The sequence below is a fragment of the Paracoccus sp. S-4012 genome (assembly GCF_009674885.1).
Lineage (GTDB): Bacteria > Pseudomonadota > Alphaproteobacteria > Rhodobacterales > Rhodobacteraceae > Paracoccus.
Map to the genome: position 1 here is coordinate 1 of NZ_WKKA01000017.1, position 56221 is coordinate 56221.

General features: G+C 70.4%; 52 protein-coding genes, 1 tRNA gene, 1 other RNA gene and 2 pseudogenes (1 of these 56 cut by a window edge). 29 read left to right on the top strand and 27 right to left on the bottom strand.

Translation table 11 applies throughout. The features are described 5' to 3' along the window. A pseudogene (locus tag GI374_RS15915) lies at window positions 1-139 on the top strand (IS5/IS1182 family transposase); the annotation flags it as partial. 2149 nt (window positions 140-2288) lie between these two features. Here the strand turns inward: GI374_RS15915 and GI374_RS15920 are convergent. Together GI374_RS15920 and ssrA are read right to left on the bottom strand one after the other, a co-directional pair. Then, window positions 2289-2759 (bottom strand): SspB family protein, encoded by a 471-nt coding sequence (locus GI374_RS15920; RefSeq protein ID WP_154338038.1) that lies wholly within the window; start codon window positions 2757-2759, stop codon window positions 2289-2291. A gap of 133 nt (window positions 2760-2892) precedes the next feature. After that, window positions 2893-3249: a transfer-messenger RNA gene (gene ssrA, locus GI374_RS15925) on the bottom strand. A 99-nt stretch (window positions 3250-3348) separates the two neighbouring features. On the opposite strand from ssrA, the gene GI374_RS15930 reads away from it, so the two are divergent. Then, window positions 3349-3663 carry a PepSY domain-containing protein gene (locus tag GI374_RS15930; RefSeq protein WP_229583407.1) on the top strand — a complete coding sequence of 105 codons (315 nt, stop codon included), beginning with the start codon at window positions 3349-3351 and terminating at the stop codon, window positions 3661-3663. A gap of 60 nt (window positions 3664-3723) precedes the next feature. Here GI374_RS15930 and GI374_RS15935 read toward each other — a convergent pair whose 3' ends face one another. From GI374_RS15935 to GI374_RS15970, 8 genes are all read right to left on the bottom strand, one after another. Next, window positions 3724-4989 carry a glutamate-5-semialdehyde dehydrogenase gene (locus tag GI374_RS15935; protein ID WP_154338039.1) on the bottom strand — a complete coding sequence of 422 codons (1266 nt, stop codon included), beginning with the start codon at window positions 4987-4989 and terminating at the stop codon, window positions 3724-3726. Then, window positions 4986-5951, bottom strand: a complete 966-nt coding sequence (gene glpX / locus GI374_RS15940) for a class II fructose-bisphosphatase (RefSeq protein ID WP_154338040.1) — start codon at window positions 5949-5951, stop codon at window positions 4986-4988. Before glpX ends, GI374_RS15935 begins: the two co-directional genes overlap by 4 nt. A gap of 36 nt (window positions 5952-5987) precedes the next feature. Continuing rightward, entirely contained in the window at window positions 5988-6704 is a 717-nt protein-coding gene (locus GI374_RS15945; protein ID WP_154338041.1) for a ceramidase domain-containing protein, read from the bottom strand. A gap of 191 nt (window positions 6705-6895) precedes the next feature. After that, the gene (locus GI374_RS15950) at window positions 6896-8182 is read right to left on the bottom strand and encodes a homoserine dehydrogenase (RefSeq protein WP_154338079.1); all 1287 of its coding nucleotides are present in this window, start codon (window positions 8180-8182) and stop codon (window positions 6896-6898) included. Between the two features lie 65 nt (window positions 8183-8247). Then, on the bottom strand, window positions 8248-8730 hold the full coding sequence (locus tag GI374_RS15955; RefSeq protein WP_370515409.1) for a methyltransferase: 483 nt from the start codon (window positions 8728-8730) through the stop codon (window positions 8248-8250). After that, complete coding sequence (locus GI374_RS15960) at window positions 8727-9362, bottom strand: hypothetical protein (protein WP_154338042.1); 636 nt, start codon at window positions 9360-9362, stop codon at window positions 8727-8729. Before GI374_RS15960 ends, GI374_RS15955 begins: the two co-directional genes overlap by 4 nt. A gap of 86 nt (window positions 9363-9448) precedes the next feature. Beyond that, a complete protein-coding gene (locus GI374_RS15965) occupies window positions 9449-9877 on the bottom strand; it encodes a DoxX family protein (protein WP_154338043.1) in 429 nt (142 codons plus the stop codon). A gap of 148 nt (window positions 9878-10025) precedes the next feature. Beyond that, a tRNA-Thr gene (locus GI374_RS15970) sits at window positions 10026-10102 on the bottom strand. Window positions 10103-10235: 133 nt separating this feature from the next. Between GI374_RS15970 and GI374_RS15975 the strand changes: the two genes are divergently transcribed. Next, the gene (locus GI374_RS15975) at window positions 10236-11096 is read left to right on the top strand and encodes a hypothetical protein (RefSeq protein ID WP_154338044.1); all 861 of its coding nucleotides are present in this window, start codon (window positions 10236-10238) and stop codon (window positions 11094-11096) included. A 24-nt stretch (window positions 11097-11120) separates the two neighbouring features. Here the strand turns inward: GI374_RS15975 and GI374_RS15980 are convergent, their stop codons facing one another. Continuing rightward, entirely contained in the window at window positions 11121-11372 is a 252-nt protein-coding gene (locus GI374_RS15980) for a DUF2312 domain-containing protein (protein ID WP_154338045.1), read from the bottom strand. Between the two features lie 86 nt (window positions 11373-11458). Here GI374_RS15980 and GI374_RS15985 point away from each other — a divergent pair, with 86 nt between their 5' ends. From GI374_RS15985 to GI374_RS16000, 4 genes are all read left to right on the top strand, one after another. Continuing rightward, window positions 11459-11686 carry a hypothetical protein gene (locus GI374_RS15985; protein WP_370515410.1) on the top strand — a complete coding sequence of 76 codons (228 nt, stop codon included), beginning with the start codon at window positions 11459-11461 and terminating at the stop codon, window positions 11684-11686. 159 nt (window positions 11687-11845) lie between these two features. Further along, window positions 11846-12622: an FUSC family protein gene (locus GI374_RS15990; protein WP_370515411.1), complete on the top strand. Its 777-nt coding sequence runs from the start codon at window positions 11846-11848 to the stop codon at window positions 12620-12622. After that, window positions 12619-13092, top strand: coding sequence for a hypothetical protein (locus GI374_RS15995; RefSeq protein ID WP_154338047.1), 474 nt, complete (start codon window positions 12619-12621; stop codon window positions 13090-13092). Before GI374_RS15990 ends, GI374_RS15995 begins: the two co-directional genes overlap by 4 nt. A gap of 409 nt (window positions 13093-13501) precedes the next feature. Then, window positions 13502-14455, top strand: a complete 954-nt coding sequence (locus GI374_RS16000; protein WP_154338048.1) for a DUF5996 family protein — start codon at window positions 13502-13504, stop codon at window positions 14453-14455. A gap of 132 nt (window positions 14456-14587) precedes the next feature. Here the strand turns inward: GI374_RS16000 and GI374_RS16005 are convergent, their stop codons facing one another. From GI374_RS16005 to GI374_RS16045, 9 genes are read right to left on the bottom strand one after another with little or no spacing between them, the layout of a single operon-like run. Beyond that, window positions 14588-14974 carry a hypothetical protein gene (locus tag GI374_RS16005; RefSeq protein ID WP_154338049.1) on the bottom strand — a complete coding sequence of 129 codons (387 nt, stop codon included), beginning with the start codon at window positions 14972-14974 and terminating at the stop codon, window positions 14588-14590. Further along, window positions 14971-15825 carry a glycosyltransferase family 9 protein gene (locus GI374_RS19895; protein WP_370515412.1) on the bottom strand — a complete coding sequence of 285 codons (855 nt, stop codon included), beginning with the start codon at window positions 15823-15825 and terminating at the stop codon, window positions 14971-14973. The genes GI374_RS16005 and GI374_RS19895 overlap by 4 nt, the downstream gene beginning before the upstream one ends. Before the next feature lie 3 nt (window positions 15826-15828). Continuing rightward, window positions 15829-16863 (bottom strand): UDP-glucuronic acid decarboxylase family protein, encoded by a 1035-nt coding sequence (locus GI374_RS16015; RefSeq protein ID WP_154338050.1) that lies wholly within the window; start codon window positions 16861-16863, stop codon window positions 15829-15831. Further along, window positions 16860-17936, bottom strand: a complete 1077-nt coding sequence (locus tag GI374_RS16020) for a glycosyltransferase (RefSeq protein ID WP_154338051.1) — start codon at window positions 17934-17936, stop codon at window positions 16860-16862. Before GI374_RS16020 ends, GI374_RS16015 begins: the two co-directional genes overlap by 4 nt. Next, the gene (locus GI374_RS16025; RefSeq protein ID WP_154338052.1) at window positions 17933-19006 is read right to left on the bottom strand and encodes a glycosyltransferase; all 1074 of its coding nucleotides are present in this window, start codon (window positions 19004-19006) and stop codon (window positions 17933-17935) included. The genes GI374_RS16020 and GI374_RS16025 overlap by 4 nt, the downstream gene beginning before the upstream one ends. Further along, the gene (locus GI374_RS16030) at window positions 19003-20112 is read right to left on the bottom strand and encodes a glycosyltransferase (protein WP_154338053.1); all 1110 of its coding nucleotides are present in this window, start codon (window positions 20110-20112) and stop codon (window positions 19003-19005) included. Before GI374_RS16030 ends, GI374_RS16025 begins: the two co-directional genes overlap by 4 nt. After that, complete coding sequence (locus GI374_RS16035) at window positions 20109-21185, bottom strand: glycosyltransferase family 4 protein (protein WP_229583409.1); 1077 nt, start codon at window positions 21183-21185, stop codon at window positions 20109-20111. The genes GI374_RS16030 and GI374_RS16035 overlap by 4 nt, the downstream gene beginning before the upstream one ends. Before the next feature lie 2 nt (window positions 21186-21187). Next, window positions 21188-22252 carry an SDR family NAD(P)-dependent oxidoreductase gene (locus tag GI374_RS16040; protein ID WP_154338055.1) on the bottom strand — a complete coding sequence of 355 codons (1065 nt, stop codon included), beginning with the start codon at window positions 22250-22252 and terminating at the stop codon, window positions 21188-21190. Beyond that, on the bottom strand, window positions 22249-23364 hold the full coding sequence (locus GI374_RS16045; protein ID WP_154338056.1) for an NAD-dependent epimerase/dehydratase family protein: 1116 nt from the start codon (window positions 23362-23364) through the stop codon (window positions 22249-22251). The genes GI374_RS16040 and GI374_RS16045 overlap by 4 nt, the downstream gene beginning before the upstream one ends. A 139-nt stretch (window positions 23365-23503) precedes the next feature. On the opposite strand from GI374_RS16045, the gene GI374_RS16050 reads away from it, so the two are divergent. The 4 genes from GI374_RS16050 to GI374_RS16065 are packed head-to-tail and all read left to right on the top strand — an operon-like array spanning window position 23504 to window position 26924. After that, complete coding sequence (locus GI374_RS16050; RefSeq protein ID WP_154338057.1) at window positions 23504-24094, top strand: histidine phosphatase family protein; 591 nt, start codon at window positions 23504-23506, stop codon at window positions 24092-24094. 9 nt (window positions 24095-24103) lie between these two features. Then, a complete protein-coding gene (locus GI374_RS16055; RefSeq protein ID WP_154338058.1) occupies window positions 24104-24868 on the top strand; it encodes a TIGR04290 family methyltransferase in 765 nt (254 codons plus the stop codon). After that, entirely contained in the window at window positions 24865-25788 is a 924-nt protein-coding gene (locus GI374_RS16060; protein WP_154338059.1) for a glycosyl hydrolase, read from the top strand. Before GI374_RS16055 ends, GI374_RS16060 begins: the two co-directional genes overlap by 4 nt. Before the next feature lie 11 nt (window positions 25789-25799). After that, complete coding sequence (locus tag GI374_RS16065) at window positions 25800-26924, top strand: inositol-3-phosphate synthase (protein WP_154338060.1); 1125 nt, start codon at window positions 25800-25802, stop codon at window positions 26922-26924. Here GI374_RS16065 and GI374_RS16070 read toward each other — a convergent pair. Further along, on the bottom strand, window positions 26882-27442 hold the full coding sequence (locus tag GI374_RS16070; RefSeq protein ID WP_154338061.1) for a DUF1003 domain-containing protein: 561 nt from the start codon (window positions 27440-27442) through the stop codon (window positions 26882-26884). The genes GI374_RS16065 and GI374_RS16070 overlap by 43 nt on opposite strands. A gap of 68 nt (window positions 27443-27510) precedes the next feature. Between GI374_RS16070 and GI374_RS16075 the strand changes: the two genes are divergently transcribed. The 16 genes and pseudogenes from GI374_RS16075 (at window position 27511) to GI374_RS16150 (ending at window position 47507) form a co-directional block, all read left to right on the top strand. Further along, window positions 27511-28479 (top strand): zinc-binding dehydrogenase, encoded by a 969-nt coding sequence (locus GI374_RS16075; protein WP_229583411.1) that lies wholly within the window; start codon window positions 27511-27513, stop codon window positions 28477-28479. Then, window positions 28476-29447, top strand: a complete 972-nt coding sequence (locus GI374_RS16080; protein ID WP_370515413.1) for a Gfo/Idh/MocA family protein — start codon at window positions 28476-28478, stop codon at window positions 29445-29447. The genes GI374_RS16075 and GI374_RS16080 overlap by 4 nt, the downstream gene beginning before the upstream one ends. Then, window positions 29448-30497 (top strand): polysaccharide pyruvyl transferase family protein, encoded by a 1050-nt coding sequence (locus GI374_RS16085; protein ID WP_154338062.1) that lies wholly within the window; start codon window positions 29448-29450, stop codon window positions 30495-30497. It begins immediately after the preceding gene. Next, a complete protein-coding gene (locus GI374_RS16090; RefSeq protein WP_370515414.1) occupies window positions 30494-31873 on the top strand; it encodes a Coenzyme F420 hydrogenase/dehydrogenase, beta subunit C-terminal domain in 1380 nt (459 codons plus the stop codon). Before GI374_RS16085 ends, GI374_RS16090 begins: the two co-directional genes overlap by 4 nt. A 105-nt stretch (window positions 31874-31978) precedes the next feature. Continuing rightward, the gene (locus tag GI374_RS16095; RefSeq protein WP_154338064.1) at window positions 31979-32686 is read left to right on the top strand and encodes a DeoR/GlpR family DNA-binding transcription regulator; all 708 of its coding nucleotides are present in this window, start codon (window positions 31979-31981) and stop codon (window positions 32684-32686) included. A 154-nt stretch (window positions 32687-32840) separates the two neighbouring features. Continuing rightward, on the top strand, window positions 32841-33884 hold the full coding sequence (locus tag GI374_RS16100; protein WP_154338085.1) for an autoinducer 2 ABC transporter substrate-binding protein: 1044 nt from the start codon (window positions 32841-32843) through the stop codon (window positions 33882-33884). A 65-nt stretch (window positions 33885-33949) separates the two neighbouring features. After that, window positions 33950-35476 carry a sugar ABC transporter ATP-binding protein gene (locus GI374_RS16105; protein ID WP_154338065.1) on the top strand — a complete coding sequence of 509 codons (1527 nt, stop codon included), beginning with the start codon at window positions 33950-33952 and terminating at the stop codon, window positions 35474-35476. After that, complete coding sequence (locus GI374_RS16110; protein ID WP_154338066.1) at window positions 35473-36489, top strand: ABC transporter permease; 1017 nt, start codon at window positions 35473-35475, stop codon at window positions 36487-36489. The genes GI374_RS16105 and GI374_RS16110 overlap by 4 nt, the downstream gene beginning before the upstream one ends. A gap of 9 nt (window positions 36490-36498) precedes the next feature. Continuing rightward, window positions 36499-37551: an ABC transporter permease gene (locus GI374_RS16115; protein WP_154338067.1), complete on the top strand. Its 1053-nt coding sequence runs from the start codon at window positions 36499-36501 to the stop codon at window positions 37549-37551. A 3-nt stretch (window positions 37552-37554) separates the two neighbouring features. Beyond that, window positions 37555-38643 (top strand): DUF4432 family protein, encoded by a 1089-nt coding sequence (locus GI374_RS16120; RefSeq protein WP_154338068.1) that lies wholly within the window; start codon window positions 37555-37557, stop codon window positions 38641-38643. Then, window positions 38640-39575, top strand: a complete 936-nt coding sequence (gene rbsK / locus GI374_RS16125) for a ribokinase (RefSeq protein WP_154338069.1) — start codon at window positions 38640-38642, stop codon at window positions 39573-39575. Before GI374_RS16120 ends, rbsK begins: the two co-directional genes overlap by 4 nt. After that, complete coding sequence (gene deoC / locus GI374_RS16130) at window positions 39572-40522, top strand: deoxyribose-phosphate aldolase (protein WP_154338070.1); 951 nt, start codon at window positions 39572-39574, stop codon at window positions 40520-40522. The genes rbsK and deoC overlap by 4 nt, the downstream gene beginning before the upstream one ends. 9 nt (window positions 40523-40531) lie before the next feature. After that, complete coding sequence (locus GI374_RS16135) at window positions 40532-42916, top strand: aldehyde dehydrogenase family protein (RefSeq protein WP_154338071.1); 2385 nt, start codon at window positions 40532-40534, stop codon at window positions 42914-42916. After that, window positions 42906-44512, top strand: a pseudogene (locus tag GI374_RS16140) (FGGY-family carbohydrate kinase). The gene GI374_RS16135 and the pseudogene GI374_RS16140 overlap by 11 nt, the downstream one beginning before the upstream one ends. Window positions 44513-44758: 246 nt before the next feature. Then, window positions 44759-45676 (top strand): MBL fold metallo-hydrolase, encoded by a 918-nt coding sequence (locus GI374_RS16145; RefSeq protein WP_154338072.1) that lies wholly within the window; start codon window positions 44759-44761, stop codon window positions 45674-45676. Between the two features lie 16 nt (window positions 45677-45692). Beyond that, window positions 45693-47507 (top strand): sulfate permease, encoded by a 1815-nt coding sequence (locus GI374_RS16150; RefSeq protein ID WP_154338086.1) that lies wholly within the window; start codon window positions 45693-45695, stop codon window positions 47505-47507. Window positions 47508-47742: 235 nt separating this feature from the next. Here GI374_RS16150 and GI374_RS16155 read toward each other — a convergent pair whose 3' ends face one another. The 5 genes from GI374_RS16155 to GI374_RS16175 form a co-directional block, all read right to left on the bottom strand. After that, window positions 47743-48240, bottom strand: coding sequence for a TlpA disulfide reductase family protein (locus GI374_RS16155; protein WP_154338073.1), 498 nt, complete (start codon window positions 48238-48240; stop codon window positions 47743-47745). Window positions 48241-48293: 53 nt separating this feature from the next. Further along, window positions 48294-49175 (bottom strand): WecB/TagA/CpsF family glycosyltransferase, encoded by an 882-nt coding sequence (locus GI374_RS16160; protein WP_229583415.1) that lies wholly within the window; start codon window positions 49173-49175, stop codon window positions 48294-48296. 71 nt (window positions 49176-49246) lie between these two features. Continuing rightward, window positions 49247-50242, bottom strand: coding sequence for a glycosyltransferase family 8 protein (locus GI374_RS16165; RefSeq protein ID WP_154338074.1), 996 nt, complete (start codon window positions 50240-50242; stop codon window positions 49247-49249). Between the two features lie 42 nt (window positions 50243-50284). Continuing rightward, the gene (locus tag GI374_RS16170) at window positions 50285-51991 is read right to left on the bottom strand and encodes a glycosyltransferase (protein ID WP_195759960.1); all 1707 of its coding nucleotides are present in this window, start codon (window positions 51989-51991) and stop codon (window positions 50285-50287) included. Continuing rightward, window positions 51988-53412 (bottom strand): haloacid dehalogenase-like hydrolase, encoded by a 1425-nt coding sequence (locus tag GI374_RS16175; RefSeq protein WP_195759961.1) that lies wholly within the window; start codon window positions 53410-53412, stop codon window positions 51988-51990. The genes GI374_RS16170 and GI374_RS16175 overlap by 4 nt, the downstream gene beginning before the upstream one ends. A gap of 537 nt (window positions 53413-53949) precedes the next feature. On the opposite strand from GI374_RS16175, the gene gmd reads away from it, so the two are divergent. Then, the gene (gmd, locus tag GI374_RS16180; protein WP_154338077.1) at window positions 53950-55023 is read left to right on the top strand and encodes a GDP-mannose 4,6-dehydratase; all 1074 of its coding nucleotides are present in this window, start codon (window positions 53950-53952) and stop codon (window positions 55021-55023) included. Continuing rightward, complete coding sequence (locus GI374_RS16185) at window positions 55020-55985, top strand: GDP-L-fucose synthase family protein (protein ID WP_370515416.1); 966 nt, start codon at window positions 55020-55022, stop codon at window positions 55983-55985. The genes gmd and GI374_RS16185 overlap by 4 nt, the downstream gene beginning before the upstream one ends. Before the next feature lie 43 nt (window positions 55986-56028). Here the strand turns inward: GI374_RS16185 and GI374_RS18910 are convergent, their stop codons facing one another. Continuing rightward, on the bottom strand, window positions 56029-56221 hold the 3' portion of the coding sequence (locus GI374_RS18910; protein WP_195759963.1) for a hypothetical protein. It continues 8 nt past the right edge of the window; only the last 193 of its 201 coding nucleotides appear in the window; the start codon falls outside the window, past its right edge; it ends in the stop codon at window positions 56029-56031.

Sequence of the window (56221 nt, forward strand, 5' to 3'; positions counted from 1 at the left end):
GATCGAGCGCTTCTTCTGCAAACTCAAGCAGTTCCGCCGCATCGCCACGCGCTTCGAAAAGCACGCAACCAACTTCCTTGCCGCCGTCGCCCTCGCCTCCGCAAGGATTTGGCTGCGCGCAATTGAGGCCGCGCCCTAGACAGGCCAAGCGCCACCGGCCCCAACTAGGCAGGACAGCCTTAGAGGCGCTGGCGGGCACCGTGCAGCCCCAATGTCCAGGGAAAGATCGGCGTTGTCGCGATGCCGTTCCGCAACCTGATCTTCGTTGCAACTTACATTGCCCTGCTGCTAATGTTCGTTCCGATGCTCACCTGACTGCAACAGTGTTGCCCTCGTCTTACGGAGGCAACCCACAGGCGCAAATCAATCCCGGGCCGGGTGAGCATCATCAAGTGGTCGTAGGATGGGCGGCTCCGGTCCCGCCAACATGCGGCATTTCAAACGTGGACGTTAGAATTATCGCATGATAGCGGGAGCGCGCCCCGTCAATTGATTTCAAATCCAAATCTGGCATAAGCAGCGCCAAACGGCGCCATTATTCTATCCCAACATGCTGCATATTCAATGGCGCGGATGCGCCTTTTCAGTGGCAGTCATCAAAGCGCAAATATGACCCACACGTGCATAAGGCATATGGCAAAGTCGTGTGATACCCATCAGGCGCCGGGGTTTCGGGGCTGCCGACTTCCCGGAAGCTTGGAACTCTTACTAGTGCATACGCGCCCATTGGCCGGTGAGCTCTTCGTAGGCTTGGCCTCAGAGACTTACATAACCCGTGCGCAATCTGCCTTACTGCATGCCGATCTACATGCTCTGTAGTGGATCTGCCGTCAGTATACGTGAAGGCTTCATTTCTCATTGCCTGAAAAGCTGCGTCGATGGCAGGGTCCACGTGAACACCGCCATCCTGGTCCTCAACACAACGGATTAAGTCGCTGCGGGAGAAACTACTTCCGTTCGGCTGCACATAACTGCTGTTGTCCACCAGTCGTCAAATGCAACGCCAAGCGGCAGGCTTTCCCGAGACCTTGGGGCGCATCAATAATTCCACTAGGTGACATTCGCTCAAGCGATTGCCGGGCTGGATAGCTGGGCTGCTGGTGAGAAAGTTGCGGTTCTTAAGGCCAACCTGCCCCAGAAGCGATTTTGACATGCCGGTGTCGTGGCAAAGAGTGCGTATAGCAGCTGCTATATGACGATACTCACGCGTGTCGCCGCGGTCAAAGCGATTACAAGAGGCGGCTAGTGCGTCTACCGCGTCATGGTATAGCTCTTGAAGCTCACCTGGGGTCCTGTCGACCTTCGGTCCTCGCGGCTTCTTCAACGCAGACTACTCCAAGTATCCCAACATCGCACTGGTCATGGGCTTATACACAAGTCTGCGCCCACCTGAAGGACTAGGAAAGCCTCGCCCGGCGACCTGTTCGCTTCCGCCCTTGCACTCGCGACCGCTTTCATCTTTCTGGCTTCGATAGTCGGTTCTGACTTCAGAACGCCACAGCGAAACCGAGGGAGCCCAGATGGAAGATCGGCGTCGTACGGGTGGCAGATGCCAAAATCTGCCCAAAATTCTTCGTCCGGAGCCGGTTTGGCAAGACAAGCATAGCAGCCTCGGCGACTGCGAAAACCGGTACTGGCTTGCACGCCTTGGGCCGCGGTGTGACACACAGGTGTGACACGAAACAACCAACGCTCTCAGTAGTCGAGCAATGTCAACAGCTTGAGTGGATGGTGGCCAATCCGTTATCACCCACCATTCTTTCAAGGGCGCCAAGGCAGGCTTAACAGCCGCTTTAAGGCGGAGGACGAAAGACGAGCATCCCGAGGGTTAAGCGTGGTGCCCGGGACGCGGCACTGTGCCACCGCCCGTCAACTGCGTGCGGAGCCGCCCCTCGTCGCGCTCGTCCGTCTGTCCGGCCGTGTTCGTCGCGAAAGCAGCCCTGACGCATCCTCGGCCGCGGCCTCAAGCTCATCCTGAGTTTCGGGCGCATCGCCGCGAGCCCAGAAGGGGACGGCGGCGTCACCGATCGTCAGGCTGTTGCCGGAGCCTTTCGTCGCCAGTGCGTTGAGGGCGGCCTTGACCGAGGCGTCCCGCGGAAGCGCCATCTCAGCGGCGACCGTTCCGCTCGAGAACCCGGCGCGCGGTGACCCTGCACGGACGACGCATCAACTGGCCGAGGAACACGGACCGGGCGGACGGCATGGAGGCTCCCGCAGCGATGCTGCGGGCGCAGCTACGGTGCGGGCTTGACATCCGTTTGGCGGCCGGGCGCAGGGGCGCGTGGCGGCTACTTGCGCCACTTGTCGAGGCTGACGACCTCGGCCGAGCCGCGCTCCTCGGGGGCGTCGACCTCGGTCGGGGCCTCGGGGACGCCGTCGCCGCCGTCATCGCCGTCACCGTCGCTGTCCTGGGTCTCGAAGCGCAGCCCGAACTCGACCGAGGGGTCGACGAAGGTGCGGACCGCGTCGAAGGGCACGCGCACGCGCTCGGGGATGTTGCCGAAGTTCAGCGTGACGGCAAACCCGAGGCGATCGACCTCGAGCGCGTCGAACCAGTGCTGCAGGACAACCGTCATCTCCTCCGGATAACGCTCGCGCAGCGCGTCCGACATCTCGACGCCCTCCTCGCGGGTGTCAAACGTGATGAAGAAGTGGTGCGCGCCGGGCAGCCCGCCGCTGGCGACGGTGCGCAGCACGTCGGCGATCAGCCCCTGCATGGCGCGGTGCATCATGCCGCCGTAGTCAATGGAGCGTGGCATCTGGTCCCTTTCGCCGCGCCGCCGGGGCTGCACCCCCGCGAGTCGGGGCCACAATATGCGGGGGGGGAGGGGGGGGAAACCCCTGCGCGCCAACCGCGGGCGGGGAGGTGCCGTCAACACTATCGGGATGGAAAGTCCCAGGCTTCTGTTGCCAGGCGCCTGGGGGCCCCGCCTGCCGCGGCTAAGCGTCAGGACTTCAGTTTTCGGTTACCCGAGCTGCTTACGCAGCCAGAGCGACCGGAGCACGGTTGTCGTTGGCAACTGTACTTTTCGGACCGATAACGGTGGTACCTCACCGGGACAAAGCCAACACCTTTGAACGTCCGTCGATCCTGTTTCGGCCCCATGGTCCCCCAACGAGGGTGCTTTGGTGGAGCCGCCGGGTACCGCCCCCGGGTCCGATCCGTCTATTACGTGCGCGTTTATGCCCATAGCCCGGATTGCTCCGGGCAGGATCAATCTAGGGCCGGCGTAGGCCTCTGGCAAGGGCTTCGCTGGGGGGTGTTGGTCCGTCGCTGGCCAAGGCGCGCGGAACCCGAGCGCGCCCGCGGCCGTTCTCCGGGCTCATGACAAGCGATGGAGAGTCCTCATGCGCCTGCTTGCCGCAGCCATGCTCACTGCCATGATCCCGGCGGCCAGTCTGGCCCAGACCACCCCGGCGCCCGCCGGCGACGCCGCCGCTGCCCCGGCCGCAACGACCGCTGCGACCACGACCACAAGCGGGATGCTGCCGCTTTCGGAGGTGATCGCCGCGCTCGAGGCACGCGTTGGCGCCGATCTTCAGCAGATCGAGGATGTGGACTGGGACGACGACGGCTACTGGGAAATCGAGTACCGCAACGCCAACGGCTCCGAAACCGAGGTGAAGATCGATCCGACGACGGGCGAGGAACGGCCCCGGTAATCACCGGAAGCTGTGCCAAGCTGCGGCCCGAGGCTCCCCGCCTCGGGGCCGCTTGTCATTTCACCGCGTGGTGCCGTCCCCGGTCACAAGATACTTGATGCTCGTCAGCTGCTCGGCCCCCACGGGGCCCCGCGCATGCAGCTTGCCGGTGGCGATGCCGATTTCCGCCCCCATGCCGAACTCGCCCCCGTCCGCGAACTGGGTCGAGGCGTTACGCATCAGGATGGCGCTGTCGAGCTCGCGGAAGAAGCGCTCGGCCGTGGCGTCGTTCTCGGTCAGGATCGCTTCCGTATGACCCGAGCCGTAGCGGCGGATATGCGCGATCGCCTCGTCCACGCCGTCCACCAGCCGGGCGGCGATCACCCGGTCGAGGAACTCGCGGCCGAAATCCTCCGGGGCAGCCGGGACCGTGCCCGCGATCTTCGCCAGATCCCCCTCGGCCCGGACCTCGACGCCGGCATCCAGCAGGTCGCGGACCAGCACCTCGCCATGCTTGGTCCAGAACTGCCAGTCGATCAGCAGGCATTCCGCCGCGCCGCAGATGCCGGTGCGGCGGGTCTTGGCGTTCAGCACCACGCGCCGGGCCTTCTCCAGATCCGCGTCGCCGTCGGCATAGACGTGGCAGACGCCCTCGAGATGGGCGAAGACCGGCACCCGCGCCTCGGCCTGCACGCGGGCCACGAGGCCCTTGCCGCCGCGCGGGATGATGACGTCGATCTGCCCCTGCGCCGCCAGCATGGCGCCGACCACGGCGCGGTCCGGCGTCGGCACCATCTGGATCGCCGCCTCCGGCAGTCCCGCCTGTCGCAGCCCCTCGACCATGCAGGCATGGATCGCGGCGGAGCTGTGCAGGCTCTCGGACCCGCCGCGCAGGATCACCGCATTGCCCGACTTCAACGCGAGCGCGCCCGCGTCGGCGGTCACGTTCGGGCGGCTCTCGTAGATCACGCCGAGGACGCCGATCGGGGTCGAGACCCGCTGGATGTGCAGGCCGTTCGGCCGGTCCCATTCCGCCAGCACCCGGCCGACCGGGTCGGGTTGCTCGGCGACGGCGCGCAGGCTGTCCGCGATGGCGTCGATGCCGCGGTCGTCGAGCGTCAGGCGGTCGAGCATAGCCGGCGTCAGCCCGCGCGCCTCGGCGGCCACGAGATCCTCGGCATTCGCCATCAGGATCGCATCGCGCCGCGCCTTCATCGCCTCGGCCGCGCCGATCAGCGCCGCGTGCTTGCGCTCGGCCGTGGCGGTGGCCAGCACCGCCGCCGCCTCGCGCGCCGCCGATGCCATCCGCGTCACGAGGGCGGTGGCGTCCTGGGTCATGTCTGTCATCGGATCGGGTTCCGGTAGATCATCCGCCGGATCGAGCCGGTCTTGGAGCGCATCAGGATCGTCTCGGTCTCGATGAAATGCGGCTCGCGGCGCACGCCCTTGACGATCGAGCCGTTGGTGACGCCCGTCGCCGCGAAGATCACGTCCGCCGTCACCATCTCGTCGCGCGAATAGATGCGGTCGAGATCGGTGATGCCGGCCTTGTAGGCGCGGCCGCGCTCCTCGTCGTTGCGGAAGGTCAGCCGGCCCCAGATCTGCCCGCCCATGCATTTCAGCGCCGACGCCGCCAGCACCCCCTCGGGAGCGCCGCCCGAGCCCATATACATGTCGATGCCGGTGATCTCGCTCTCGGCCACGTGGATTACGCCCGCCACGTCGCCGTCGGTGATGAGCCGGATCGAGGCGCCGGTCGAGCGGACCTCGCGGATCAGGTCCTCATGCCGCGGGCGCTCGAGGATGCAGCAGGTGATGTCGGTGGGCTTCACGCCCTGCGCGCGGGCGAGCGCGAAGACCCGCTCGGAGGGCGACATGTCAAAGCTGACGACGTTCTCGGGCAGCCCCGGACCGACCGCCAGCTTGTCCATGTAGACATCCGGCGCGTGCAGCAGCGTGCCGCGCGGGGCCATGCTGATGACCGTCAGCGCGTTCGGCATGTCCTTGGCAGTCAGCGTCGTGCCTTCCAGCGGGTCGAGCGCGATGTCCACCACCGGCCCCTCGCCGGTTCCGACCTCCTCGCCGATGAACAGCATCGGCGCCTCGTCGCGCTCGCCCTCGCCGATGACTACGGTGCCGCGGATGTCGAGCTTGTTGAGCTGGTCGCGCATGGCGTTGACCGCCGCCTGGTCAGCCGCCTTCTCGTCGCCGCGGCCGATCAGCCGGGCCGAGGCATGGGCCGCGGCCTCGCTGACGCGGGCGAGGCCGAGCGAGAGCATCCGGTCGTTGAAATCGGTGGGCGTGTCCATGTGCGGCGTCCTTGGGCGTGGGGGATGCCCCAGCTTCTAGGCGCGCGCCCTGCCTGCGGCAAGTCCGGGGCGGACAGGGTCGCCGGCGCGGATGACGATCTGCAGCACGAGGCCGATCAGCAGCCCGTTCATCAGGTGCCAGATCCAGTGCAGGCCGGTGGGCAGGCTCTCGCAGACGGCCATGTCGAAGGTCCGCGCGGTGAGCGACAGCAGGAAGGTGACGAGCGCCGCCGCGACCCAGTGGCGCAGGGGGTGGCGGCACGCGTAGCCGAGGACTGCAAAGACCGCGAGGGCGAGGACCGCGGGGGCGTATTGCAGCGAGCCGTTCAGCGGCGGCGGCTCATGGGTCTCGGCGCTGCTGCCACCCGAGGCCGAGAGCATGGCGCCAACCCCGATCAGCACGAGGAAGGCGACCAGCACGGTGCCCGGCCGGAAGCCCCCGATCCTGACCGCTGCGATGCCGCTGCCGAGCGCGACGAAGGCCCAGATTGGGATCGTGTCGGCGAACACCGCCCAGACCTGCGCGAATGTGTGAAACAGGAAGCTGCCGACGCCGATGGCGAAGGCGAGCCAGATCAGCGTCCAGACCGCCGCGCTCCGCTCGCCCCGCGCCGTCGCCGTCCGCCATCCCCAGAGGCCGCCGGCGATGAAGGACAGGTTCGAGAGCGCGTTCCACGGTTCGGCCCAGAAGCCGGGGCCGGTGCGCTCGCAGTAGATGTCCACCGGGCGGGTCAGGGTTTCAAGGTCGAGCATGAGGTATCCTGCACGTGCAGGGCGAGCCTGCCCGCGGAGCAGCGCCCCGGCAAGCCGGAACCGCGCCGCCTGAGCATAGCGACGGGGGAGCGCCTCGAGGAAAGGGCGGGCACGTCGCGGCCCAGCACCGTCGCCCGATGATTGCCTGCACCCTGCCTTGCGCCGAGGAAGATGGCGACTCGAGGGGCGCTTCAGACTTCCTCGATCCGCAGTTCCACCGGCTCACCCTCGATCACGCCGGTTCCCGGCAGCGCCGCGATGGCGTGGTCGATCGCGTCCGGCGTGGTCTTGTGGGTGACGATCAGAACCGGGGCGGTGCCCGCGGCATGGCCATATTGCCGCATCCGGTCGACCGAGATGCCGGAGTCGCCCAGGACCGTTGCCACCTTGGCGAGCGCACCCGGCTTGTCGATGAGCGTGAGCCGCAGGTAGTAGGCGGCCGGAACGGCGGTGCGGGCAGGCGTCGGCCGCGCGAGCGCCGCCGCGGGCTGGCCGAAGGTCGGCAGGCGCACGCCGCGGGCGATCTCGATGATGTCGGACATGACCGCGCTCGCGGTCGGGCCTTCGCCGGCGCCCGCGCCGCGCAGCACGATCTGGCCCACGGCGTCCCCTTCGAGCACGACCATGTTGGTGCCGCCCTCGAGCTGACCGAGCGGGCTGTCGGCGGGGACGAGGCAGGGCGACATGCGCTGCTCGAGCCCGCGGCCGGTCATCTGCGCCACGCCGAGCAGCTTGATGCGGTAGCCCATGTCGGCGGCGCGGTTGATGTCGTCGATGGAGACCCGCTCGATCCCCTCGATCTCGACGGCGTCGAAGGCCGGGCGGCTGCCGAAGGCGATGGCTGCGAGGATGGCGAGCTTGTGGCTGGCGTCGATGCCGCCCACGTCGAGGGTCGGATCGGCCTCGAGATAGCCGAGCGCGCGCGCCTCCTCGAACACCGCCTCGTAGGGCAGGCCCGCCGACTGCATCCGCGTCAGGATGTAGTTGCAGGTGCCGTTCATCACGCCCATGACGCGCCTGATGCGGTTGCCGGCGAGGCTCTCGGTCAGGGTCTTGATGACCGGGATGCCGCCCGCGACCGCGGCCTCGAAGCGGATCACGCGGCCCGCGGCCTCGGCGGCTTCGGCCAGAGCCTGGCCGTGGATGGCCAGCAGCGCCTTGTTGGCGGTGACGACATCCTTGCCCGAGGCGAGGGCCGCCTCGATCGCCTCGCGCGCCACGCCCTCGTCGCCGCCGATCAGTTCCACGAACACATCCACGTCCTCGCGCCGGGCGAGGTCCACCGCGCTCGGCTCCCACTGGTAGCGCGAGATGTCGGCATCGCGGTTGCGGCCGCGGTCGCGGGCCGAGACGGCGGTGATCTCGACCGGGCGGCCGCTGCGCAAGGCGAGCAGGTCGGCATGGGCCTGGATGATCTTCACCACGCCGATGCCGACGGTGCCGAGACCGGCGATGCCGAGGCGCAGGGGCGTGGTCATGGAAAGGCCCTCCGGTTTGACCGGCGGGTGGTAGCGCGGGGTCTCGGGCATGTCCATGCGGGGCGTCAGAGCCAGCGGCGCGTCCGGGCGCGGAAGGCCGGGAAGGCATCGGGGAAAGCCGCGGCGAGGCGGGCCTCCTCGGCGCGGATGAAGCGCGCGGTGATGACCGCGACGAAGGCCGGGACCAGCAGCAACGCGGCATGGGGCGCGGCGAAGGCGAGGCAGAGCCCGGCCAGCAGCAGCGCGTCGGCGAGGTAGATGGGATTGCGGGTGAGTCTGAAGACGCCGCCGGTCACGAGGCCCGAGGGCGCCCCGTGCGGGTCCAGCGTCGTGCGCCGCGCCAGCATCTGCACTGCCGCCGCCGCCATCAGCGCCAGCCCGCCGGCGACGAGCACCCAGCCGAGCGTCTTCTGTCCGGGCACCATCACCGGCCAGACGCGGCCTGCAACCCAGCCGAGGGCCGCGAAACCGGCGAGCCAGACCGGCGGATAGTCGAGGGTCAGACGGATAACGGCGCCACGGTCATTCGGGGGGGGCAGGGGGCTCACGCCCGGTCCTCGGGATCGCGCCGCGGGCGGCGGGGATCGGGGTGGCGCCGGCCGCGGCGACGGGCCGCCTCGTCGTCCGCATCCAGCGGGTGCCAGTGAGAGGCCGGCTCCAGCGCCGGCCGGGGGTCTGGGGCCGCCGGCTCCTGGTCCGGCAACCGCCGCTCGGCCGCGCGTCGTGCCGCCCGGGCGCGGGCCCGGGCGCGTTCCGCCTCGATCTGCGCGGCATCCACCCCGTCATGCCCCGTCGCCCGCGCGACCGCGCCGATCCGCCGGGTCGCGGCCAGCGTGCGCGCCCGGATCGCGCGCAAGTCCGCCGTCACCATCCGCTCCGGCACCTCCATGTTCCGGCTCGACACGAAGGCCGGCCGCCAGCCGCCGCCTTCCGCCTCGGCCACCGGCTTCCACGAGGCATGGCAGAGCATGTTGCGCCGGTCGCGGATCGCCTCAAGCTCGGCCCGCATGTCGTGCTCGACGCCGCAGCTGTCGCAGGCGGCCAGCAGGCTCCCGATCAGCGTGCCGAGGGAATCGCCCTTGATCTGCTCCATCCGCGTGACCCATTCATCGAGTTCGGCCTCCGTCGGCGCATCCCCCAACCGGTCGTGCGAGAGCGCGTGGATCGCGTGCTTCAGCACCTCCTCGAGAAAGCCGAATCCCGCGACCGCCTGGCCGAGGGCTTCCGCAAAATCCCGCGGCAGCCGGTCGGGCGCGCGCGGCGGGCTCAGGGGCGCCGGCTCCGCCGCAGGTGCGAGGCGACGGCCACCGCCATGAGGCCGCCGATGACGGTGATGTGCTCCTTCACGGTCAGCCAATGGATCGCGCCCTCCTCGGGCGGCATGGTCCAGAACGGATGCACGAGGAAGATCGCGAGCAGCGTGAACACCCCGCAGGCGCCGGCGCCGAGCCACAGCCAGCGGTCGAGGATCATGAGGAGCGAGGCGGCGAAGTAGAACACGATCAGCACCGCGCCCCATACCCCGGCCGGCGAAAGTCCGACCATGCCGGCGGCCCCGCTCGCCTGCGGGAAGTCCATGATCCAGTTCACCCCGGTAATCCAGAACATGAAGCTGACGACGAGCCGGGTCAGCAGCCAGAACCAGTCGCTGTCGAGAATGCCGGCCACCCAGCCGGGCGTGTCTCCGTCGCGCATGGGGGTCCTCCAACGCGGGTCCGGGATGGAGGATGCCACGGATGCGACCGGGACGCGAGGCCCGGCATTGCTGCCCCGGCCGGTCCGTCCCCGGCAGGTCCGCCACCCTGGGGGGCGGTGGACGATTGAGGTCCGGGGTCCGATTCCATGGTGCCGGTTGAGGGATTCGAACCCCCGACCTTCTGATTACAAATCAGCTGCTCTACCGGACTGAGCTAAACCGGCGCCGGTCGCCTCTGCGATAGACCGGGGCCTGCCGCGGGGCAAGCAGGTCGGGGTGCGCCGATCAGGAAATTGCGGTTTTCCCCGCGGCGGCGGGCGGGTAGAGGTCGCGGGCCCGTGCAGTCGAGGAGTTGCCATGCAGGTCGCGTTTCACGTGGGCGTCCGCGGTGCCGAGGACGAGGGGATCCGCGCCTGCCTCGAGGCCAACCGCGCCGCGCTTGCCGCGCACCGGGTCGAGATCTCGGACAACGCGGTCAACGAGCCGATCCTGAACGAGGCCATCCGCGCCCTGAAGGGGGGTGTCGCCTCCCCCGAGATGGAGGAGGTCGTGCTCGACGCGCTGGTCGAGGGCGAGGACACGCGGCGGCTGGTCATGAGCCGGACGACCTTCCTCGGCATCCCCCGGCGGGCCTTTGCCGCGGAGGGACTGTTCGGCGGCGCCGGGAAGAAGTTGCGCGGAATCGCCGATGTCCTTCCCGGCTGCCGGTCCGAGTTCTTCTTCGCCATCCGCAATCCCGCCACGCTGCTCCCGGAACTCGCCGCGCGCGAGAAGCAGCCCCCGGCGAGCGGGGATCTGGTGGAACGGCGGTGGGGGCCGACGCTGCAGGGCGTGGTCGAGGCGCTTGGCGGGCGGCGGCTGGTCCTCTGGTGCAACGAGGACGCGCCCTTCGTGCTGCCCGAGGCGATCCGCATGATTGCGGGCGTGCCTGCGGAGGAGCCGCTGAAGGGCGACAACGCGGTCCTCGGGCGGCTGCTGACGCAGGAGGGCCGCAAGGCGTGGCGGCAGCGGGCGCGCGCGATCGCGCCGGGCGACATCGCCGCCCGCCGCGCGCTCGTGGCGGAGCTGCTGGCCGGGCACCACGATCCCGAAACGGTCCGCGCCTCGATCGCGATGCCGGGCTGGGACCAGGGCGTGGTTGATGACATCACCGCCGCCTATGAGGCCGACGTCGCCATGATCGCCGCGCTGCCGGGGGTGGAGTTCCTGTCGCCCTGAACCCGAGGGCCTTCGAGCCGCGGCTCAGGCCATGCCGAGCGCGGCCTTGTACATCTCGAGGATCGCCTCCTCCTCGGCCACATCGTCCTTGTCGCGCTTGCGCAGCGCGATCACCTTGCGCATCACCTTGGTGTCATAGCCGCGCGCCTTGGCCTCGGCCATCAGCTCCTTCTGGCGCTCGGCCACGTCCGTCTTCTCCGCGTCGAGCTGTTCGTACTGCTCGATGAACTGGCGCAATTCGCCGGCTGCGATGTCGTAACTGCCCTGATCGTTCATGGTCGTCTCCCGTGCGCGAGGCGCGTGTCTAGGCCGGGTTGCCGGGTCATGCAATCGCCGCTAAGCGGCCGGGGCGGAGGGGTGCGATGCTCAATCTGGAATGGATGGTCTGGCTCGGGGTCGCGGTGACGCTTGCGGGGCTGGCGGGAATCGTCTGGTGCATCGTCGCGGTGCGGCGGGCGCGGGCCGCGGGCCTGGACGACGCCGCGCTCAGGGCGCGTATGCAGCGGGTCGTGGCGGTGAACATGGGGGCGCTGATGGCGTCGGTGATCGGGCTGGCGCTCGTGGTGATCGGGAGCGTGTTCGGGCGGTGAGGCGTTTTTCTGCGCGAGGGATCGGGCAAGTGTCCCGAACACGCTTGTAACCTCGACGCAGCGAAACAGAGAGGCGGCGCCCCGCCAGTCGCGCGGGCCTCGAAAAGCCGTGCGCGCGCACGGCTTCCTCGGACGTCGGCGCGCGCGTATGAAAGCTGGGTGACGACGCAGGCCACACTGCGCATACGATCATGGCACATCCGGCTCGACGTGCTCGCGAAGCGGGGCGATCTCGGATATGGGGGGTCGATCCTGCTCAGGGAGGTGAGGTCATCGCAGGAGCAGAGCCTTGGCCACGACGCAAGCAGCACCTTGACTGAAATGCCGACCTGGCTCTCTCGATACCGGTGGATGCTGCCGCATTCCCTGCGCATGACCACGGCCAGCACGGCCGCCTACGCCTCGTCCTACGCGCTCGGCCTGCCGGAAGCCGTCTCGGCGACCGTGACCGCGATCGTTGTGACGCAGAGCAATCTCGGCGGCTCGCTCAGGACGGCGTTCGAGCAGATCATCGGCTCGATGCTCGGCGCCGTCTATGCGATCATGGTCGTGCTGGCGATCCGGCCGGGGGATGCGGCCTCTGTCGCGGCCGCCCTGGCGATCGCGCTTGCCCCCCTCTCGCTCATGGCCGCGCGCTCGCCGGGCTTCCGCATCGCGCCCATCACCGCCGCGATCGTTCTCCTCGGCGGGGCCGGGCTGCAGCTCAGCCCGCTGAACCTTGCCGCCCACCGGATACTCGGGATCGGCCTCGGGTGCGGGATCGGGCTGCTGGTCTCCGTCCTCGTCGTGCCGGCACGGGCCTCGCAATCCGTGATCGACACCTCGGCCCGGATCGTCGGCCTCATGGCCGAGCAGCTGCAGGTACTCGCGGCCGGGGGCGCCGCTTGCCAGGAGGTTCTTTCTTCCAAGGCTGCAAAACCCGGGAAAGCCTGGTGAGCCTCGCCGTCTCGGTGGAGGAGGCCACGCACGAAGGACGTGTCCGGCTTGCCGAAGCGCCGGATGGCCAGCGGCTGCTGCGGACGTTGCGGCGCGTGCGGCAGGATATCGACATGCTCCGCCGCGCGGCCCGCGAAGGCGGCAGCGACGCGCTGCACGAGAGCGCGGCCGCCTCCTGGCAGAGCGCCGCCGAAAGCGCCGCCGCCAGCCTTCGTGCGATCCGCGAGGTCTTCGCCGGACAACCGGTGCCGGAGGACTTCGACCCGCTGGCCCCGGCGGTGCGGAACTTCAGGACAGCGGTCGAGGACATGCGCGAGGCCGGCGTGGCGCGGACGCTCTCGACGGCGGAACTCGGCCGCCTGTTCGGGATCGGATTCGCGCTCGATCAGCTGCGCCATGATCTCGGCGATCTGATGGAGGGAGCCCGCGAGGCGTCCGCTCTCCGCAGGAGGTTCACGGCGGCGTCGTGATGGCCGGGATCGTCGCCGGCAGCGCCAACCCGCCGACGCCAAACACAGGTGACGCCGAGGCGGCTTGCGCCTACCATGGACGACGCGGCTGGCCCGATTGCGCCAACCAATCCTCTTTGCGTTTGCCGCATCCACGTTGCGCCGCCGGTTCGCGAATGCGCCTGAGGAGGACCCCATGCTCTCGCCCGACAGGATGCCCGACACCTGTTCGCCGTCCCCGACCCTGGCGGCGGCCCGCCGGCCCGACGCTCGAGGTCCATGACATGGCTTGCGGCGATATTCCGACACGCTGGATCGAACAGCCGCTGCTGATCGAGGGCTGTCCCGCATCGGAGCCGCATCGAGGCAGGATGGGACCGGATGGCGGCGTCGGCCTTGCGCTCAAGCGCCGGGACATGGAGTCAGTCGGATGAGGGGGAACGCCATGGGCGCGACGGACTGGCCGGCCCTGCCATACGCCGACTGGAGCGAAACCTGCACCGCGCTGCATCTGTGGTCCCAGATCATCGGCAAGTATCGGCTCGCCCGTACGCCATGGGTGAACCATTCCTGGCACGCGACCCTTTACGTCAACGCGCGCGGCTTCACGACCTCGCTCGTGCCCGATGCCGGGGGCGGGGTGGAAATCACGCTCGACCTTCTGGATCACGCCGTGACCGGATCGGGAACCGACGGAAGGACGGCCCGCTTCCCGCTCGCCCCCATGTCGGTGGCGGAGTTCCACGGGCGCTTCACCGACCTGCTGCGCGCGCTCGGAGCGACGCCCGCCTTCCACGGCACCCCCAACGAGATGCCCGACCCGGTCCCGTTCACCGAGGACCATGCCGCGCGACCCTATGATGCCGAGGCGGTCACGCGCTTCTTCCACGCCTGCGTTGCCGTCGATCGGGTGATGAAGCGATTTCGGACCTCGTTTCTCGGCAAGGTCAGCCCCGTGCATCTGTTCTGGGGCAGTTTCGATCTTGCCGTCACGCGCTTCTCGGGCCGCCCGGCGCCGCCGCATCCGGGCGGCGTTCCCGGACTGCCGGACGATGTCACCCGCGAAGCCTACAGCCATGCGGTGTCATCCGCAGGCTTCTGGCCGGGCGGCGCCGGCGTCGATTTCCCGGCCTTCTACGCCTACGCCTACCCCGCGCCAGCAGGTTTCGCCGAGGCTGCCGTCGAGCCCGAAGCGGCATATTTCGACAAGAACATGGGCGAGTTCCTGCTGCCCTACGACGCAGTCCGGCATTCGCACGACCCGGAGGCCGTGCTGATGGCGTTCCTTGAAAGCACCTATCGCGCCGCTGCCGATCTTGGCGGATGGGACCGCGGTGCCTTGGAATGCCCGACGGGCCTTCCCCTTCGCCCCCGGCCCATCTGATGGATCAAGACCGCCCCGAAAGGACGTCCCTGCCACGGTGGACGCCATCGACACGCGCATCATCCCGCGCGGCATCGGTCCCGGCGGGCTGAAGGTGCGCCGGGCGCGGCGGAGCGCCCTCACCGACTGCCCCTAGCCGCCGCCGGAGTGGTCCTTTTCCTCGACCAGGTCCGAGCGCAGGAGGCGGTTGACCTCACGTTTCAGCGCCGAGCGGCGGTCGTTGGTGAGGTAGACCGAGCGGGCGAGGCGGATGAACTCGGCGTCGAACTCGGCCCGCGCCTCCTTGGCGCGGATGGCGTCCTCGATGTCCCAGAGGGCGGCGTTGACCGCGGCCAGACCGGCGAGCAGGGGGGCGAGGCCCGGCGCATCCCTTGCCGGCGCGGCGACCTCGCGCAGCAGGGCAAGCTCGCGGGCGACGTTGGCACGGGCGGCGGGGTCGGCGATGCGGACGGCCTTGAGCTCCAGAATGGCGATCTTGTCGAGCAGCTCGCCCCAGGAAACCGGCGCGAGCGGCGTCATCGCAGCGCCGCGAGGTCGGCCACGACACGGGCCATGATGGCGCCCCAGGCCCCCGGTGCGGTCTGGCGGTAGATCCGCATCGTCGGATACCACGGCGTCCGCTCGGACGCCGTCGGCCAGCGCCAGTCGGGATCGTGCTTCAGCAGCAGCCACACCGGCCGCCCGAGCGCCCCCGCCAGATGCGCGACCATCGTATCCACCGTGATGACCAGCGAGGCCCCCGCTACCAGACGGGCGGTCAGCGGCATGTCCATCGGGCAACCCTGCGGGTTGAGGACCGGCAGCGCGGTCGGCCCCTCCACCAGCGAGACGAGCGGGTGGCCCTGCAGCCGCGCGAACAGCCCCTCGGGCACCGAGCGGCTGTCATCCCAGCCGCCCGCCCGCCAGCAGAGCGCGACCGTTCCCTCAGGCAGCGCCGCCGGCGTGGCTTTGATGTAAGGCGGGGGCGCGTCCTCCGGCGCGGCGCGGAGGGCGAGGGACAGGTCCATGATCTCGAGGTCGCATTCGTGCGGCTTCAGCGGCGCGGCCTCGTCGAAGGGGACGAGGCGGATGCCCGCAAGCCCGCGGAAGAGCGGCAGGAGGCGCGGCTGCATCTCGACCGTGACCGTGGCGGCGCGGGCCGCCAGCAGCGGCAGGAAGCGCGCGAACATCAGCGTGTCGCCGAGGCCGTGATAGCAGCGGACCAGCACCTCGCGGCCCTCGACCGGGGCGCCGTCCCAGACCCAGCGGAGGTGATAGGGTAGCCGCGGATCGTCCCGCGTGGCCGGATCGCGGCGGGGCGCATCCGCCGCCGCAAGCGCCCAGGCGGCCGCGAAATCGCCGCAGCGCATGGCGGCGGTCCAGTCCTGCACGGCTCAGACGCTCGCCTTCGCCGGCGCCGCCCCTGCCTCGGCGCCAAGTTCCGCCGCGAACCATGCGCAGGTCGCGGCCAGCCCCTCGGCCAGCGGCACCGATGGCGCCCAGCCCAGCAGCGCGCGCGCCCGCGCGATGTCCGGGCGGCGGCGGCGGGGATCGTCCTGCGGCAACGGGCGGCGGACGACCGGCGCGCGCGTCCGGGTCAGCGTCACGACCTGCTCCAGCAACTCCTTGACGGTGATCTCGGCCGGATTGCCGAGGTTCACCGGCTCCATTCCATCCACCGGCGCCTCCATCAGCGCCAGCAGGCCCGCGACCATGTCCGAGACGTAGCAGAAGCTGCGCGTCTGGCGGCCGTCGCCGTAGATCGTCAGCGGCTCGCCGCGCAGCGCCTGGCAGATCAGGTTCGACACCACGCGCCCGTCCGCGGGGTCCATGTTGGGGCCGTAGGTGTTGAAGATGCGTGCCACGCGGATCTCGGCCCGCCCGGCGCGGCCGTAATCGAAGGCGAGGCTCTCGGCCGCGCGCTTGCCCTCGTCATAGCAGGCGCGGGGGCCGGTGCAGTTGACGGCGCCGCGGTAGTCCTCGGGCTGCGGATGGATCTCGGGGTCGCCATAGACCTCGCTGGTGGAGGTCAGCAGGAACCGCGCCCCGGCGGCCTCGGCCAGCCGCAGGAGGCTGTTGGTGCCGACGACATTGGTCAGCATCGTATGCTCGGGGTCGCGCTGATAGCGCGGCGGCGAGGCGGCGCAGGCGAGGTTCCAGACGCGGGCGATGCGGGGCGTCCGGTCCAGCACGCGGGCCGGCAGCGGCTGGGTGATGTCATGGCGCAGGAACTCGAAGCGTGGATGCCCCTGAAGCGCCGCGAGGTTCGAGGCGCGCGAGGTCTGCAGGGTGTCGAGGCAGAGGACCGCCTCGCCGCGGTCGAGCAGCGCCCGGCAGAGATGCGAACCGATGAAGCCCGCGCCGCCCGCGACCACCGTGAGCGGCTCGCCCCTGTCCCTGACCGGCCGTATCCTGCCCTGCGCCGTCATGCTTCGTCCTCCTGCAAGGCTGCCGCGGCGGCCCGCGCCTCGGCCAGATGCGCCTCGAGCTCCGCCGCGCGATGGTCCGCCGTATGCGCCGCCTCGATCCGCGCCCGCGCCGCCCGCCCCATCGCGGTCGCATCGCCGTCGAGCGCGGCGAGCACATCGGCGCCCGTATCGGCCAGCACGATCTCGCGCCCGGGCGCGAAAAGCGTCTCGAGCCCGTCCCAGCGGTCCGAGATGATCGGCGTGGCGCAGGCCCCGGCCTCGAACAGCCGCACCGAGGGCGACCAGCCGGCGCGGATCATGTCGGCGCGGGTGACGTTCAGCGTGAACCGCGAGGCGGAGTAGAAGGCCGCGTGGTCGGCGGGCGGGCAATGCTCGATCCGCTCGACGTTTTCCGGCCAGTCGATACTCGCCGGATACTGCGGCCCGGCGACCACGAAGCGCAGGTCGGGGCGCGCGCGGGCAGGCTCGATCAGCAGGCGGTCCAGCGTCGGCTGGCGGTCGTCGCTGTATGTGCCGAGATAGGAGAGGTCCCACCTGACCGGCACAGCGCGGGGGCCGTAGAGATCGAGATCCACCGAGCAGTAGAGCGCGCGGGCCATGGGCGAGCCGTAGCGCGCCTCGATATGGCGCAGCGTCGGCCCGCCGGTAAAGGACAGGTAGAGGTCGAAGCCGGGGATCACCTCGGGCGAGAGATACTCGAAATCGCCGCGCTCCAGTTTCGCCAGCGTGATCGGCGTGTCGATGTCGTAGAAGGCCGTGACGCCCCGTGCCCAGCCCTGCACCCGCCGCGCGACCTCAACCCCGTCCGGCACATAGGAACCGACGATCACCGCATCCGCCGCGGCGATCTCGCCGCGCCAGCGGTCGAGGCCGGGCAGGTCGGGATAGAATGCCAGCCGGCACCAGTCCGGGTCGGTCAGATCGCGCTGGCTCGCATACCAGGGCACGTCGCGCTCGAGGAACAGCACCTCATGCCCGCGCCGCGCGAAGGACTTGAGCAGCGCGCGGAAAGTGGTCGCATGGCCGTTCCCCCAGGCGGAGGAGAGGCTGAGGCCGAGGACCACCAGCCTCATGCCGGTACCTGTGCCCGCAGCAGCGCATCCACCTGCGCGCCGCGAAGCTCATAGGTGTGCTCGGCCTTGACCCGCGCGAGCGCCGCCTGCCCGATGGCCCGCGCCCGCTCGGGCGTCAGCGCGGCCAGATGGTCGGCTACGTCCTGCCCGTCGCGGGCGACCAGCACCTCGCGGTCGGGGGCGAGGAACATCTCGATCCCCTCCCAGGCGTCGGTGATGAGGCAGGCCGCCGCGCCCGCCGCCTCGAAGACGCGGGTGGCGGGCGAGAAGCCGACATTCGCCATGCTGTCGCGGGCGACGTTCAGGACCGCGAGAGGGGTGCAGTTGAAGGCGTTGTGCTCCGTTGTGTAGACATGGCCGAGGTGCCGGACGTTGCCGGGCATCGGCTTGTCATGCCAGCCGTTGCCGCCGATCAGGAACTCCCGCTCCGGCAGCAGGGCGGCGGGGCGCAGGAAGAACTCCTCCACCCGCGCCTCGCGGTCGGGCAGGCGGTTGCCGAGGAAGGCCAAGTCGGCGGCGAAGCGCGGGTCGGGCGGCGCCGGATAGTGGGTCTCGGGGTCTAGCGCGTTGTAGACTGGCTCGCAGTGCCTCGCGCCGAAGCCGCGATAGGCCTCGACCACCGGCGGGCCGCCGCCATAGGTCAGCACCATGTCGAGCCGCGGCAGCGCCCGCCGCACCGGATGGGAGGGATCGGCACGCATCTCTTCCAGGGTCGCCGCTGCATCCACGTCCCAGAAGATCTTCAACGCGTCGGGCCGGGCCTGCGCGATCGCGCCCTCCAGCAGTTCGCGGTCGAAGACGCCGACGCCATTGGCCTTGACGACCACCTCCGCCCGGCCCGCCTCGGCCAGCACCCCGCGCATGGCGGCTTCGGTCGCCGGATAAACCACCGAGCGGCACCAATCGGGCGGGTCGATGTCGCGGTGGCTCTGGCGGTCGAAGGCGTCGGGCTCGTAGAAGGTGATCTCGTGCCCGCGGCGGGCGAGCTCATGCAGGATGCCGCGGTAATAGGTCGCCGCGCCGTTCCACCAGGACGACAGCAGGCTGGAGCCGTAGAACGCGATTTTCATGCGGGCACAACGCCTTGATCGAGGCCGAGTTTCCCGGCGATGGTCAGAAGCTCCGCCGCCCGGTGGGCGCAGGTGTGGCGGGCGCGGATGGTGGCGAGGCCCTGCGTCGTCAGGGCATCGCGCAGGTCCGGGTCGGCGGTGAGGGCGCGCAGATGGGCGGTCATCTGCGCGCCGTCGGCGGCGGTGAGGAAGTCCTCGCCGGGGGTGAACAGGCCCTCGGCATCGTCCCAGGGCGCCGACACGAGGGGGATGCCGCAGGCCAGCGCCTCGAAAACGCGGATCGTGGGGATGCCGGGCAGCAGCGTGGTGTAGAAGCGGCGAGGGACGTGGACAGTGGCAAGGTGGCGGGCGAAGATCGCGGGCGCGGCGGCGTTCGGCGCCCAGCCGTTGTAGCGCGCGCCGCAGCGGGCGAGGGTCGCCTTCGCCGCATCCGGATAGCGGACGCCCCAGATGTCGAGCAGCAGACCCGCCTCCTGGGCCGGGCGGAAGAGAAAGCGTTCCAGCTCCTCGGTCCGCTCGCCGTCGCCCCAGTTGCCGATCCAGACGAGGCCCTCGCGCGGGCCCTCCTGCACGGGCGGGCGGAAGAGGAGGGTGTCGGCGGCCTCATGCCAGGTCCAGACGCACTCGCCCCAGCCCCAGCGGCGATAGACCTCCGACAGCGCCTCGCCGAAGGCGAGCACGCCGTCGAAGCCCGAGAGGTCGAAGGCGCGGATGGCGTCGGGGTCGCTGACGGCGCGGTGATGTGTGTCGTGGAAGAGGAGGCGGAAGGAGGCGCCTCCTTTGCGCGCGCGGCCGAGCGTGGCGGCGAGGGCGGGGTCGTTCCATTCGTGGACGATCACGAGGTCGGCGTCGGCGGCGAGCGCCACGGGGTCGGCATCGGCGGCGTAGGTCTGCGGCGCGAGTTCCGGGTAGTTCTCGCGGAACGGCGCAAGCCCATGGTCGCCGTGATCGCGCAGCAGGTTCTCGAGGCTCCACGCCCCTTCCGGCTCGAGCGCCCGGACCGCGTGGCCGAGCGCCGCCAGTTCCCGCAGCACGCCGCGCAGGAAATGGGCGTTGCCGTGGTTCCAGCAGGACTGCAGCGAATGGGTGAAATAGGCGATCCTCATGCGGCGCTCCGCCGGTGGTGGAGGGCGTCGCGGTAGATCGCAGTCATGGCGGCGGCGGTGGCTTCCGGCGTGTAGCGGGCGGCGCGGCTGCGGGCGGCGTCGGCCTGCGCGGCGAAGCGGGCGGCGTCGGAGAGCAGCCCCGCCGCGGCATCGGCAAAGCCGGCGGCGTCGCCGGGGCGCACGAAAAGCGCGGCATCGCCCCAGACTTCGCGGAAGGTCGGGATGTCGGAGAGGACCAGCGGGCATCCGGCCTGCGCCGCCTCCAGCACGGCGAGGCCGAAGGGCTCGAAGCGGGCGGCGCTGACGAAGACCGGGCGGCGGGCGAGCCATGCCGCGAGACCGGCGGAGGGGAGCGGGCCGAGGGTTTGCAGGTGGCGCGGCGCGACACTCGCGCCGTGCGGGGCGCGGGTCGGGCCGATTGCGACGAAGGGCGCGTCGAGGCGGGCGGCGGCGGCGTCGACGGTAGGGATGTCCTTCACCTCGTCCCAGAGGCGGCCGATGGTCAGGGCGCCGCGGAACGGCTCGGCCGCCGTCAGCGCCATCGGCCTGCGCCCGTTGGGGACCGTGGAGGGCGGCACGGCGAGGGCGTAGCGGCGGGCGGTCGCCTCGGCATAGGCGCGGGTGGGGGCCAGGGTGCGATCCGCCGCCCGCAGGCCGCGGCCGACGAGGTCGGGGAGCCAGGCCAGCGAGGCGTCCACCGGCCCCTTGCCGGCCGCGTCCCACCACGTCCCGAGGCAGCCATGGTTCACGGCAATGACCGGACACCCGAACCCACCGGCCGCCGCGAGCGCGGGCGAGTTCAGATGCACCACATCGACCCCGATCTCCCGCGCCAGCCGGGCAACCGCCGCGCCCGCCTCCAGAACCGGGCGCGGCCCGTCGCAGAGCCAGTCGAGCGGCAGGCCCGTCTCGACCAGCCGCAGCCCAACCGCCTTCGCCTCCGCCCGCTGTCCCGCATCCGGCGCCGGGCCGAGGACCGCCAGCACCACCTCCGCCCCCCGCAGCGCCGCGCCGAGTTCCAGCGCATAGGTCCAGACGCCTCCCACCGCATCGGCGGTCATCAGGAGCCGCATCGTTACGCCGACCGCGCCAGGGCCGCCCCGCGCACGGGCAGGCTGATCCCGTTCTCGGCCGCGAGCCATTGCGCGAGGCGCGTGACCCCGTCGCGCCAGTCGAGCTTCCGCCCGAGCCCGAGCGCCGCGTCGGCCGCGCGGGTGTCGGCCACGAAATACCGCTGATCCCCCGCCCGCCAGTCCGAGAACGCCACATCCACCGGCCGTCCGAGGATCTCGCCCACGAAATCCAGCAGCTGCCGCAGGCTGACGGCGTTCCGCGGCCCGCCGCCGAGGTTGAAGCCGCGGCCCGAGACCGCGCCGATACGCTTCCACGCCGCGAGATAGGCGTCGACCGCGTCCGACACGTCGAGGATGTCGCGGACCTGACAGCCGTCGCCGAAAAGCGTCACCTGCTGGCCCTTCAGCGCCCGGATCAGGAAATGCGCGACCCAGCCCTGATCCTCGGTCCCCATCTGCCGCTGGCCGTAGATGCAGCTCATCCGCAGCACGCAGGTCGGCACCCCGAAGCTGCGGGCGTAGTCCAGCACATACTGGTCGGCGCCGCCCTTGGAGCAGCCGTAGGGCGTGTGGAAATCAAGCGGGCGGCTTTCGCCGATCCCATGCGCGCGCACGCTGGGGTCCACCGGCAGGTAGGCGTCGCCCTCGCGGCGGAAGTCGAGGTCGGCGAGGTCGCCATAGACCTTGTTGGTCGAGGCGAAGATCAGCGGCGTGCCGTCGGCCTTGGCCCGAAGCGCCTCCAGCAGGCCCACGGTGGCGATCAGGTTCACGCCAAGGTCCTCGACCGGCTCGACCATGCTCGTCGTCACGGCCACCTGCGCTGCCATGTGGAACACGGCCTGAGCCTGGCGCACCGCCGCCCCGAGCCGCGCCTGGTCGCGGATATCGGCGTGGATATGCTCGATCAGCCTGCCATGGCGGGACTGGAGCCAGGCGAGGTTGCGCTCCACCCCGGCGCGGGTCAGCGCGTCATAGACCACGACCCGCCGCCCCTCGGCCGCGAGCCGGTCGGCGAGGTTCGACCCGATGAAGCCCGCGCCGCCGGTGACGAGGACCGGCGCGCTCATGCGACGAGCCCGCGCTTGTCGAGTTCGGCCCGCGCCTGCTCGACCCGGTCCACGGCGGTCTGTCTGGCGACCCATTCGGCCAGTTCGCCCAGGCCCTCGCGGAAATCGGTGCGGGCCTCGAAGCCCAAGCTCTCGCGCGACAGGGTGGCATCGCAGAAGCAGTGCCGGATGTCCCCGATCCGGGCCTTGCCGACGATCTGCGGCGCGAGGTCGTTCCTGCCCATCGCGCGGCCCAGCTCCTCGGCCACCTCGGTCACCGAGCGGTCCCGCCCCGAGCCGATGTTGAACGTCCCGCCCGCCGCCTGCGGCAGCGTCAGCGCCTCGGCGAAGGCGCGGGCCACGTCCGAGACATGGACGAAATCGCGCCGCTGCTCGCCATCCTCGAAGATCATCGGCGCTTGCCCGTTGAGGTAGCGCGAGGCGAAGATCGCCAGCACCCCGGTATACGGGTTCGAGAGCGCCTGTCCGGGGCCGTAGACGTTAAAGAGGCGCAGGCACACGCCCTCGATCCCGTAGGGCGCGGCCATGATATGGGTCGTGCGCTCCTGCACGAACTTGTTGAGCGCATAGATCGAGGCGAGGTTCGGGCGCTTCCATTCGGGCGTGGCGACGGGGGTGAGGGGGCGCCCCTGAGCGTCCACCGGGTCCCACTGCTTCAGCCCGTCGCGGATGCCCTCGCGCTCGGCGTCCTCGATGAGTTCGCCATCGGCGTCGCGGTAAAGGCCCTCGCCGTAGATCGACATGGAGGACGCGGTGACGACGCGACGGACGGGGCGGTCGATCAGCTTCTCGAACAGGACCGCGGTGCCGACATCATTGGTGGAGGTGTAGCGTTCGACCTCATACATCGACTGCCCGACGCCGACCTCGGCCGCGAGATGGACGACGCTGTCGATGCCCCGCAGCGCGCACGCGACCGCCTCGCCGTCGCGGATGTCGCCGTGCAGGAACTCGGCCTCGGGGTTCAGCGCCTCGGGGCGGCTGGCGCCCTCGCCGTGGACCTGGGGGATCAGCGCGTCGAGAACCCGGACCCGGTGGCCTTGCCGCAGAAGCTCGTCGGTGACGAATCGGCCGATGAAACCCGCGCCGCCGGTGATGAGGACATGTTCCAAACCTTCCCCCGCATTTTGTTGCACCGGTTGAAACCAAGGCGCGTTCACAGTCTTATGCTTCAATGTTGAGAAGCGTGAAGCTGTACGGCAACTACATAGATCAAGAAGGGTTCCCTCGCTCCCGCGCCGGAATCGCCGCATGACCGCGCGCCTCGGCCTGGTGCGACACGGCGCCCATGCGGAGGTCGGGCGGGTCCTCGGCGGCCGCAGGAGCGACATCGGATTGAGCGACGAGGGGCGGGCGGAGGTCGAGGTTCTGGCACGGAACCTCGGCGGATGCGGGGCCGTCCGGGTGGAGAGCAGCCCGCGGCTGCGGACGCGGCAGACGGCGGAAATCCTCGGCGCGGCGCTCGGCCTGCCGGTGGCGGTCGAGGACGCGCTGGACGAGATCGACTTCGGCAACTGGTCCGGCCGCAGCTTCGCGGAACTCGACCGCGACCCGGCGTGGCAACGCTGGAACAGCGCCCGCGCCACCGCGCCGACACCCGGCGGCGAGACCATGGCCGCGGCGGTGGCGCGCGCGGCGGCGCATCTCGACGCCCTCGGCCGCGCCGGCGAGACCGTCCTCTGCGTCAGCCATTGCGACATCATCCGCGGGCTGGTCGCCCATTGGCTCGGGCTCAGCCTCGACAACATCCTGCGGTTCGAGGTGGGGACGGCTTCGATATGTTGGCTCGCACCGGATGGACAGGGCGGCGGGCAGGTCCTAACCCTGAACGGTCGAAGCTGAGGAAACCGGATGAACAGGGCCCAGATCGAGCAGGACGTGACCCGGCTGGGGCCGTGGTTTCACAACCTGGACCTGAACGGCGTCGAGACCGCGCCCGGCCATTTCCTCGGCGATTACCCGGCCGACAAGTTCGCCCGCTTCGCCTCGCTGGTGCCGGAAGACCTGGCCGGGAAGTCGGTCCTCGATATCGGCTGCAACGCCGGTTTCTACTCGTTCGAGATGCGCCGCCGGGGGGCCGCCCGCGTGGTCGGCATCGACGCCGACGAGCGCTATCTGGAGCAGGCGCGCTTCGCCGCCTGCGCCCTGGGCGAGCGCGAGGTCGAGTTCCGGCGCCTCTCCACCTACGACGTGGCGGTTTTGGGCGAGCGCTTCGACCTCGTCATCTTCATGGGTGTCTTCTACCACCTGCGCCACCCGCTGCTGGCGCTCGACCTGATCCGCGAGCATGTCGCGGGCGACATGATGCTGTTCCAGTCGCTGACCCGCGGGCCGCAGGCGGTGGCCGACCTCGCGCCCGACTACGCTTTCGAGGACGACGCCCATTTCGCGCGCCCGGACCATCCGCGCATGGGTTTCGTGGAGCGCGAATGGGCGCATGACTGGACCAACTGGTGGGTGCCGAACCGCGCGGGCGTGGAGGCGATGCTGCGCGCCTCGGGCTTTGCCGTCGAGACGGGGCCGGTGGACGAGGTCTATCTGTGCCGCGCTGTCCCCGCGCCCTACGCGGAATACGGGCCGCATGCGGTCTATCCCAGCCGAGGAGACGCCCGATGATCGAAGCCGCGATGATCTGGAACGAGCCGAACAACAAGTCGCACTGGGACCCCGCGCACGACCCCGACTGGTCGCGCTACGGCGAATGCGTGCGCCTCGCCGGCTCGGCCATCGCGGCGGTCAATCCCGGCGTGACGCGGGTGCTGGGGGGCATGTCGCCGATCGACCCGCTGTGGCTCCAGCAGATGCAAGGGCATGGCGCGCTCGACCATGTGGACGCTGTGGCGGTGCATGGCTTCCCGCTGGACTGGAACCTGTGGCAGATCGGCGAATGGCCGGCCAAGGTGGCCGAGATCGAGGCGGTGACGGACAAGCCCGTCTGGGTCACGGAGGTCGGCGTCGGCTCCTTCGGAGCCGAGGAGGTGCAGGTCTTCGGCGTGGAAAAGACGGCCGAGCTGCTGGTGGGCCGCGTGCCCCGCATCTTCTGGTATTCGCTGTTCGATCTGCCGCAGGAATGGGGCGCCACCACCCGCCACCGCGAGGCCGAGGGCTCGTCCTACTACCGTCACTTCTACATGGGCCTGATCCGCGCCGATGGCACGCCGAAGCCGGGCCTCGCCGCCTATGAGCCGCATGCGGCCGACATGGGCCTGATGCAGTGGTTCCACTATCAGGACCCGCGGCTCGACGATGCCGTGGCCTGGATGAAGCGGCTGGGCGTGCGGCACCTTCGCACCGGCCTCAGCTGGGCCGACAGCTTCCGGCCGAACGCGCTCGACTGGTTCGACCGGCAGATGGAGGCGCTCGCCGAGTTCGACACCACCGTGACCTTCTGCTTCACGCCCGAGCATCTCGGCCCCGGCGCGCATCACACCAGCCCGCCGCACGACCCGCAGCAGTTCGCGGATTTCTGCGCCTGGATGATCGACCGCTACGCCCCTGCCGTGGCGCAACCCGCGACCGCCGAACTGACCGCCTGAGGGAGCCGCGCATGAACGCCGACCGCCAGCCCGCCCGCGTCGCGCCGATCAACGTGGCCCTCGTCGGCATCGGCAACTGCGCGAGCTCGCTGGTGCAGGGGCTGACGCATTACGCCGGCCGGACGAACGACGCGGCGGGGCTGATGCATGCCGACCTCGGCGGCTACCGCGTGGACGACATCCGCATTGTCGCGGGCTTCGACATCGACCGCCGCAAGGTCGGCACCGACGTCGCGCAGGCGATCTTCGCGGCGCCGAACTGCACCGCCGCCTTCGCGCCCGACATCCCGCCGACCGGCGCTGTGGTCCGCATGGGCCGCCTGCTGGACGGCGTGGCCGAGCACATGGCAGAGCAGCCCGACGAGCGCACCTTCCTGCCCGCCGATCTGCCGGAACCGTCCCGCGAGGACGTGGTCGCCGTCCTGCGCGAGACCGGGGCCGAGGTGCTGATGAACTACCTGCCTGTGGGCAGCCAGAAGGCGACCGAGTTCTACGCCGAATGCGCCCTCGAGGCCGGCTGCGCTTTCGTCAACAACATCCCGGTCTTCATCGCCTCCGACCCCTCTTGGGCCGAGCGTTTCCGCAAGGCTGGCGTCCCGGTGATCGGCGATGACATCAAGGCGCAGATGGGGGCGACCATCGTCCACCGGGTCCTGACCGACCTGTTCCACAAGCGCGGCGTGCGGCTGAACCGGACCTACCAGCTTAACACCGGCGGCAACACCGACTTCCTCAACATGGCCAACCGCAAGCGGCTAGAGAGCAAGAAGATATCCAAGACCGAAGCCGTGCAGGCCGTGGCCGCCGAGCGGCTGGCCGACGCCGACATCCATGTCGGTCCCTCGGACTATGTCGCCTGGCAGAAGGACAACAAGGTCTGCTTTATCCGCATGGAGGGCGAGCTTTTCGGCGGCGTGCCGATGAACCTCGAGCTGCGGCTCTCGGTCGAGGACAGCCCGAACTCGGCCGGGGTGGCGATCGACCTGATCCGCTGCGCGCGCATCGCCCGCGACCGCGGCCTCGCCGGGCCGGTCCTCGCGCCGGCGGCGTATTTCTGCAAGCACCCGCCCGAGCAGATGACCGACGACGAGGCCTATGAAGCCGTCGAGGCCTTCATCTCCAGGGCCTCCTCGTGACGCTCGTCGCTCGCGCCGATGGCGTCGAGGACCTGCTCGGGGTCCACGTTCTTCTCGATCTCGTCGAAGCTCTTGCGCTCTACCGGAACGTCCAGCGTCTCGGCGATGCGGGCGACGACGCGGGCGAGCTTCGACAGCTCGTCCTCGGCCAGCAGACCGACATGCAGGTCCAGATCGGCGCGGCGGTCGGCGGCCTCGGCCTGCCGGTTCTGGTTGATGAGGACGAAGGTCGAGAGGAAGATCGCCTCGACCGAGGCCTCCATCGCGAGGATCACGAAGGTCTCGTCCCAGGGCTCGACCCCCGGAACCCAGCCGAGATTGGCCACGATCCAGAAGCCATAGACGATGACATGCAGCACCACGAACTTCATCGAGCCGGTGAAGGCGGTGATGCGCGCCGCGATGCGGACGCTGAGCGGGGCCTCGCGCTCCTCGCGGCGGCGGCGCTCGGCCAGCGCCTCGATGTTGGCGGCGAGCCGCGCGCTCATGTCCGCGCCGAGATAGTTGGTGCCCTGCATCCCTCGCCCTCCTGCTGGCAAGGCGGAAGCGGGGCAGCCCCCCTTGCGGTTCCCGGCGGGCAGCAAAGATGAGCGCGATGACGATGCGCGCCGCCGTCCTGCGCGGGCCGGGCGAGATCGCCGTCGCGACCGTCGCCGTGCCCGCGCCCGGACCCGGCGAGGTGCTGATCCGGCTGGAAGGGTGTGGCGTCTGCGCCTCCAACGTCGAGCCGTGGGAAGGGCAGCCGTGGTCCCGCTTTCCCGGCGAGCCGGGGGGCCTCGGCCATGAGGGCTGGGGGCGCATCGCGGCGCTTGGCCCCGGCGTCGAAGGGTTCTCGGCCGGCGACCGGGTCGCCAGCCTCTCGGGGCGCAGCTTCGCGGAATACGACCTCGCGCCCGCCGGGATGGTGGCGCGGCTTCCGGCGGAACTGGAGGCGCTGCCGTTCCCCGGCGAACCGCTCGGCTGCGCGATGAACATCTTCGCGCGCTCCGCCATCCGCGCGGGGCAGACCGTCGCCATCATCGGCATCGGCTTCCTCGGCGCGATCCTGACGCGGCTCGCCACCGAGGCGGGCGCGCGGGTGATCGCCATATCCCGGCGCGAGACTTCGCTGGCGCTCGCCCGCGAGATGGGCGCGGCCGAGACGATCACCATGGACGACCACTGGCGCATCCTCGAGGCGGTGAAGGCGCTGACCGGCGGCCGTGGACCGGAGCGGGTGATCGAGGCGGTGGGGCGGCAATGGCCGCTCGACCTCGCGGGCGAGCTGGTCGCGGAGGGCGGGCGGCTGGTGATCGCCGGCTACCACCAGGACGGGCCGCGGCAGGTCAACATGCAGATGTGGAACTGGAAGGGTATCGACGTGGCGAACGCGCATGAGCGCGACGACGCCGTGCGGATGGCCGGGCTGCGGGCCGGGATCGAGGCGGTGGCATCGGGGCGGCTCGACCTCGGGCCGCTGCTGACGGGCAGCTACCCGCTGGAGCGGCTGGGCGAGGCGCTGAGCGCGACCCGCGACAAGCCGGGCGCCTTCGTCAAGGCGTGGATCGCGCTGTGAGGCTCGGGTTTCTCGGCACCGGCTGGATCGGGCGGCATCGCATGGCGGCAATGGCGGCGACCGGACTGGCCGAGATCGTCGCCGTGGCCGAGCCGGACGAGCCGGCCGCCGCCGAGGCGCTGAAGCTCGCGCCGGGCGCGGCGCGGGTGGCGGGCCTCGAGGCGCTGCTTGCGACGGGCTGCGACGCCGTGGTGATCGCCACGCCGAGCGCGGCCCATGCCGAGCAGTCCATCTCGGCGCTGAAGGCGGGCAAGGCGGTGTTCTGCCAGAAGCCGCTCGGCCGCACCGCCGCCGAGGTCTCGGCCGTGGTCGAGGCCGCGCGCGAGGCCGACCGGCTGCTTGGCGTGGACCTCTCCTACCGCCACACCGCCGCCATGGAGGCGATCCGGCCGCTGATGGCCGGAGGCGCGCTCGGCCATGTCTTCGGCGTGGACCTGACCTTCCACAACGCCTATGGCCCCGACAAGTCGTGGTTCTACGACCCCGCGCTCTCCGGGGGCGGCTGCGTCGTTGACCTCGGCGTGCACCTGATCGACCTCGCGCTGTGGTCGCTCGGCTGGCCCGCGGTCGAGCGCGTGGAAAGCCGTCTCTACGCCAAGGGCGCCCCGCTGGCAGGCGGCGTCTGCGAGGATTATGCGGTGGCGACGCTGGACCTCGCCGGGGGGACCGTGGTGCGGCTGGCCTGCTCATGGGGGCTTCAGGCGGGCCGCGATGCGGTGATCGCCGCGGAGTTCCACGGCACCGAAGGCGGCGCCAGTCTGCGGAACGTGGACGGTTCGTTCTACGACCTGCGGGCCGAGCGCCACCTCCACACCCGCGCCGAGCCTCTGGCCGAGCCGCCCGACGACTGGGGCGGGCGCGCGGCGGTGGACTGGCTCACGCGGCTCGCGTCGGGCGCTCGGTTCGACCCGGAGGCCGCGCATCTGGTGACGGTGGCGGGCGCGATCGACGCGATCTACGGGCGCTGAATGCGGGTCGGCGTCCTCACCTTCCATCGCTGCATCAACTACGGCTCCTACTGGCAGGCGCGGCAACTGGTCGAGGCCATCGCCGCGCGCGGGCACGAGGCGGTGCTGCTCGACCACCGCTCCTGCGAGGTGACGTCGAAGGAGTGGCGCTACGCCTTCCAGCCGCTGCTCCCGGAGCGGAGCGGCCGGGCCGATATCCGCCGCTACGGCGCCAAGCTGCGGGCGTTTCTGGAGGCGTTCGAGGGGTTGCCTCTGTCCGAGCCTTTCGATCTGGACGCGCCCGCGGCGATGCCGCCGGTGGACCTTGCGGTGATCGGCAGCGACGAGGTCTTCAACCTCAGCCATCCGTGGTATGGCGGGCGCGACATCTTCTATGGCGCGGGGCTGCCGGCCCGGCGGGTCGTCACCTATGCCGCGAGCTTCGGCAATTACGACGCCTCGGCCGGGCTCGCGCCGGACTATGCGGGGCTGCTGCGGCGGCTGGACGCGATCGCGGTGCGCGACGAGAACAGCCGCGCGCTTGTCAAGGGCGCGACCGGGGCCGACCCCGCCATGGTGCTGGACCCGGTGCTGCAGAACCCGCCGCGTGTCGCGCCTGTGGACGAGCCGCCCTATCTCCTGATCTACGGCCACCACATCCCCGACTGGTTCGCCGCCCGCGTCACCGCCGCCGCGCGCGCGCGCGGGCTGCGGTCGATCAGCGTCGGCTACCGCAACGACTGGGCCGACGAGCAGCGCCTCGAGGCGGGCCCCGAGGCCTTCGCCGCCCTCGCCGCCGGGGCCGAGGCCATCGCCACGACCTATTTCCACGGCTGCATCTTCGCCCTCGTGAACGGCAAGCCCTTTGCCTGCGCCCCCTCGGACTACCGCTGGACCAAGGTCCGCGACCTCACCGCACTCCTCGACGCCGAGCGGCACCTGACCTTCGAGGACCGCGATCCCCGCGAGGTCGCCGCTCTCCTCTCCGATCCGATCGCCCCGGCCATCCACGCCCGCATCGCGGCGCTGCGTTCGCAGTCCGGCGCATGGCTCGACCGGGTGCTGGCGTGACGGCGATCAGCCCCGGCGGCATCGCCCGCTCCGGCCTCTGCATCGGCTGCGGCGCCTGCGCCGTGGACGAGCCGCGCGCCCGCATGGTCTGGGACAGCTATGGCCAGCTGAAACCCGACGGCCCCCGCGGCTGGCGCGAGGCGGCGACTCGCGACTTCGCCGCCCGCTGCCCCTTCTCGCCCGCTGCTGCCAACGAGGACGCGATCGCCGCCGCCCGCTTCCCCGAGGCGCCGCATCGGGACGCGCGCATCGGCCGCCACATCTCGGCCCATGTCGGCGCGGCGGCGGAGCCGCCGTTCCGCGCGCAGGGCAGCTCCGGCGGGATGGTCAGCTGGGTTGCGGCCGAGCTGCTGCGCCGGGGCGAGGTGGACGGCGTCCTCCATGTCCATCCGGGCCGCGAGGGCGAACCGTTCTTCGGCTACCGCATCAGCCGCTCGCTGCCTGAGCTGCTCGCGGGGGCGAAGTCGCGCTACCACCCCATCCACCTCGCCGCGGTGCTGGAGGAGGTACGCGCCACCCCCGGCCGCTACGCGGTCGTCGGCATCCCCTGCTTCATCAAGGCCGTCCATCTCGCCCGCGCGCGCGACCCGGTGCTGGCCGAGCGCGTCGCCTTCACGCTGGGCCTCTTCTGCGGCCACATGAAGAGCGCGCGGTTCGTCGAGAGTTTTGCGTGGCAGCTGGGCGCGGATCCGGCTCGCGTCCGGGCGGTCGAATACCGCCTGAAGGACGAGCGCCGGCCTGCGAACTGGTATACCGCGCATCTGACCCTGGACGACGGCAGCACGGCGCAACGCGACTGGTGGCATCTGGCGGATGGCGACTGGGGCGCGGGCTATTTCCAGAACAGCGCCTGCAATTTCTGCGACGACGTGGTGGCCGAGACCGCCGATGTCAGCTTCGGCGATGCCTGGGTCGAGCCCCATGCCTCGGACGGGCGCGGCACCAACGTGGTGATCACCCGCGCGCCCCTGATCCAGCGACTGATCGAGACGGGCATGGCGGAGGGGCGGCTGGACCTCCGGCCCGTGGACGCCGATTTCGTCGCGGGCACGCAGGCAGCGGGCTTCCGGCAGCGCCGCGAGGGGCTGGCCTATCGCCTGACCTGGGCCCGCCGCGGCATCCGTCCGGTCAAGCGCGTGGCGCCCTCGGCGTCGGGGCTGCCGCCGAGGCGGCGGCTGGTCTACCGCACCCGCGCGGCCATCAGCCGCTGGTCGCATCGCATGGCCTGGGCGGCGGCCAGGGCCGGGCGGCCGGGGCTGTATCTCGGATGGGCGCGGGGGGCCTATGCGGTCTACGAGGGGCTGACCTATGCGCGCGGCCCGCTGGCCCGGACCTTCGACCGGCTGGAACGGCGGAAGGGTGGTGGCGGCGGCTGACCGAGGCGACCGGAGCGTCAGAAGGCGGCGCTTCGCCCTTCGCCGCCCCGATGCAACGCGGACGCGCCGGCTTGAGGCTTCGCCCCCGCCGTGGAAGATGGCCGCATGGCACGACCGAGCGGAAGGCAGGAGCGGCTGGAAGCCGTGATGGGGTTGATCGCGGCGAGCGGGTCGGTCCGGCTGCGGGATGCCGCGACCCGGCTCGGCGTCACCGAGATGACGCTGCGCCGCGACGTGGCCGGACCCCATGCGCCGCTGCGCGCGCTCGGCGGCTGGCTGGTCCGGGCGAGCCTCGCGCCGGACTATGACCTCCCGGCCGAGATGGACCGCCATGTCGAGGCCAAGCGCGCCGCCGCCCGCGCCGCCCTGCCGCTGATCCGGCCGGGCACCCGCATCTTCGTCGATTGCGGCACCACCACCGTTCATCTGGCGCCGCTGCTGGCCGGTCCGCTGACCGTCGTCACCCATGCGCTGCCTGTGGCGCAGATCGTCGCGCAGGCGGCGGGGCAGGGCGGCGATCTGGCGCTGGATCTGCTGGGCGGCGCCTATCATCCCGCCACCGCCGCCTTCTTCGCCCGGCCCGCGCTGCCCGACGGATCGCGCTTCGATCTGGCGGTGATCTCGGCCGGGGGGATCGATTCGGACGGCGCGCTCAGCTGCTCGCACGGGGCCGAGGTCGCGTTGAAGCAGGCGGTGATCGCGGCTTCGAGGCAGCGGATCGTGCTGGCCGACCGCAGCAAGCTGGATCTTCGCCGCCCCTACGTTTTTGCCAGCCGCGCGGTTTTCGACGCGGTGGTGCTGGACCCGGCCTGACCGCCCTCGCGGAGCCGCGCTCACGTGGCGCTTGACGCAGCAGGGGCCGCGATGCGACCGTTGGCGACAATGTTAGGATCGCAACAAAACGTGGTCCTGGCTCGCGCCGGTGAGGGGCTGGCGGCAGGTTTCCCGAGGGAGGAGAAGACCCGTGATGAAGCACACCGTGGCCGCCGCGTTCGCCGGCCTTCTGACGACGACGGCGGCACTGGCGCAGGAGGCGGTGGACGTCTCGAACGTCAACACCGCGCTGATCGAGACCGCCGATGGCAAGACCTACACGCTCGCCACGGTGGTCAAGGTGGACGGCATCGCCTGGTTCGACCGCATGCGCGAGGGCATCGAGCAGTTCGCCGCCGACACCGGCCACGACGCCTACATGGTCGGGCCCTCGCAGGCCGATGCGGCGGCGCAGGTGCAGATGATCGAGAACCTGATCGCGCAGGGCGTGGACGCGATCCTTGTCGTGCCGTTCAGCGTCGAGGCGGTCGAGCCGGTGCTGCAGAAGGCCCGCGACCGCGGCATCGTCGTGGTGACGCACGAGGCCTCGAACATCCAGAACGCCGATTACGACATCGAGGCCTTCGACAACCTCGCCTATGGCGCCAACCTGATGAAGGTGCTGGGCGAGGCGATGGGCGGCGAGGGCAAGTATGTCGCCACCGTGGGCAGCCTGACCTCGAAGAGCCAGATGGAATGGATCGACGGCGCCGTCGCCTATCAGGAGGAGCAATTCCCCGGCATGTCGCTGGCGATGGACCGGCTGGAGACCTACGACGACGCCAACCAGGACTACACCCGGCTGCGCGAGGCCTTCACCGCCCAGCCCGACATCACCGGCATCCTCGGGGCGCCGATGCCGACCTCGGCCGGCGCGGGGCGGCTGATCACCGAGGGCGGGCTGCAGGGCAAGGTGCATTTCTCCGGCACCGGGCTGGTGTCCGTGGCGGGCGAGTACCTCGACAACGGCGCGGTGGAATACATCCAGTTCTGGGACCCGGCCGTCGCCGGCTACGCCATGAACATGGTCGCCGTCGCCGCGCTCGAGGGCAAGCAGGACGAGCTGAAGGAGGGGCTGAACCTCGGTCTGGCGGGCTATGAAAACCTGATCGCTCCCGATCCGGCGGCGCCGAACAAGCTCTATGGCGCGGGCTGGGTCGGCGTGACCAAGGACAACATGGATCAGTACGACTTCTGATCCGGGCAACCGGCCGGGGCGCGCGCGTGCGTCCCGGTCAATCCACCTGCCGACCGGGCCCGCCGATGATCACATCATCCCAGACGCCGCTAATCGAGCTGCGCGGCATCACCAAGCGCTTCGGCGGGGTGACGGCACTCGACGACGTGTCGCTGTCGATCATGCCGGGCGAGATTCACTGTCTCGCGGGCGAGAACGGCTCGGGGAAATCCACGATCATCAAGGTGATGTCGGGCGTCTATCGCGCCGACGCGGGCACGATCCTGATCGACGGCAAGCCTGTCGGGCCGCTCGACCCGGTGAAATCGACCCATGCGGGCATCCAGGTCATCTATCAGGACTTCTCGCTGTTTCCGACGCTCACCGTGACCGAGAACCTTACCCTCAACACCTTCCTCGGCGAGGGCGCGGCGCTGGTCGACCGTCGCCGCGCGCGGCGCATGGCGGAGGAGGTGCTGGACCGGCTGGGCGTCGATCTGCCGCTCGACGCGGCGGTGGAGACGCTGCCCACCTCGGGCCGGCAGCTGGTGGCGATCGCGCGGGCGGTGCTGGCCGAGGCGCGGCTGATCGTGATGGACGAGCCGACCACCGCGCTCACCGGGCGCGAGGTCGAGCGGCTGTTCCGCATCACCCGCGACCTGCAGTCCCACGGCATCGCCATCCTCTTCGTCAGCCACAAGATGCGCGAGATGCTGGACCTGCCCGAGCGGCTGACCGTGTTCCGCAACGGCCGCAAGGTGGCCGAGGGGCCGATCACCGATTTCGACGAGGCGGCGATCACCCGCGCCATGACCGGGCAGGAGCTGGCGCGCGGCCACTACGAGGCGCCGCGGCAGGCGGGCACGCCGCGGCTCGAGTTCCGCGGCGTCTCGGTGCCGGGCGAGCTGGCCGAGGTCAGCCTGTCCCTCTGGCCGGGCGAGGTCGTGGGCGTCAGCGGGCTGATCGGCTCGGGGAGGACCGAGCTTGCGCTCGCGGCCTTCGGGATGCGGCCAGGCGTCTCGGGCCATATCCTGATCGACGGCCAACCCGCCGATCCGCAGACCGTGCAGGACGCGATTGCCGCGGGCATCGGCTACGTCCCCGAGGACCGGCTGTCCGAGGGGCTGTTCCTGCCCCGTCCGATCCGCGACAACTCCATCGCCGCGTCCATCCGCCGCTTCACCCGCGGCGCCTGGCTCGACCGCCGCGCCGCCGCCGCCGCGACGCGCGACATGTTCGACCGCATGGCCATCGCGGCGCCCTCGCCCGAGGTGCCGGTCGCCACGCTCTCGGGCGGCAACCAGCAGCGCGTGATGATCGGGCGCTGGCTGATGACGCAGGCGCGGGTGCTGATCCTGAACGGGCCGACCGTGGGCGTGGACGTGGGCTCGAAGGCCACGATCCACGCCATCATCCACCGCATGGCGCGGGAGGAGGGGCTGGCGGTGCTGATGATCTCGGATGACGTTCCCGAACTCGTCGCGAACTGCAACCGGGTGCTGACCATGACCGCAGGCCGGATCACGGGCGAACTCTCGGGCGAGGCGCTGACCGAGGACGCGCTGAACGACTCGCTGCGCCTCAACGCCCCGGCGGCGGAGGTCTCCGCATGAGCCTGATACATGCCGCCCCCGCGCGTCGCGGCGGCACCCCTTGGTGGGGCAGCACCGAAGCGATGGTCGCGGGCGTCCTCCTCCTCGCGATGGCCCTGATCGGGACTATCAACCCGGCCTTCTGGTCGCTCGACAACATCTTCAGCCTGCTGCGCTCGAACGTGGTCATCGGCATCATGGCGCTGGGCGTGCTACTGGTGATGATCTCGGGCGGCATCGACGTGAGCTTCCCGGCCTTCGCGGTCGCGGCCATGTATCTGGTCGTGCGCGCCATGGTCGAATGGGGGATTTCCGGCGTCGCGCTGCCGTTCCTCGCGGCGACGCTGATCGGCGCCTGCCTCGGCGCGGTCAACGCCACCATTGTGCATCGGCTGCGGATGATCCCGCTGATCGTGACACTGGGCACGGCGGCCATGGTGCGCGGACTGCTGAACGGCGTCGTCGGCACCTCGAACGTCAACATCAACAAGTATCCCGATTCGCTGATCGGGTTCGGCTCGACCGACCTCGTCACGCTGACCAACGCCAAGGGCGCGAGCTTCGGGCTGACCGCGACGCTGCTGCTGTATCTGGGGCTGGCGCTGGCGATCCATCTGGTGCTGACGCGGACCATGATCGGCCGGTCGGTCTTCGCCTACGGCGCCTCGCCCGAGTCCGCCAAGCGCGTGGGCTTCCGCACCGGCCGGACGCTGCTGTTCGTCTATGTCACGGCGGGCGCGCTGGCCGGTTTCGCGGGGCTTCTGCACAGCTCGATGATCTGGATGGCGAACCCGCGCGACTTCGTCGGCTGGGAGTTGGACGTGATCGCCGCCGTGGTGCTGGGCGGCGCCTCGATCTTCGGCGGGCGCGGGTCGGTGCTCGGCACCATGCTGGGCGTCTTCACGCTGGTGATGATCAAGAACTCGCTAATCCTGATGGGGATCGACACCACCTGGCAGCGGGTGGTGGTGGGCGCCATGCTGATCGCCGCGGTCGCGCTGACGGCGCTGCGCGACCGCAAGGCGCTGGTCTGAGGGGGCGCGATGACCGAGCGGCAACCCTCCACCCCCGGACAGCGCGGCGCGAACGAGCCGCTTGCGGCCGTGACCCGCGCCCGCCCGGCCACGCTGGCCGGGCTCGCGGGGCGGGCAGGAGCCACGAACCTGCAGCTCATGGCGGTCTGCGTCTTCGTGCTGGTGGCGATGACGCTCGCCAATCCGCGCTTCCTGACCGCCTACAACTTCGAGTCGATGGCCTTCTTCCTGCCGGAGCTGGGCATCCTCTCCATCGCCATGATGATCGCCATGCTGACCGGGGGCATCGACCTCTCGGTCGTGGGCGTCGCGAACCTCGCCGCGATCACCGCGGGGCTGTTCTTCCAGCGGGCCGGCGGGGCCGAGGCGGGGCCTGCGGTGGCGGCGGCGGGCGTGGCGCTCGCGCTGACGGTGGGGCTGGCGGCGGGCATCATCAACGGCATCCTGATCGCCCGGCTGCGGATCACGCCGATCCTCGCCACGCTGGGCAGCGGGCAGGTGTTCACCGGCCTCGCCGTGGTGCTCACCGGAGGCCCGGCGATCGTGGGCTTCCCCGCCGGATGGAACGCGATCGGCAACGGCAGGATCGGGCCGGTCCCGGTGCCCTTCGTGATCTTCATTGCCGTCTGCGTGGGGATATGGCTGCTGCTGAGCCGCACCTCCCTCGGGCTGCAGCTGATGCTGATCGGGACCAACCCGCGCGCGGCCGTGTTCGCGGGCATCCGCCGCGCGCGGATGCTGATGTATTCCTATGCGCTGACCGGCTTCCTCGCGGCCCTGGCGGGGATCATCCTGTCGGGGCGGACCAACGCGGCGAAGTCGGACTACGGCGCCTCCTACCTGCTGCAGGCAATCCTGATCGCCGTGCTCGGCGGCACCAATCCGGGCGGCGGCCGGGGCAGCGTGATGGGCGTGGCGCTGGCCGTGATCGCGCTGGTAATGCTGTCCTCGGGCTTCCAGATGATGCGGGTGTCGAACCACCTGATCGACTTCCTTTGGGGGGCGATCCTGATCCTGGTGCTGGCGGCGAACGTGCTGCTCGGCCGCCGGCGCGAGGGCTGAGCCTTGATCGCCACCGTTCCGCTGCATCCCGACCAGTTCACCCCCGCTCCCCGCGCGGTCGCGCGGCTGGGTGGGCTGACCGCGACCGCCTTCCGCTACCCGACTGGTATCGCCGCGCTGACCCTCGCCAATGCGCGCGGGCAGGTCGAGATCCTGCCCTTCATGGGCCAGATGCTCTGGGCCGCCACCTTCGACGGCCACCGCCTCGGCATGGAGAGCCAGTTCGCCGCGCCGCGCCTGGCCGGGACGATCATCGGGACCTATGGCTGCCTCGGCTTCCATTCGGGCCTCCTGTCGAACGGCGTGCCGACGGCTGCGGACGATCACCCCGTCCACGGCGAGTTTCCGACCGCGCCGATGGACGAGGCCTGGCTGGAGCTTGGCCGCGACGACCGGGGAGACTTCATCCGCCTCGGCGGCGCGCGCGACCACATCGAGGGCTTTGGCCCGCATTACCGCGCCACGCCTTCCGTGACGCTGCATGACGGCGCGGCGCAGTTCGACTGGACCATGACGGTCGAGAACCGCTCGGCCTTCCCGATGCCGCTGCAATACATGGCGCATCTGAACCCGGCCTGGGTTCCCGGCGCCCGCATCCACCAGCCCGCGCCCTACACGCCCGAACGGACGCAGGTGCGCGCCGCGGTGCCCGCGCATGTGACGCCGAACCCGGAGTATCTGGCGCTGATCGACGCGCTGAAGCGCGATCCCGCTGCGATGGCCGCGCTCGACCGCGACGAATGCGACCCCGAGCAGGTCTTCTACATCCGCGACCCCGGCACCGATGCCGAAGGCATGGCGCATCTGATGCTCCGCGCGCCCGAGGGGCACGGGCTGGCGCTGTCCTACCGCCGCGACCAGTTCCCGAAGCTGGTGCGCTGGCTGCTGGCGAACGGCGACACCAAGGTCGCGGCCTTCGGCCTGCCCAGCACCTGCGAGCCCGAGGGGCGGGCGGCGGAAGCGGGCAAGGGCAACGTCATCAGCCTCGCGCCCGGCGCGGGGACCGATTTCCGGCTGCGCTTCGGCCTTCTGACGACGCCCGAGGCGGAGCGGATGGCGGCGCTCATCAACGACACAGGAGGCGCGGCATGACCGGGCGCAAGGGCCGCATCGGCGTGGTCGGATCGAACATGATCGACCTCATCACCTATATCGACCGGATGCCGAGGCCCGGCGAGACCGTCGAGGCCCCGGATTTCGAGATCGGCTTCGGCGGCAAGGGCGCGAACCAGGCGGTGGCCGCCTCGCGGCTCGGCTCGGAAGTGGTGATGGTCACGCGCGTGGGCGACGACCTCTTCGGCCCGCAGCAGGTCGAGAACTTCCGCGCGAACGGCATCGACACGACCCATGTGCGCCCGGTGCCCGGCAAGGCCTCGGGCGTGGCGCCGATCTTTGTGGAGGCCTCGGGCGAGAACTCGATCCTGATCGTCAAGGGCGCGAACGCGGCGCTGATGCCCGCCGACGTGGACGCGGCCGAGGCCGATCTGGCCCGCTGCGACGTGATCCTGATGCAGCTCGAGGTGCCGCTGGAGACGGTCTATCACACCGTGGCGATGGCGGCGCGGCATGGCGTCACCACGGTGCTGAACCCGGCCCCGGCGGACCGCGCGCTGGACATCGGCGGGCTGGCGGGCCTGACCTTCTTCACCCCCAACGAAAGCGAACTGGCGCTGCTGAGCGGGATGCCGACCGAGACCGACGCGCATATCCTCACCGCCGCCCGCAGCCTGATCGAGCGCGGGATCGGACAGGTCGTCGTGACGCTGGGCGGCCGCGGTGCGCGGCTGGTCACGCGCGAGGCGGTGACGCCGATCGCGCCGGTGCAGGTGACGCCGGTGGACACGACCGGGGCAGGGGACGCCTTCATCGGCGGCTTCGCGCATTTCCTCGCCGCCGGACTGCCCGCGGCCGAGGCACTGGGGCAGGGCGCGCGCTATGCCGCGCAGTCGATCACCCGCCGCGGCACCCAGAAATCCTATGCGACCGCCGACGAGTTCGCCGGGTTCTGCGAGGCGCACAAATGAACGACCGCAACCCCGGCATGGCGCTCGCCCCCGACTGGTTCGAGGCGGTGGCGGTCAACCGCTCCGCCGCCGAGCGGCGGGCCGGGCAGATTGGCCCCCGGCGCAGCGTCAAGAAGGATCATCAGGCCGCTTGGCTGGTCCATGCGATCCGCTGCATGGACCTGACCACGCTCGCGGGCGACGACACCGCCGAGCGCGTTGCGCGCCTCTGCGGCAAGGCGCGGCAGCCAATCCGGCCCGACATCCAGGCCGCTCTGGGACTGGCCGACGAGCGCATCACCACCGCCGCCGTCTGCGTCTATCCCACGATGGTCGCCTCCGCGGTTGCGGCGCTCGAGGGGTCGGGCATCCCCGTCGCCTCGGTCGCGACCGGCTTCCCGGCCGGGCTGATGCCGCTGCCGTTGCGGCTGGCCGAGATCCGCTATGCCGTGGATCAGGGCGCCGAGGAGATCGACATCGTCATCACGCGCGAGCACGCGCTGCGCGGCCACTGGTCGGCGCTCTACGACGAGGTCGCCGCCATGCGCGAGGCCTGCGGCGCGGCGCATCTGAAGACGATCCTCGCCACCGGCGAACTTGGGACACTCACCACCGTCTATGCCGCCTCCATGGTGGCGATGCAGGCGGGGGCGGATTTCATCAAGACCTCGACCGGCAAGGAGACCGAGAACGCGACCCTGCCGGTGGCGCTGGTCATGCTGCGGGCGATCCGCGACTATGGCGCACGCTCCGGCCATACGGTCGGCTTCAAGCCCGCGGGCGGCATCCGCACCGCCAAGGAGGCGACCGCCTGGCTGTCTCTGATCCGCGAGGAACTTGGCCGCGAGGCCATGGAGCCCGACCGCTTCCGCTTCGGCGCGAGTTCGCTGTTGGCCGACATCGAGCGGCAGTTGCAACACCATGTCACCGGCCGCTACTCGGCCCGGTCCCACCATCCTGTCGCCTGAGGTCCAGCCATGACCATCCGCCAGATCCTGGACAGCCTCGACTATGGCCCTTCGCCCGAAAGCAGCGAGGCGGTGCAGGCGTGGCTCGACAGCCATCGCGAGGGCTTCGGCCAGTTCATCGACGGCCGCTTCACCCCGCACGAGGCGGAGGGCGCGATCCCGGTCGAGAACCCGGCGACCCATGCGGCGCTGCCTTCGGTCAGCGCGGGGACGGCCGCCGATGTGGAGGCCGCCGTGGCGGCCGCCCGCGCAGCGCTGCCAGCATGGCAGCGGCAGACGCCACAGACCCGCGCGCGCTACCTCTATGCGCTCGCGCGGGCCGTCCAGAAGCGCGAGCGGTTCCTGTCGGTGCTGGAGACCATCGACAACGGCAAGCCGATCCGCGAGAGCCGCGACATCGACATCCCGCTGGTCGCGCGGCACTTCCACTATCACGCCGGGATGGCCGCGAATATCGAGGCGCTGTTTCCCGGTCATGAGCCGGTCGGCGTCTGCGCGCAGGTGATCCCGTGGAACTTCCCGCTGCTGATGCTGTCGTGGAAGGTGGCCCCGGCCCTCGCGGCGGGCAACACCGTGGTGCTGAAACCGGCCGAGCAGACGCCGCTGACGGCGCTCGCCTTCGCGGAAATCTGCACGGAGGTCGGCCTGCCGCCCGGGGTGCTGAACATCGTCACCGGCGCGGGCGAGACCGGGGCGGCGCTCGTCGCGCATGAGGGCGTGGACAAGGTCGCCTTCACCGGCTCGACCGAGGTCGGCCGCGCGATCCGCCGCGCAACCGCCGGGCAGGGCAAGTCGCTGACACTGGAACTGGGCGGCAAGTCGCCCTTCGTGGTCTTCGCCGATGCCGACCTCGAGGCCGCGGTCGAGGGGGTGGTTGACGGCATCTGGTTCAACGGCGGTCAGGTCTGCTGCGCGGGCTCGCGGCTCTTCGTGCAGGAGGGCATTGCGGAACGGTTCCAGGAGCGGCTGAAGGAGCGGCTGGCAACGCTGCGGGTCGGCGATCCGCTGGACAAGTCCACCGATATCGGCGCGATCGTGTCGGCCGAGCAGCATAGCCGCATCGCGGACCTGCTGGCGACCGGCGCCGCCGAGGGCGCGGTCCTGCACAGTGCGCCGGGCGACCTGCCGGGGACGGGGCATTTCCACGCGCCGGGCTTCGTCACCGGGGCGCATTCCGCCTCGACGCTGCAGACGGTGGAGATCTTCGGGCCGGTCGCCACGCTGACCACCTTCCGCACGCCTGCGGAGGCCGCGGAGCTTGCCAACAACACCGCCTACGGCCTCGCCGCCTCGGTCTGGTCGCAGAACCTCGACGTGGCGATGGACCTTGCCGCGAAGGTGCGCGCGGGCGTGGTCTGGATCAACGGCACCAACATGTTCGACGCCGCCGCCCCCTTCGGCGGCATGAAGGAGAGCGGCTTCGGCCGCGAGGGCGGCGCCGCGGGGATGCGCGCCTATCTGCGGGAATCCGGGGCCGAGGCGCCGCCCGAGCCGCAGGCGCGGGTGGATTTCGCCCCCGCGCCCGTGGCGGAGGCAGCGCGGGCGGGCAACAGCGAGCCCGCGCTCGACCGCACGCTGAAGCTCTATGTCGGCGGCAGGCAGGTCCGCGCGGATGGCGGCGGCAGCTACGCGCTGCGCGGGTCGGGCGGCGTCTTCGGGGCGGCGGCGCTCGGAAATCGCAAGGACATCCGCAACGCGGTCGAGGCAGCGGTCAAGGCGCAGGGCTGGTCGGCGCAGGCCGGGCACAACCGCTCGCAGGTGGTCTGGTTCATGGCCGAGAACATGGCCCGGCGGCGCGAGACCTTCGCCCATGCGCTGACCCTGACCGGCAGCGCCGAGGCCGCCGCGCTGGCCGAGGCCGACGCCGCCATCGACCGGCTGACGCAGCTTGCGGGCCTCGCGGACAAGCTCGCGGGCGCGGTCCAGTCCACCCGCGCCCGCCACGTCACGCTCGCCATGAACGAGCCCCGGGGCGTGGTCGGCCTGGTCTGTCCCGAGGCGCAGCCGCTGCTGGGGATGGTGACGCTGATCGGCGCGCTGATTGCCATGGGCAACCGCGTGGTGGCGGTGCCCTCGCCGGATCAGGCCTGGCTGGCGGGCGATTTCGCGCAGCTCTGCGACAGCTCGGACGTGCCGGGCGGCGTCGTCAACCTGATCTCCGGCGACCCGGCCGAGCTTGCCCCGGTGCTGGCGCTGCATGACGAGGTGGACGCGTTGTGGCATCAGGGTGCCTCGGCGCTGACCCGACGGCTCGAGGAGGCTTCGGCAGGCAATCTCAAGCCGGTGCGGCGGCACGGGGTCGCTGACTGGGCCGCGCTGCCGCCCGCGCGGCTGTTGCGGCTGGCCGAGGAGGCGCAGCAGGTCAAGACGATCTGGGTCCCCTATGGCGCCTGAGGCGCGGCACCTGATCGGCGTCGATGTCGGCACCGGCAGCGCGCGGGCGGGGGTTTTCGACGCCACGGGCGAGATGCTCGCGGCGGCAAGGCACGACATCCGCATCTGGCACGAGCCCGGCGGCATGGTCGAGCAGTCGAGCGCGGACATCTGGGCCGCCGTCTGCGCCGCCGTCCGGCAGGCGATGGCGGAGGCGGGCATCACGGTGGCCTCCGTCGCGGGGCTCGGCTTCGACGCGACCTGCTCGCTAGTGGTGCTGGGGCAGGGGGGCGCATCGCTGCCGGTCGGCCCGTCGGAAGACCCGGCCCGCGACATCATCGTCTGGATGGACCACCGCGCGACCGCTCAGGCCGAACGGATCAACGAAGGCGGCCACGACGTGCTGCGCTATGTCGGCGGGCGCATCTCGCCGGAGATGCAGACGCCGAAGCTGCTGTGGCTGAAACAGCACCGGCCCCGCGTCTTCGCCGAGGCATGGCAGTTCATGGACCTCGCCGATTTCCTGACCTGGCGGGCGACGGGAGCGCTGACCCGCTCGACCTGCACGCTCACCTGCAAATGGACCTATCTGGCCCATGAGTCCCGCTGGGATGCGGGATATTTCCGGGCGATCGGGCTGGGTGAGCTGGCGGATGAGGGCTTTGCCCGCATCGGCCTTGAGGTCGCCGATCCGGGCACCGCGCTCGGCGCGGGGCTGACGCCTCGCGCGGCGGCGGAACTGGGGCTCGCGCCCGGCACGCCGGTCGGGGCGGGGATCATCGACGCCCATGCGGGCGGGCTGGGGACGGTCGGGCTGGACGGCGATCCGGCGGGCAACCTCGGCTATGTGTTCGGCACCTCGTCCTGCACCATGACCTCGACCGAGGCGCCGGTCTTCGTGCCGGGCGTCTGGGGACCGTATTTCTCGGTGATGGTGCCGGGCCTCTGCCTGAACGAGGGCGGGCAGTCGGCGGCGGGCGCGGCGATCGAGCAGCTCCTGCTGTCGCATCCGGCATCGGCGGAGGCCGCCGTTCGTGCGGCCGAACGCGGGCTCGCGCTGCCCGCGCATCTGGCCGATCTGGCCGCCGCCGCCCCCGTGCCAGTGGCGCTCGCCAAGGGTCTGCATGTGGTCCCCGAATACCTCGGCAACCGCGCCCCCCCCTCGCCGATCCGGGTGCCCGCGCGATCATTGCCGGGCTGGGCATGGAGCGCGATGAGGCGGGCCTCGTGGCCCTCTACGTCGCCGGGATCTGCGGTCTCGGCTACGGGCTGCGCCAGATCGTCGAGGCGCAGGACGCGGCCGGCGCGCCCACCCGGCGCATCGTCATCAGCGGCGGGGCGGGCAATCTCCGGCTGGTCCGCCAGCTTCTCGCCGACGCGACCGGCCGCCCCGTGAACGCCACCGCCTGCCCCGAGCCGGTGCTGCTCGGCGCGGCGATCCTCGGCGCGGTTGCCGGAGGGCTGCATCCCGATGCGGGCAGGGCGATGGAGGCCGTGACCCGGCGCGGGGCGGTCCACGAGCCGGATGCCCCGACCCGCGGCCTTCACGACGCGCGATACGAAGCCTGGCTGCGGCTGCAGGCGCTCGGGGCGGAACTGCGCGCGAGCGGTGTGTAAGGCGTCAGTCGTCCTTGCCGAATGCCTCGCAGAGCGGGCCATCAGGGTTCGTATGTCTGATATTTGCCCGCGCGAACCGGCCAACGCCGATCCTTCTGCGAAGGATCGTTCCGATGTCTCGCAGAGAAATCGTGCCGGGCGGGTGGCGCCGGGCACGCTGGTCTTTCTGCCGGCGATGCTGACCGGCCTCTGGTCTGGCGCCCGCGCCCGGTTCATCAATGTCCTCGCCTCGCAGGGAGCGACGTCATGAGCAGACCGAAGCTGAAACAACGGATTGTCCGGCACTCGGCCTCGCGCGGGGAGGGCAGCCCGGATGTCTGGGGCGTCTATGAGCCGAACACCGGCTCGATCCAATATGTCTGCGCCGATCCCATCACGAAGAAGGCGGCGCTGATCGACGTGGCCTGGGACTTCGATCCCAGGCATTACCGCTTCTCGACCGAGAGCATGGATCAGGTGCTCGGCCTCGTGGCCGAGCATGGGCTGAGCGTCGAATGGGTGCTCGACACCCATCCGCATGCCGATCACGTCATGGCCTCCGCGCAGCTGAAGGCGCGCACCGGCGCGCCGAACGCCATCGGCGAGAAGGTGCGCGATATCGCGGAGATCTGGGCGGAGATCTACAACATGCCCGGCGTCTTCGATCCGAAGCGGGACTTCGACCGCCTGTTCGCCGAGGGCGAGAGCTTCCGTATCGGCGCGCTTGAGATGCGGGTGATGCTGTCGCCCGGCCACACGCCGGGCTCGATCACCTATGTCTGCGGCGATGCGGCCTTCACCCACGACACGCTGATGCAGCCCGATGTCGGCACCTCGCGCGCCGATTTTCCGGGCGGCGACAGCGGCCAGCTCTGGTCCTCGATCCAGGAGATCCTCGCCTTGCCGCCCGAGACGCGCCTCTTCGTCGGCCATGACTACGGCACCGACAGCCGCGACGAGCCCGAATGGGAGGCGACGGTGGGCGAGCACAAGGCGGGAAACCAGCATGTGAGGGACGGCACCCGGCGCGAGGACTGGATCAAGCGCCGCGACGAGCGTGACGCCACCCTGCCGCTGCCCGACCGCATCCTCGCAGCGCTGCAGATCAACCTGCGCGGAGGACGACTGCCCGCTGCGGAGGACGACGGCCGCGTCTACCTGAAGCTGCCCGTTAACCGTTTCTGAGCGCCGGGGCATGACCATGCGGAGAGCCGGGGCGGCGGGCCGGCTGGCATCATATCTGCCCGTCCTCGACTGGGGTCGCCGCTACGACCGGCGGGCGTTCCTCAGCGACGGGCTGGCGGCGGCGATCGTGACGATCATGCTGATCCCGCAATCGCTGGCCTATGCGATGCTGGCTGGCCTGCCGCCGGTGGTCGGGCTCTATGCCTCGATCCTGCCGCTGGTCGCCTATGCGCTTTTCGGGACCAGCAGCACGCTTGCGGTCGGCCCGGTGGCGGTGGTCTCGCTGATGACCGCGACCGCGGCCGAGGCGGTGGCGGCGCCCGGAAGCGCGGAATATGTCACCGCCGCGCTGATCCTCGCGCTGCTTTCCGGGCTGATTCTGCTTGTCATGGGGGCGTTCCGCCTCGGCTTCATCGCGAACCTGCTGTCGCACCCGGTCATCTCCGGGTTCATCGCCGCCTCCGGCCTGCTGATCGCCGCGAGCCAGCTGCAGCATATCCTCGGCGTGCGGGCGGGGGGGCACACGCTGTTGGAGGTAGGGCGGGCGCTCGCCCGGGGGCTGCCCGAGACCAATCTGCCGACGCTCGTCGTCGGGGTCGCGGCGACGGGTTTCCTCTTCTGGTCCCGCACCGGCCTCGGGCCGGCGCTCCGGCGGCTCGGGTTGTCCTCCGGCGCGGCCGCCCTGCTGGCGCGGACCGGGCCGGTGGTCGCGATTGCCATCTCGATCCTCGCCGTGGTCGGGTTCGGCCTCGAGGCGCGCGGGGTCGCGGTCGTGGGCGAGGTGCCGCAGGGGCTGCCCGCCCTGTCGCTGCCGCCGCTCGACCTGTCCCTCTGGACCGCGCTGCTGCCGGCGGCGTTCCTCATCTCGATCATCGGCTTTGCCGAATCCGTCTCGGTCGCGCAGACGCTCGCGGCGAAGCGGCGGCAGTCGATCCGGCCGGATCAGGAGTTGATCGGCCTCGGCGCCGCCAACCTCGCGGCGGCGTTCTCGGGCGGCTACCCGGTGACCGGCGGCTTCGCGCGGTCGATCGTGAACTTCGACGCCGGTGCGGAAACCCCGGCGGCGGGCGCCTACACGGCCGCGGGCATAGCGCTCGCGTCGCTGTTTCTGACCCCGCTCCTCTTCCACCTTCCGATCGCGGTGCTCGCCGCCACCATCATCGTCGCCGTCCTCAGCCTCGTTGACCTGGGCGCGCTGCGGCGGACCTGGGCCTTCTCGCGGTTCGACTTCGCCGCGATGGCCGGGACCATCCTCGTGACGCTGGGCTTCGGCGTCGAGCCGGGCATCGTCACGGGGGTTGCGCTGTCGGTGCTGCTGCACCTCTGGCGCACCTCGCGCCCGCATGTCGCAGTCGTCGGCCAGATCCCCGGCACCCAGCATTTCCGCAACGTCCTGCGCCACGACGTCGTCTGCGCGCCCGAGGTGCTGAGCCTGCGCATCGACGAGAGCCTCTATTTCGCGAACGCCCGTGCGATCGAGGACATCGTGCAGCGGGCGGTGGCCGAGCGCCCGCAGGTCCGCCACGTCGTCCTCGACTGCGCCGCCGTGAACGGCATCGACGCAAGCGCGCTCGAGAGCCTCGAGCTGATCATGCACCGGTTGGGCGATGCGGGCGTCAAGCTCCATTTCTCGGAGGTGAAGGGCCCGGTGATGGACCGCCTCGCGCGCAGCGACTTCCTGCGCCACCTCACCGGCCGCGTGTTCCTGTCGCATCACGAGGCGCTGGGCGAACTCGCGCCGGAGACGACCCGCCGCGCCGACCTGGCGGCACGGCCCGACATCGACGCGGCACGGACCTTTCCCGAGCGGGCGTCGCGGCGGCCGGGGTGAAGGCGGAGCCGCGCAGCTCGATCTTCGCGCTCACGGCTTGGGTTCAATCCGCGCGGCAATCCCCTCAGGAAAGCGGCGGCGGACCGCCCGCCCACCCCCACCCTCCATGGCGCCACGTCACGCGTGACCACTGCGCTCCAGCCGCGGCCGCAATGCTGTCTTGCGAGATCGGCGGGTGGGCGAGGGGGACGCGGCCGAGGTTCCGCTCAGCAGACCGGCCTCGACCCGGCGAGGCTCAGCCGTGGGTCGTGCAGGAGGGTCCGGTTGCGGCGGCGTTCGGCGCCTCGCCCAGCAGCGCGCCGATCCTCAGGCCCAGCACAAGGTCGGCCTCGGCCCCGAGAGCGTGGTGCCGCAACCGCCCCTCGCGGTCGAGAAGCAGCGTCGTGGGCGTGCCCTGCAATCCCCATTCGCGCATGGTGACGGGCATGAACCCGTCCTCGCGGGGGCGGTCGATGCCGACCGGGAAGGTCAGGCGGTATTCGGACAGGAAGACCTTCAGCGCCGCGGGCGTCATCACCTCGTGATGCTCGAAGACGGTGTGGATCCCGATTACGGCGAGATCCGGCATCCGCATCGAATGAACCTGCTGCATCTGCGGCAGCGAGCGGTTGACGCAACCCGGACAGAGCATCTGGAACGTGTGCAGCGCCACCACTTTGCCTCGCAGTCCCGCCAGAGTCAGGGGCGGGCTGTTGATCCACTCGGTGATGTCGGGCTCGGGCAGGGTGGTCATGGAGACCATCTGAACACCCGACCGGATGGAAGGTCCAGCGACGGGCGGCTTTGTCAGACCCCCATCGCCGGCCCCTCCGGCGCTGCGCGCTGCGGCGCGTCGGGGGCGGGCGGCACGGGGAAGCTGCGCAACCGAAGCGCCTGGCAGGCGCAGAGCAGCATGAAGCTCGGCACCGTGACCGCGTAGCGCCGCCAGAGGCGCCGCGGCTCGGAGGCGAGGCGGAACAGCCATTCGAGGCCGCTGCGCTGGATGAAGCGGGGCGCCTGGCGCTTCCCGCCGGCATGGAAGTCGAAAGCCGCCCCCACCCCGATCAGCACCGCTGACGGCAGAAGCGGCTGCATCTCGGCCATCCACAGCTCCTGCTTCGGCGTTCCCAGCCCGACCCAGACTATGTCCGCGCCGGAGGCGTTGATCTGCGCGGCCACATCGCTCCGCTCGGCCTCGGTCAGGGCGCGGAACGGGGGAGCGTGGCGGCCGGCGATCTGCGTGCCGGGGAATTGCGCCAGAAGCCGCGCCTCCAGCAGGTCGAGGGTCTCGGGCGTCGCGCCGTAGAGGAAGTGACGCAGCCCGTGATCCCGTCCCCGGTCGAACAGGGCGAGCATCAGGTCCGGCCCGTAGACGCGATCCGCCTCGCGATGACCCGCGAGCCGCAGGGCCCAGACGAGGGGCATCCCGTCCGGCGTCACCAGAAGGGCGTTGTTGTGGACCGCCCGCAGCGCGGGGTCATGATGGCACTTCACCACGCCATGGGCGTCGCGGATGCAGACATAGCCCCCTTCGCGCCGTTCGACCGCCGCCAGGACGCGGTCCACGGCGCGGTCGAGGTCGAGCGCCGAGAGCCGCATGCCGAGCAGATTGATCCACGGAACCTCGCTGCGAGGCCCGCCTGCCGTCCCGGAGTGACTCATGCTGCCCATGTTCGTTGCCCGTCCCATGCGATGTGACCTCGAGGTTATACCGGCGGCCGCATCACAGGGACTTGGCCATTCGGATGAGCGCTGCAGTGTCACGGCGCGGGACGCGGACCCGACCCGGTCACGCGGCGCGCGGTCCTGCGCGTCACCAATCCCCCGAGGCGACGCAGGTAGTGGGCAGCCTGCATGTAATCGAACCCCATCAGCGCCAGCATCCGGCCGAAGCGGAACTCGAGCCGCTGCGCCGAACCCTGTACGCGGGGCAGGGCGCCGGCCCATTGCGTCCTGCTCAGCGCGGCGAAATAATCGCCCTTCCGCGGGATCCGCGAGCGGAACAGCCAAGGCTTCTCGGACCCCGTGTAGTGCAGGATCGCCGGCCGGCGCCGGGCCTCGCGCGTGGCCTCGAACTCCAGCGGGAAGGCCTGTCGTCCGCAGGCATACATCCGCGCCTGAAGGTTCCAGCGGCAGTCGAGCAGGAACAGCTCGTCCGAAAGAACGGCATTGATGGCGTCCTGGTCGTAGAATTCGAGCGCCGGGCCCATGGTCTCGACATAATCGAGAATCCTGCGCGTCAGCCCGAGCTTGCGCCACCGCACCAAGTCGATCAGCAGGACGCCGGAATTCACGTAAACCTGGTCGAGCGGGATGCCGAGCTGGCGCCGGCGGGTGGGCGAAATGACCGACGGCAGGCGCGGATAGTCCGGTGCGGCGCCGACCGCCTTGCCCCCGAGCGCACTTTCCCAGAGCGGCCGCAGATCGTCCAGCACGACGAGGTCGCAATCGAGGTAGAGCACCCGGTCGAGATCGGATGAGAGAACCTCGGGGGCGAAGATCCGCAGATAGCATTCCTTCGACATGAACTTGTCGACGAAGAAGTCGTTGAGGCGCGCGTCGCCCACGCGGTGGATCGTCAGCGAAAGGCGATCATCGGAAAGGCTGTCCCGCAGCTTCCGCTCCGCCTCGGCATCGGAATCGCAGGTGAGGACGTGGAAGTCGACGGCCGATCCGGGACTCGTATCGGCCACCGAGCGGGCGGCCGCAGCGAGGTGCTGGAAGTAACCGGGATTGGCGCAGAAAAGAACCGTCATGGGCCCGGAAGGCAGCGGGGTCCGGTCAGTGGCGTTCACGGGTCATCTCCATGTCCTCGAAAGTCCTTTCAGGCGGCCGGTCAGCCACTCCGGCAGCAGGTAGCGCCAGGCCTGCGAAGTCTTGCGGAAGACGAAGCCCCGGCGGCGCGCGAGACCCAGCCATGTCTGCAAGCGCACGGCAATGGGAAAGAGCCTGAGGTCGGCCTCGGTGGCGCAGGCCATCCGCACCTCGGGGGTTTGTCCGTGGTCCAGATGTCCGAAGACGAACGGCAGGAAGGCGTCGAGGTCGGTCAGCCGGGGTGTGTCGCACCCGGCCCCCGGCGCGCGCGGGGGAAGAGCAAGGGCGCGGTCGTAGACAGCCTCGAGCGCGCGAAGCCAGCCCTCGCCGATATTGGTCGCCTCGATGTTGGCCCTGGTCCGCTCGCCCACCGCGACCCGGCGCGAGGGGGCGGCCAGCAGCCTGTTCAACTCGGCCCGATAGGCGGAGGCGCTCTCGCAGCGAACGAGAACCCCGTCGATGCCGGGTGAGTCGGCGCCCATCACCTCGCAGCCAGGACCGAACGGATAGAACGAGACCAACGGCAGGCCGAACAGGCCGGCCTCGAAAAGCGAGGTGATCGACGGGAACGGGAACGAGTCGATGTAGATGTCGGCGGCCTGGAAGAACGTCGCGGTGTCCGGCCGCTCGGGATGCAGGTGGATGCGCCCGGGCACCGCCGCCATCGCCGCGCTCCAGTCCACCGCGCCTCCGGGGCCGACGGCGACGAGGTGGACGCGTGGGTCGTCACGGAGGACGGGCACGAGCGTGTCGGCGAAACTCGCGCCGCCCAGCGCCCGGTATTTCACGGCGCGGGCTATGGTCAGCAGCACCACGCTGTCCTCGGGAAGGCCGAGTATCCGTTTGGCCTCGACGCGCGAAAGCGTTCTTGGCATCGGCTCGAGGCAGAGCGGCATCAGCGCGTTCCGCTCGCGCGGGATACCCCGTCGCGCGACGCAGAGTTCAAGGCCCGAGCGGCGTGTGTTGACGACGAGATCGGCGAAGCCCGCGCCGAGCCACAGCACATGATCGGAGTGGTTGAGGAGCAGGACCGGTGGCCGGCGCTCCATCCCGGCGAGCGCGAGGACGGGCACGATGTCGAAATTGTCGGCATGCAGCACAACGATGTCGGCTTCCGCGAGCGCGGCCTGCAGCCGCCGCGCCCAGCCTAGGAGGCCGCCCAGCGAGAAGTTGATGCGGGCAATCCGGCCGCCGCTTTCCGCCACCGCATCGCGCAATCGCGCCGGCACGGCATCGATCTGGCGGGTGAGCGCCAGCGAGTGCCGGTTGGCCCGGTCGCGACCGATCCACCGCCAGATCATGCGGGAACCGCCCCCGATCCCGGCCACCCGGCTGGCGACGTGAAGAACATTCATGCCCGTGCTCTGCCGCATCCGGGGTCGCCGCGTCCCGATCCCCGGCAGTGCGGAATGTCCCAGCCGCCGGATCGCCGCCTCCAGCCGATGGCTGGCGAAACGGCCTGAATGCCACATGACGGCGTGGTTCGCCGCTACCTGTGCCGCGGCGGCGGCATGGGCGAAGTCCCCGGTGGCGACAAGGCGCTCGACCGTGTCGATGAGCCCGTCGAGTTCCCCGGAATGGCGCGCCACGAGTTCTCGCCCGGCGATGCGCCATTCGTCCATGACCGGCAGATCCGCCGGTCCCTCGCAGACCGTGGCAGCCGCAGGGTCGGGTTTGGCGTGGAGGGTCATCTGGCTCCTGTCCGGTCTGTGACGACGGTCTGGCGGTGCCCCGCGGAAGCGCGATCGGCGCGGGTGATCCATCGTGCTCTGGCAAGGGCCGACCGGATCTCGCGGCGGGCCTTGAAGAGCGTGAAGGCGAGGAAGGCGAGCGTGGGTGCCTCGATCAGGACGCCGAGTCCCTGGGTGGCGGCGATGAGGAGGATCAGCGCGAGAAAGAAGCCGAGCCGCATCAGGTGCAGCGGAAGATCCCATGCCGCACCGCCGCCGCGGCGATAGACGATGTAGGGCACCCATTTCTCGACCACATGCGCGCCGATGGCCGCGGGCGCCATGGGGACCAGCGGCACCACGGCCGCGAAGGCGGCGCAGCGGGCGAGCTGAAGCGGGCCGTAGGGCCAGATCCGCGTGGACTTGTCGAGCCGGTTGAAGAGGCGGAAGCAGAGCGCCGTCGCAAGCAGGACGCCGGCCCAGATCGCGGCGCTGAGCGGATCGGGCAGGCTCCAACCGCCGATCAGGGCGAGGCCCGCGAAGCCCGCAGCGCCAGCCCAGAGCCAGGGCGCCACGCTCGGGGTGGCGACGGGGATCACGCCCCAGGTTTCGCTCAACCGCGGGTCGGCCTCGAATCTGGCGGCGATGCGGTCGTTGTCGACATAGCCCTGCTCGTAGATCGCCCAGAACGAGACGAGCAGGCAGAGAAGTCCCGCGATGTGCAGCAGCGGCAGCGGCGCCAGCCAGACTGAGCACAGCACCCACAGCGCGAAATCGTCCTGCAGGATGCTGCGCCGGATGTAGTGCTTGTTCGGCCGCTTGATCCGCGTGAGATACCGCCCCGGCAGATAGAGGTCGGCGAAGGCGGGATGGAACCGCGCCTCCGGCCAGACGGTCCGCAGCGGAAGCGCGCAGGCGTCGAGAACGGGCATGTCCTCCAGCGAATCCGTCACGCAGAGGCTTCCCCGCAGCGCCGCATGGTCCAGTTCCCGCCGCAGGAACCCCAGCTTTCCGCCGCGCCGGTCGGCCGCGTTCCAGAGCCGCGCCGAGACGATGCGCGCGCCCCCGAACCCCATCGCCGCCAGAAGCGGCGCAACGATGGGCCTGAAGCCCAAGGTCACGATCACGGGCGGCTCGCGGCGGGCCTCGAGGGCCTCGCTGAGGGCGATGTTGGTCGCGCCGCGGGCGAGGGCCGCTGCCCGGCGGCGCCACAGGGGCAGCACCCAGGGAAAAGCCAGTAGGACCGCACGCACCCGCCAGACATCGCGGGTGCCCGGCCCCGTCAGCAGCCATGGCCGCAGGACATCGAGCAGTTTCAGCAGCAGATACGCAGCCAGTGCAGGCCGCGCCGTGTCGATGAAATCCTCGGTCGAGTTTCGCAGGTAGAGCGTCTCGTCGAGATCGACGAGCACCGGGCCGCTGAAATCCCGGACCGCGGCCAAGGCGACTGCCGGCGAGGCGTCGTGAACGCACGCATTCGGGCCGTCGCCTGGTCCCCGATCCAACATGCTGCCGCGGCTTTCCGTCTCGTTGCACTCCCCGGCGAGCCTACAATGCGGGTTCCATCGCGCACAGGCGGCTAACGGCGTAGGGCGGGGGCGCGCCCGGGGTTATCTGCGGGCAAGGCGCTTACGCAATGGTCGTGTGGCGGTCTGAAGCCTGCCTCGAAGGAGGTAAGGGGCGATCAAACGGCGTAGGAGGCGACAGCCGGTGCGAGGCGCCGCCGCGCCCCGGCCTGCCGCGAAGGTTCCGGCGCGCTTGGCCCGATGGCCCGCATTGCAGCGCGGGGCGCAGACTGCCCGCGTCGGGGTCAAGCGATCATCCCTTCGGACAGGCGCCCTCGGCTGAAAGGGGCAGGGCTTCCTCGGATTGCCGTCGCCCGTTCTCGGCAAGCCTCTGCAAGGATCGCATGGGCCCTTCCGGGTCGCCGCCGCGCTTCGGGCTGGTCACGGCGCAGCTCAGGGAATCAAGGATCGTCCATGACGGACCGTATTGCATTGATCATCGGCACCACCGGTCAGGATGGCGCCTATTTGAGTGAGCATCTTCTGGCGAAGGGCTATATCGTCCACGGGGTGAAGCGGAGGTCGTCCTCCTTCAACACCGGGCGCATCGATCACCTGTATCAGAACCCGAAGGACGGGCCGACGCGCTTCTTCCTGCATTATGGCGATCTGACCGACGCCACCAACCTGATACGGATCATCCAGGAGGTTCAGCCCGACGAGATCTACAATCTCGGCGCCCAGAGCCACGTGCAGGTCAGCTTCGAGACGCCCGAATACACGGCCAATGTGGATGCCCTTGGCACCCTGCGCGTCCTCGAGGCGATCCGCATCCTCGGCCTCGCCGGGACGTGCCGCTTCTACCAGGCCTCGACGTCGGAGCTGTTCGGCAACAGCGTCGTCGGGCCGCAGAGCGAGAGCACCCCGTTCCGCCCGCGCAGCCCCTATGCGGCGGCCAAGCTCTATGCCTACTGGATCACGGTGAACTACCGCGAGGCCTACGGGATGCACGCCTCGAACGGTATCCTCTTCAACCATGAGAGCCCGGTCCGCGGCGAGACCTTCGTCACGCGCAAGATCACCCGCGCCGTCGCCGCGATCGAATGCGGCTTCCAGACCCGGCTGCAACTGGGCAACCTCGATGCGTGCCGCGACTGGGGCCATGCGCGCGACTATGTCGACGGCATGTGGCGCATCCTCCAGCAGGACGCGCCGGAGGACTTCGTGCTGGCGACGGGCGAGACGCATACGGTGCGCGAGTTCGTCGACCGCGCCTTTGCCGTGGTCGGGCGGTCGATCGACTGGCAGGGCAAGGGTCTCGACGAGGTCGGCCGCTGCGCGCGCACCGGAGCCGAGCTGATCCAGGTCGATCCGGCCTATTTCCGGCCGACCGAGGTCGAGTTCCTGCTCGGCGATTCCCGCCGGGCGCGGGAGCGGCTGGGCTGGGAGCCGACGACCAGCTTCGAGGACCTGGTCTCCGAGATGGTGACGGCCGATCTCGCCGCGGCGAAGGCCGTGGCCGACAGCAACCTGCGGATCGGCTGGTGATCGCCGTGGGGGCGCCGTCCCCGCTCGCCGGGAAGACGGTCTTCGTGGCCGGTCATCGCGGCCTCGTCGGATCGGCGATCGTGCGGCGGCTGGCGCGGGAAGGCTGCCGGGTGCTGACGGCCTCGCGGGCTGAGCTCGACCTTCTCCGGCAGGCGGATGTCGAGGCCTGGCTGCAACGGCACCGACCGCAGATCATGTTCATCGCGGCCGGCAAGGTCGGCGGAATCCTCGCCAACAGCGTGGCGCCGGCCGATTTCCTCTATGAGAACGTGATGATCAACGCCAACCTCCTGGCCGCCGCGCACAGGATCGGCTGCGAGAAGGTGGTGGTGCTGGGTTCAAGCTGCATCTACCCGCGCGAGGCGCCGCAGCCGATCCCGGAAAGCGCGCTGCTCACCGGGCCGCTGGAACCGACAAATGAGGGCTATGCCATCGCCAAGATCGCCGCGGTCAAGATGGCGCAGGCCTATGCCCGCCAGTATGGCGATCCCTTCGTCTCGCTGATGCCCAGCAACCTCTATGGCCCCAACGACAATTTCGACCTCGAAACCTCGCATGTCCTGCCCGCACTGGTGCGCAAGTTCTCGGACGCGCGGCGGCTGGGAGCCGCCACGGTGACGGTCTGGGGCAGCGGCACCCCGATGCGCGAGTTCCTGCATGCGGACGACCTCGCCGATGCCTGCCTCTTCGCGGCCCGACACTGTCATGGCGGCGAGATCCTGAATGTCGGCTCGCAGGAGGAACTCTCGATCCGCGCCCTGGCGGAACTGGTCGCCCGGATCACCGGCTTCCGCGGCGAGATCGTCTATGATCGCTCGATGCCCGATGGCACGCCGCGCAAGAAGCTCGACACTTCGGCGCTTGCGGCACTGGGCTGGCGGGCGCGCATCCCGCTGGCCGAGGGGGTGCAGCAGCTGCACGAGAACTGGCTGCAGCGGGCCGTCGCGGAGAATGCGGTCTAAGTCACGCAATCATAAAGGGCTGGCGCCTCTGTGCAATCGCTGATTACTTCTCGAAAGAGGAAGGCAGCATGAGCAGCGCCGTTACGTCATCATCGCCCGCAGCCCCGGACCATCCTGTTGGCCAGAGCGTGGCGACAAGCAGCCGGGGCTTGCGCGCCAGCATGCGATCCAGCCATGAGGTCTCCGTTGTTTGCTGCGCGACACCGTATAGAGGGTGTGTAACGTCCCAGCCTTTC

Bases quoted from the DNA above. Each gene is read 5' to 3' on its own strand.
- GI374_RS15920 (WP_154338038.1), bottom strand. From the start codon at position 2,759: ATGCCACGCTCCATTGACTACGGCGGCATGATGCACCGCGCCATGCAG.
- GI374_RS15930 (WP_229583407.1), top strand. From the start codon at position 3,349: ATGCGCCTGCTTGCCGCAGCCATGCTCACTGCCATGATCCCGGCGGCC.
- GI374_RS15935 (WP_154338039.1), bottom strand. From the start codon at position 4,989: ATGACAGACATGACCCAGGACGCCACCGCCCTCGTGACGCGGATGGCA.
- glpX (WP_154338040.1), bottom strand. From the start codon at position 5,951: ATGGACACGCCCACCGATTTCAACGACCGGATGCTCTCGCTCGGCCTC.
- GI374_RS15945 (WP_154338041.1), bottom strand. From the start codon at position 6,704: ATGCTCGACCTTGAAACCCTGACCCGCCCGGTGGACATCTACTGCGAG.
- GI374_RS15950 (WP_154338079.1), bottom strand. From the start codon at position 8,182: ATGACCACGCCCCTGCGCCTCGGCATCGCCGGTCTCGGCACCGTCGGC.
- GI374_RS15965 (WP_154338043.1), bottom strand. From the start codon at position 9,877: ATGCGCGACGGAGACACGCCCGGCTGGGTGGCCGGCATTCTCGACAGC.
- GI374_RS15975 (WP_154338044.1), top strand. From the start codon at position 10,236: ATGCAGGTCGCGTTTCACGTGGGCGTCCGCGGTGCCGAGGACGAGGGG.
- GI374_RS15980 (WP_154338045.1), bottom strand. From the start codon at position 11,372: ATGAACGATCAGGGCAGTTACGACATCGCAGCCGGCGAATTGCGCCAG.
- GI374_RS15985 (WP_370515410.1), top strand. From the start codon at position 11,459: ATGCTCAATCTGGAATGGATGGTCTGGCTCGGGGTCGCGGTGACGCTT.
- GI374_RS16000 (WP_154338048.1), top strand. From the start codon at position 13,502: ATGAGGGGGAACGCCATGGGCGCGACGGACTGGCCGGCCCTGCCATAC.
- GI374_RS16005 (WP_154338049.1), bottom strand. From the start codon at position 14,974: ATGACGCCGCTCGCGCCGGTTTCCTGGGGCGAGCTGCTCGACAAGATC.
- GI374_RS16015 (WP_154338050.1), bottom strand. From the start codon at position 16,863: ATGACGGCGCAGGGCAGGATACGGCCGGTCAGGGACAGGGGCGAGCCG.
- GI374_RS16020 (WP_154338051.1), bottom strand. From the start codon at position 17,936: ATGAGGCTGGTGGTCCTCGGCCTCAGCCTCTCCTCCGCCTGGGGGAAC.
- GI374_RS16025 (WP_154338052.1), bottom strand. From the start codon at position 19,006: ATGAAAATCGCGTTCTACGGCTCCAGCCTGCTGTCGTCCTGGTGGAAC.
- GI374_RS16030 (WP_154338053.1), bottom strand. From the start codon at position 20,112: ATGAGGATCGCCTATTTCACCCATTCGCTGCAGTCCTGCTGGAACCAC.
- GI374_RS16035 (WP_229583409.1), bottom strand. From the start codon at position 21,185: ATGCGGCTCCTGATGACCGCCGATGCGGTGGGAGGCGTCTGGACCTAT.
- GI374_RS16040 (WP_154338055.1), bottom strand. From the start codon at position 22,252: ATGAGCGCGCCGGTCCTCGTCACCGGCGGCGCGGGCTTCATCGGGTCG.
- GI374_RS16050 (WP_154338057.1), top strand. From the start codon at position 23,504: ATGACCGCGCGCCTCGGCCTGGTGCGACACGGCGCCCATGCGGAGGTC.
- GI374_RS16055 (WP_154338058.1), top strand. From the start codon at position 24,104: ATGAACAGGGCCCAGATCGAGCAGGACGTGACCCGGCTGGGGCCGTGG.
- GI374_RS16060 (WP_154338059.1), top strand. From the start codon at position 24,865: ATGATCGAAGCCGCGATGATCTGGAACGAGCCGAACAACAAGTCGCAC.
- GI374_RS16065 (WP_154338060.1), top strand. From the start codon at position 25,800: ATGAACGCCGACCGCCAGCCCGCCCGCGTCGCGCCGATCAACGTGGCC.
- GI374_RS16070 (WP_154338061.1), bottom strand. From the start codon at position 27,442: ATGCAGGGCACCAACTATCTCGGCGCGGACATGAGCGCGCGGCTCGCC.
- GI374_RS16075 (WP_229583411.1), top strand. From the start codon at position 27,511: ATGAGCGCGATGACGATGCGCGCCGCCGTCCTGCGCGGGCCGGGCGAG.
- GI374_RS16085 (WP_154338062.1), top strand. From the start codon at position 29,448: ATGCGGGTCGGCGTCCTCACCTTCCATCGCTGCATCAACTACGGCTCC.
- GI374_RS16095 (WP_154338064.1), top strand. From the start codon at position 31,979: ATGGCACGACCGAGCGGAAGGCAGGAGCGGCTGGAAGCCGTGATGGGG.
- GI374_RS16100 (WP_154338085.1), top strand. From the start codon at position 32,841: ATGAAGCACACCGTGGCCGCCGCGTTCGCCGGCCTTCTGACGACGACG.
- GI374_RS16105 (WP_154338065.1), top strand. From the start codon at position 33,950: ATGATCACATCATCCCAGACGCCGCTAATCGAGCTGCGCGGCATCACC.
- GI374_RS16110 (WP_154338066.1), top strand. From the start codon at position 35,473: ATGAGCCTGATACATGCCGCCCCCGCGCGTCGCGGCGGCACCCCTTGG.
- GI374_RS16115 (WP_154338067.1), top strand. From the start codon at position 36,499: ATGACCGAGCGGCAACCCTCCACCCCCGGACAGCGCGGCGCGAACGAG.
- rbsK (WP_154338069.1), top strand. From the start codon at position 38,640: ATGACCGGGCGCAAGGGCCGCATCGGCGTGGTCGGATCGAACATGATC.
- deoC (WP_154338070.1), top strand. From the start codon at position 39,572: ATGAACGACCGCAACCCCGGCATGGCGCTCGCCCCCGACTGGTTCGAG.
- GI374_RS16135 (WP_154338071.1), top strand. From the start codon at position 40,532: ATGACCATCCGCCAGATCCTGGACAGCCTCGACTATGGCCCTTCGCCC.
- GI374_RS16145 (WP_154338072.1), top strand. From the start codon at position 44,759: ATGAGCAGACCGAAGCTGAAACAACGGATTGTCCGGCACTCGGCCTCG.
- GI374_RS16150 (WP_154338086.1), top strand. From the start codon at position 45,693: ATGCGGAGAGCCGGGGCGGCGGGCCGGCTGGCATCATATCTGCCCGTC.
- GI374_RS16155 (WP_154338073.1), bottom strand. From the start codon at position 48,240: ATGACCACCCTGCCCGAGCCCGACATCACCGAGTGGATCAACAGCCCG.
- GI374_RS16160 (WP_229583415.1), bottom strand. From the start codon at position 49,175: ATGGGACGGGCAACGAACATGGGCAGCATGAGTCACTCCGGGACGGCA.
- GI374_RS16165 (WP_154338074.1), bottom strand. From the start codon at position 50,242: ATGACGGTTCTTTTCTGCGCCAATCCCGGTTACTTCCAGCACCTCGCT.
- GI374_RS16170 (WP_195759960.1), bottom strand. From the start codon at position 51,991: ATGACCCTCCACGCCAAACCCGACCCTGCGGCTGCCACGGTCTGCGAG.
- gmd (WP_154338077.1), top strand. From the start codon at position 53,950: ATGACGGACCGTATTGCATTGATCATCGGCACCACCGGTCAGGATGGC.